This is a genomic window from Lentzea kentuckyensis, assembly GCF_002150765.1.
GTDB classification, from domain to species: domain Bacteria; phylum Actinomycetota; class Actinomycetes; order Mycobacteriales; family Pseudonocardiaceae; genus Lentzea; species Lentzea kentuckyensis.
In genome coordinates this window covers 1-48,196 of record NZ_MUYM01000108.1, presented here as the reverse complement: position 1 = coordinate 48,196, position 48,196 = coordinate 1, and the positions used below count along the sequence as shown (strand labels likewise).

Below are 48,196 nucleotides of genomic sequence, written 5' to 3'. Positions count from 1 at the left end.
CAACCCGACAAAGCACTACTAAGCAGCGACACGCTACTAGAACGGGTTGGGGAGGTACGCCCATTTCGTGGTCTGCGGGTCGAGGCGCATCAACGTGAGCGGCTTGGCCGGAATGGGGTCGTGCAGCAACGCGTGCCTGTCCGGCGTGTCCGGGACGGTTCTCGCGACAACGCGCCACAGCTCGGCATCGGGCGCGTCGAGGGCGTTGATCAGACCGGTCAACGCGGTCGCGAAGAACGTGGCGAACGTCTTGGCGCGCAAGCCTTCCGGGCTCGCGTGCAGGCGTTCGGGCAGGTTCGGGCGCGGGCTGACGCGGATGTCCGCCAGGTCGCGGTAGATCAACCGGTGCGGCCTGCCGTTCACCAAGCCGATGACGAGGTTCTGCTCGTGCGCCTCCAACGCCACTCCGTGCGCGAGCAGCGTCATCAACGGCGGCACGGCCAGCTCGGCGAATTCCCGCAGCCACGCGAACGGGTCGCCGAGCGCGCGGATCGGGGGAGGGCCGCCGTCGACCGGGCGTGCGGTCAGCGCGGCGAGCGGCAGCAGGGTTTCGTTCGGGTGCGGCACGGGTTTGTCGCGCAGGATCACACCGAGCGCGCGGTCCGGTTCGCCGTTCGTGAGCACTGCCGCGGAGGCCCGGTTGGGCTGCAGTTCGATGCCCTCGACTCGTGCGCTGAGGAAGTCGGAGACCGCGGTGGCTGAGCTGATCGAGCCGCCGGAGATGTCCCGCACGGCCGAGGTGATCTGGGCGCTCAGCGTCGTTTTGACGTGCCAGCTGCTCGTCGAGAGGGTCCGCAACGCCATCAGTGGGCTGGCATCGAGCGTGCCGACAGTGGGGACCTTCAGCCGTTCTGCCTGCCACGGGTGCAACGGCAGGAGGAGTTGCGCGCCGTCGCGGAGTTCATCGGGCCAGTCACCGAACACGACGTGGTTCGGCGTCGGGTGCAGGCGCAGGGCGACGGCCGGGCGGTGTTCCGGCCCGTACGCGAGGTGGTCGCGGGCGGTGAACCCGGTGCGGTTGCGGCAGCACGGGTGCAGCGGGTGGCCGTCGACCACGCTCTGCTCGTGCTGCTCCAACGACCGTTCGAGGAACGGAGTCGTGAGCGCGCTCGTTGTGCGGGAGAGCGCCAGTCCGGCCACGCTGTGGGCGACCTCGGTGACGAGGCTCTCGGAGTCGGGCCAGCGCAGCGCGGTGAGGAGGTCGACCGGGTGGACGTACTCGGCAGGGTCGACGCTGACCTGCGGCAACGGCTCGATCGCGAGGGCTCGGCGCAGGCGTGCGAGGACGGCCGCGCGGGCCTCCGGCAGTGCCGCGAGAAACCGCTCGGCGCGTTCGGGTGGAAGCGTGGCGGCGAACTCGGTCTCGATCGGCGTCTGCGTCAGAATGATCAGATCCTGACACATCGCCGGAGGGAAGCGGACACCGGTGGACGCGATCACTGATCCCGACGGCATCACCTCGACCGCGCTGCTCAACTGCCTGCGCCGGGAGGTGGGAGAACCGGGGCCCGGCGGCACGATCCGGCTGCCGCGCACCGGCGTCCTGCTGCGGGCGCGGGAAGGACGGTGGCTCACCGAACCTGAAGTGTTTTCTGGTTCGTGGCAGCCGGTTTCCTGGCAGGAGCTCGCGCTGCTCGTCACCAAGGAGCTCGGCGATCCGCCGGTCGGTTTCCTCGACGAGATCGCGGGGTCGCGGGCCGCGATCGCCGCCATCGTGGACGCCCGGCCCGCGCCGCCGGCCGACCTCTACCAGCGCTCCGAGCAGGCGTTGATCGCCGGGCACCGCTACCACCCCGCGCCGAAGGGCCGTGGTGGGCTGCCCGCGTCGGAATGGTTGCCGTACGCGCCTGAGGTGCACGCGCGGTTTTCGTTGGCGCATCTGGAAGGCGAGTTCGTCGACGACGGCGAGGTGCCGTTGCCGCAGGGCGTGCTGCCCGCGCATCCGTGGCAGCTTTCGTTGCTGGGGCGCGAAGGCGTTCCGGCTGATCATGAGGTGTGGCCGACGTCCTCGGTGCGCACGGTTTACGACCCGGCCGCGGACCTGTTCTACAAGTTCAGCCTCGATGTGCAGATCACGAACGACGTGCGCCGTCTGTGGGCTCATGACCTGCGCTGGATCCCGCCTCTCGCGCGGCTGCTGAGACCGGTGTTCGCGGACATCGCGTCCGAGTATCCCGGTGCGGCGTTCCTGATCGACCGCGGCTACCGGACGTCGCCGGAATCCTTTGAGGGACTTGCTGTCGTCGTCCGCGACGGTGTTCGGCAGCACACGTTGCCCGGCGTGACTCCGTTGCTGGCAGCCGGAATCAGCGAAGGTTTCGAGGGCAATCCGCTGGACGGACTGGATCGCTCGGCGGCGTTGGAATGGTTCCGTCAGTACGTTTCGGTCGTCGTTCCTCCTGTGCTGCACGCGTTTTTCGCGCACGGCGTGGTGATGGAGTGCCACCTGCAGAACGTTCTGGTGGGTGTCGACGTGTCGGGGATGCCGGTGCAGGCGATCTACCGCGATCCCGAGGGCATGCGGTTGCTACCCCGGCACGCCAGGCTGTTGTCCGAAGTGGATGGTGACGGTCGAGGCGTGTCGGAGGCGAAGGGCTGGGAGCGGCTGCAGTACTGCCTGATCGTCAACCACCTCGTCGAGATCGCGGGCGCCGTGCTGGAGCGGCACCCCGGCCTCGACGTGTGGGCGGAGGCACGGTCTGTCTTCCTTGCCTGTGCCAAGGGTCACGGAGGTGAACTGATCACGTCCCTGCTGGAGAACCAGTTCGTGCCCGCGAAGGCGAACCTGTTGCTGCGCTGGACGCGGGCGGAGGGCGCGGCGAGCCGGTACGTCGACTTCCCGAACCCGTTGTACCGGAACTAGTACCGTTCGTTGACGGCGGATCGGCGCCGCCAATAGCGTGCTGGACATGCGACGCCTGCTGCTGCCCCTGCTGTTGCTGTCGGCGATGTTCGTTGCCGCTCCGACAGCTTCGGCCTACGAGCCACCGGTGACCCGGCAACAGGTCAGCCTCGACTCCGGCTGGCGCTTCCTCCGCGCGGACGCCGCCGGAGCCGAGGCGCCGGGCTTCACCGACTCGGCGTGGTCGCCGGTGACCGTGCCGCACACCTGGAACGCGGCGGACGGCCAGGACGGCGGTTCGAACTACTATCGGGGAATCGGCTGGTACCGCAAGCACTTCACGCCTTCCGCGGCGTTGTCGGGACGGCGTCTGTGGCTGCAGTTCGACGGCGTGAACCAGGTCGCCGACGTGTGGGTCAACGGCGTCAAACTGGGCCAGCACCGCGGTGGCTTCGCCGGGTTCCGCTACGACGCGACAGCTGCCCTGAGGTTGGGGCAGGACAACGTGATCGCGGTTCGAGCCGACAACCGGGCGGCGTCCGACATCGCGCCGTTGTCCGCGGACTTCACCTTCTTCGGCGGCATCTACCGCAACGTCTCGCTGACCGCGCTGGACCCGCTCGGCGTGCGCATGGGCGACTCCGGTGGCCCTGGTGTCTATCTGCGGCAACGATCCTTGTCCGACGCTTCGGCGAGCGTCGAGGTGATCACCAAGGCGTGGAACAACCGATCTTCGGTCGCGCGCGTGAAGGTGCGCACGATCGTCGCTGATCACGCTGGTGTCGTGGTGGGTGAGAGCGTGACCGCATCCCGTTCGATCAACGCCTCGACCGGTTTCGACACCGTGCAGACGATCACGATCCCGCGCCCGCACCGGTGGAACGGCAAGGCCGACCCGTACCTGTACCGCGCTTCGGTGGAGATCATCGACGCCGACACCGGCGCGGTGAAGGACGTCGTGACCGAACCGCTCGGCCTGCGGACCACGGCGGTCGACGCCGCGTCGGGATTCTCGCTGAACGGCAAGCAGTTGCGGCTCAACGGCGTGAACGCCCACCAGGACCGGCTGAACGCCGGCTGGGCCGTGACGCGGGCCGACCAGCGCCAGGACTTCGACCTGATGGACGAGATGGGCGTCAACGCGTTGCGAACCGCCCACTACCAGCAGGCCGAGCACGTCTACGACCTCGCCGACGAGCGTGGTTACGTGGTGTGGACGGAGATCCCGCTGGTCAACGAGGTGACCGACAGCGCGGCGTTCCGCGCGAACGCCCAGCAGCAACTGCTGGAGATGATCCGGCAGAACTTCAACCACCCGTCGATCGCGTTCTGGGGCATCGGCAACGAGCAGAAGACCAGCAACACCGCCACCAACAACCTGCTGCGCGACCTGGCGGCGGCTGTTCGTGCCGAGGACTCCGGCCGCCACTCGACCTACGCGTCGCACATCGGCGACCTGGACCCGGTGTCGAGCCACGCGGACCTGGCCGCCTACAACAAGTACTACGGCTGGTACGACAAGAGCGGCACCGGCCCCGGTGCCTGGGCCGACCGCCTGCACGCCGCCGACCCGGCCCGCAGGATCGCGCTGAGCGAGTACGGCGCCGGCGGCAGCATCGCCCAGCACGAGGAGAACCCGGCGCCACCCGTCACGACCTCGCGCTGGCACCCGGAGGAGTACCAGACCCTGGTGCACGAGAACTCCTGGGCGCAGCTGCGCACCCGCTCGTTCCTGTGGGGCACGTTCGTGTGGAACATGTTCGACTTCGCCGTCGACAGCCGCTCGGAAGGCGACACGTTGGGCCGCAACGACAAGGGGCTCGTCACCTACGACCGTGCCGTCCGCAAGGACGCCTTCTACCTGTACAAGTCGCAGTGGACGAACACGCCGTTCGTGCATCTGAACAGCGCTCGGTGGACCCAGCGAACTGCCGCTGCCACAACGGTTCGCGCCTACAGCACCGTGGACGACGTACAACTGATCCTGAACGGTGTCGCGATCCCGAAGCCGCCGGCGGCCGACCACATCTACACGTGGCCGATCACCCTGCGGCCGGGCGCCAACACCGTGACGATCACCGGAACGCGAGATGGCCGTGCCTACACCGACACGGCCACCTGGACGCTTGCCTGACCCTTGTAGCTCGCCGGGTGTGTGGGCGCGATCACCCGACACATCGCTCCCGGCGATGACGAGATTCCGGAAGTCTGAAGGGGGAGCCAGCGAACGTGCTCAGGCGTTCGCGCGAGAGTGGGGGACCGATGAGGACGACGATCGTCGCGCTGCAGTCGAAGCAGCCGTTCACAGTCCGACCGGCCGAGGCGTTTCCACCCGGCGAGTTCGACCTCGTCGTGCTCACCGACGGGCCGGCGGACGCGGTGCTGCGCGAGGACGTCACCGGTCTCGTGCCCGAGGTCGCCGTCGTGGACCGGGAGAAGTGGCTCGAGCACATCCGCGGGTTCGAGGGACCGGTCGAGGTCGTGACGAACGACGAGTACTGCCTCGCCGAGTGCGCGCGGTTGCGGGAGGAACTGGGCCTCGCGTCGCGGCATCCGCGCCGGCCGCTCGCGTACCTGGACAAGGTGCTGATGAAGCGGCTGCTCGCGGCCGGTGGTGTGCGGGTGCCGCGGTTCCACGCTTTCGAGCCCGCCGTCACCGTGGAGGCGGTCTCGTTGGTCGAGGAGATCGGACTGCCCGTGGTGGCGAAGCCGCGGCAGGAGGCGAACTCGCGCGGCATCACGATCCTGCGCACGCCGCAGGAGGTACGGGACTGGCTGGTCGCGCACGACGGCGAAACCGGGTGGCAGGTGGACGAGTTCGTCGACGGCACGCTGCATCACGTCAACGCGTTGGTGCGGGACGGTGAGATCACGCCGGTGCAGGTGGGTCGGTACCTGGGGCCGCTGCTCGGTGTCGACGTCGGACGCACGCTCGGCGGTGTCACCGAGCGAGAGTCGTCGTTCACCGCGGCCTCGCACGAGATGAACGAACGTGTCGTGCGGGCGTTGGGCGGTGAGGGAAGGTTCGTCGTGCACACCGAGTTCGCGGTGAACGGCGCCGGTGAGCTGGTGGTGCTGGAGGTCGCCGGACGGGCGCCGGGTGCGTTGGTGTCGGAGCTGGCGCGGTTGCACGCCGGGGTGAACCTGGAGGTGGCGAACCTCCGGATGCAGGCGGGACTGCCGGTGCCGGAGCCGGTGTCGCAGGACCTCCAGGCCGCCTGGCTGTGGTCGCCGGTCATGCCGGGCACGAGGTTCCGCGAGCCGGGCCCGGACCTGAGTGACCTCAGGAGTGAGTACGAGGTCCACGTTCGAAGGGTTGGCAGGGAGGGGAACGAGGGCCTCGGCGGGCTGATCGGGGCATCGGTGCTGTTGTGGCACCGCGACCCCGCTCAGCTCGCCGAGGACACCACCCTCGCCGCCGGCCTGACCTGGTTCAGCTGACCAGATAGCAGGACTTCACGGCGCCGTAGACCGGGTCGGTGCCGAACGCCTCGTTGGTGCAGGGCGTCGAGTCGGTGAAGGTCTTGTACACATAGGACCCGTTCCGTCCGAACGCGACAGTCTGCATGCCTGTGAAGGAACAGGTTCCGAGCTCCGCCGAGCATTCCCTCGGGAAACCGGAGGGCTTGCCCGTCCAGGCGTAACAGGCCTTCACCACGTTGATGAGCGGGTCGACACCGAACGTCCCCAGGGCGCAGTTCGCCGTGCTGTCCGACTTCGCCGTCCAGTACGAACCCATGGCACCGAACGCCTGCGTGCCCGCGACCCTGCACACGGAACCCTCGTCCACGCACTTCTCCCACGCGCCCGCCGGAGCGTCCGGCAGCACGTAGCAGGACTTCGTGACGCCGGGCACGGGGTTGCCACCGAACGCGGCGGCGGTGCACTTGGCGGTGCCGTTGACCGTCATGAAGCGGAACGCGCCGTTCGAGCCGAACGCGACCGTGCGCCTGCCGTTCACTTGACACACACCACCCTCGGCGGCACAAGTGGTGGCACCGGGCGGGCCGCCGGCGGGGGCGAGATAGCAGGACTTGAGCACGTTCGGCGTGGGGTCCTGGCCGAAGGTCGCGATCTCGCAGGTGGTCGGTCCGCTGATCGTCCGGTACGCGTGACTGCCCGCACCGAACGCGAGCACCTGCGTGCCGTTCGGCGTGCAGGTCCCGCCCTCGGTGGCGCACAACGTGTAGCCGGGCGGCAGGTAGTCGGGCAGCACCGCGACGTCGAACGGTTCGGGCCGCACGACACCGGTCGCGGTGACGGTGTAGGCGCCGCCGCCCGCGCCGGTGAGGTAGACGTAGCTGCCGTCGGTCGACCCGCCGGAGATGCCCGCACCGGGCTGGAACTTCCCGTCGCTCCACACGGTCGTGCCGTTCACGGTGACTTTCACCGCGGCGGAACCGTAGGTGGGCACGCCGATCCGGCCGGTGGTGCCGTCCGGAGCGGTGAGCTGGGAGGTGAACGTGCCCGGTGCGTAGTCCCAGGTGCCCTTCACCGCGCCCTTGGGCGTGGTGATGTTGCCTTCCACGTGGGTGAGGTCACCGAGGTGTGGCACGAAGTCGTAGTGCGTGGCGTCGCTGGGATTGAGTCCCAGCACGAAGAACGTCAGCGCGTTGGTCGGGCCGCTGGCCCAGCCGTGCGCGGCGCTCATGTACGAGTTGCCGTAGTACGGGGTTCCGTCGAAGTTGAAGCTCTCCCAGAACGTGCTGTTGGTGCCGTTCGGGGAGTTGAGCATGAAACCCCACTCGCGGCGCATCAACGCCAGCGCGTCGGTGTCGTTGTTCGCCATGAGGTGCGCGGTGAGTTCCATCGAACCGGTGAACGTGCCGATCAGGCCGGGATTCTCCGGCGTGACGGCGCCGATGTCGGTCCAGTTCGCGGTGAGCGTCCTGGTGATCGAGGCGTTCTTCGCGGGGCTGTCGGTGAGCCCGAACCAGACCGCCATCGAGTTGCCGTCCTGCGGGTGCAGGGCGGCCCCGGGAATGTCGCGGTACAGGCCGGTCGCCGGGTTCCACAGCGTCGCGTTGGCGGCGCTCCTCACCGAGGCCGCCCGCTGCCGCCACGCGTCCGCGCGTCCCGCGTCACCCTGCGCGTCGGCGAGTTTCGCGCCGGAGGTGAGTGCCCCGTACAGCAGCGCGTTCGCCGTGATCTTGTGCCCGGTGCCCCACTGGCGGCCCCAGTCGAGCTGCGCGGAGACGTTCAGCAGCCCGGTGCCGTCGACCTTGGCCAGGCTGAAGTCCATGGCCCTCACGTACTTCGGCCAGATCGACCGCACCCAGCCGGTGTCGTCGGTGTAGCGGTGGTACAGCCCGGTCCCCACCAGCGTCCACAGGTGGTAGGTGTCCGAGACGTACGTGTCGCCTTCGGTGGAGTCGAGACGACTGATCTCCGGCCCGGCGTACGGGAGCATGCCGTCGGCCCGCTGCAGCCCGTACAGCGCTTCGAGCGCGTTGCGTGAGGACTTCGTGTCGTTCAACGACGCGTACGCGGTGGGCAGCGCGACGCCGAGATCGCCTGGCCACACCGTGCGGTCGCGTTTCGCCCCGTCGGTCAGCACGCTGGTGCCCGGACCGATGACGGCGGAGTTCTGCCAGCCGGGGTTCGGCGCGACCCTGGACCGGCCCGTGTCGGGCGCGATGGTGTTGGTCTGCACCGTGTACGCACCGGCGTACCAGAGCTTGTTGAGCAGATCGTCGTTGGAGCGGAAGTAGTTCGGGTAGTCACGCGGGTTCGCGCGGTCGGGGTCCGGCGTGAACTGCAGGGTCACGTCGTCGAGGTCGACCCAGCCGTCGGTGCCGAGGAACAGCGTCAGGAAACGGAAACCGCCCCGCAGCTTCTCCTTGGGCATCGTGTAGGTGCCGGAACCGCCGACATCGGCGAAGATCGCGCCGTCCGAGCCGAAGTGCTGACTGCTCCGGTCACTTTCCTGGCCCGCGAACGCGGAGGTCTCGGAGAACGCGAGGCCGACCTTCCTGCCGCTGTCACTGGCGCCGGCGAACCCCAGCGTGACCAGGCCGCCGACCTCCTTGCCGAAGTCCAGCACGACGTGAGAGCCCTTGCCGGACAACCTGGTCACGCCGCCGTTGACGAGGTTCTCCGGCGCGGTCACGGTGCCGGCCGTCGCGTGCACCGCGACCGGCTTCACCGTGCGCGACGCGGGTGCGAAGTTGTTGGGATCCGACGCGGCCGGCGACTCGGCGGCCACCGCGGTGGCCGCCGGTGCGGTGATCGAGGCCAGCAGCAGCGTGCCGGCCGCCAGCAACGCCAATCGCCGGACACGTCGGAACCGTCTGCGGACATGAGCGAGCTGCACGTGACTCCCCCCAGAGCTCTGGTCGCCTTGGATCCCGGCGACCGGCCGAGCATAGAGGGGGAGTCACGTGACTAGATGCGGTCGCCCACCTGGTTGACGAACCCTGCCGCGTCCTGCGGGTGGTCCTTGCGGCCGAGGTACTCGTAGGTGTCCTTGTCGAACACCATCACCTCCGGTTCGAGCCCCGGCATCGAGCCCTCCGGCACCGGCCAGCTGATCCCGATGCCGGGACGGCCGGACGAGACGTTCTGCACCACCGTCAGGCCGGGCACCCTGGTCGCCGCCTCGAACAACGCGGCCCGCTGCGCTCCCGGCAGGTACGACTGGGAGAACATGGTCATCACGTCCTTGCCGTACGAGTTGACCGGTCGATCCTTGTCGTTGCCCTGCAAGAACTTCAGCATCTCGTCGGCCGTGGTGGGCAGGTCGTCCCGGTACCTGCGCGTCGGCGTGCACGGCTCGGTTTCGCCCGTCGGCCGGTCGTACTTGTCGAGCACCTTGCTCAGGCCGCCGACGCAGCCGGGCACGGTGGTCGGGTCGGAGTTGCCGGTGTTGATCCGGCCGTCATGGGTGCCGTCAACGGAGAGCCACGCCTCCCACGTGCCCTCGCGCAAGTAGAGGAACTGGTCTGGCCGGGGCACCACATCGGGCTTCGAACGGGCTGCCGCCGCGGCGTAGTTCAGCAGTTGCACGGCGCTGTCCACCTGCGGCTTGGGTTCGGTGAGCGCGGCGTCGTGGCCGGCCGGGTCCGGTGTGCCGGACGGCAGCACCACCGCCACGGCGGCGGCCGCTGCCGCCACGGCGATCGTGGCGATGGCGATGATCCCGGCACGACCTCGCCTGGGCGGTTTCATGCCCGCCACGAGCTGTGCGCGGGCGGCCGCCAGCTGGTCGGCGGACTTGAGCGGGGTGTCGTCCAGTTCCCGGACGAGCTGAAGGTCATCCATTGTTGAGCAGCTCCTCGACCTCGGTGTGGTTGTCGGTTCCCAACGCCTCGCGGACCTTGCGGCGGGCCCGGTTCAGCCGCGACCGCACCGTGCCCACCGGAATCGCCAGCGCTTCGGCGACCTCCTGATAGCTGAGCTGTTCCCAGGCGACCAGCAGCAGCACGTCCCGGTCCTCGGCGGACAACGCCGCCAGCGCGCCGGTCAGCATCGACCGCATGGCCTGCGCGGTGACGTCCGCCGCGACACGATCGGCGTGGTCGGCCACGTAGGGCCCGACCGGGTGCATCCGCTGCCGGCGCACCTCCTCCCGCCGGTGCTGACCGACCAGGTTGGTGGCGATGCCGTACAACCACGGCCGCGCGTCCGGACGGGAGGAGTCGTAGCGCTGCCGTTTCGAGAACGCCGCCAGGAACGCCTCGGCGAGCAGGTCGTCGGCGGCTTGCTGACCGAGGCGCCGGGCGAGATAGCGCTGGATGTGCGGTGCGTGCCGGTCGAAGATCAGCGCGAACTTCTCGGGCACGCGCAGCGACGCCTCGATGAGCTCCGCGTCGGTTGCTGTCATGGTGGCCTTTCGGGCGAAGGGTCTTCACCCTGTTATCAGCAGAACGCTCGAATCGAGTTCACGGCCGGGCGTCGCGGGCCGGGTCAGTCTTGGCCACGGGACGGGGTTGTCCTGCTCAACATCACTTGTTAACGTTCACACCCGCTCGTGGCGCGGGTCACACCTCAGGCGGGCCCGCCCCCCAGGAGCCGTGGCGATCCGTCAACGCCGATGTTGATCCGCGCGAGGAGCAGGATGAGGTTATCGAGATCAGTGCTGCCGCTGGTCGTGCTGCTGGTGACGGCGTGTGGTGCGCCGGCGAGCAAAGAGCAGCTCAAGTCCGCCGAGGGTGCGCTCGTGGGCGTCACCATGCCGACGACGTCGTCGGAGCGCTGGATCCACGACGGCGAGAACATCAAGCGAGATCTGGAGAAGCACGGGCACCGGGTCGACCTGCAGTACGCCGAGAACGACGTCCCCACCCAGGCGAAGCAGATCGAGGCGCAGATCGCCGGCGGTGCGAAGCTGCTGATCATCGCTTCGGTGGACGGCTCCGCGCTGACGAAGCCGCTGCAGCGGGCCGCGGACGCCAGAATCCCGGTGATCGCCTACGACCGGCTCCTGCGAGACAGCCCGTACGTCGACTTCTACGCGACCTTCGAGAACTTCCGGGTCGGCGTGTACCAGGCCGAGTCGCTGCTCACCGGCCTGGGACTGCTCACCGCTGACGGCCAGCCGAGCGCCGCGAAGGGTCCGTTCAACGTCGAGCTGTTCGCCGGCTCACCGGACGACAACAACGCGACGTTCTTCTTCAACGGCGCCATGTCCGTGCTCAAGCCGTACCTCGACAACGGCACGTTGGTGGTGCGCAGCGGTCAGACGGAATTCCAGGCCGTGACGACCCTCCGGTGGGACGGCGAGACCGCCCGCAAGCGCATGGAGGACATCCTGACCACGACGTACCGCCGTAGCAAGGTGAACGGCGTGCTCTCGCCCTACGACGGCATGTCCCTCGGCATCCTCACCGCGCTGAACAACAACGGCTACGGGGCCCCTTTCCCGATCGTGACCGGTCAGGACGCCGAGCTCGGTTCGGTGAAGTCCATCATCGCCGGCGAGCAGTACTCGACGATCTACAAGGACACCCGCGAACTGGCCACCGCCACGGCGATGATGGCCGACTCGGTGCTGAAGGGCCGGACGCCGCCGCAGCTGAACAACCTCAACGACTACAACAACGGCGTCAAGGTCGTCCCGGCCTTCCTGCTGAACCCCGTGAGCGTCAACAAGGCCAACTACCACAAGGTGCTCGTGGAGTCCGGCTACTACACCGACGCGCAACTCCGCTAAGCGCCTGGCCAGAACTCCTGTCCGGAACATCTGTGCCAGCTGGTGCCGAGTGGCCCGCCACCGGACAGGCCTGTTGGTAGTGGCAAAGTGCCTGTTGATGTTGAGTTGGTGGTACTTGCAGACGCCATCGGGGCCGGACGCACGTCTGGCGGGCGAGTAACGGACGCAACTTCCGGCAGCCTGCTCAGGGGCTGGAACCGGCTGCTTGAAAGCGCTGTCCAGGAAGGAGGAACTTCCGAGGGGGTAGCGCTGTGAGGGTTGCTTTACGCCGAATTTACGCAGAGTCATCGGTCCGCGAAATGCCCAGGCCAGACAGTCATACCTATCACTCGACAGGTATTCCGTCCGGCTCCGGGAGGACCCATGAGCACGTCTCTCAGTGACACCGGTTCCCCAGGATCCGGCTACGCCCAGGAGTTGCGCAGGGGAGTGGGTTCGTTCTCGTCCTTCGCGGCGGGTTTCTCGTTCGTCTCCATCCTCACCACGGTGTTCCAGCTCTTCGGGCTGGGCTTCGGGCTCGGTGGCGCCTCGTTCTTCTGGGCCTGGCCGCTGGTCTTCGCCGGGCAGCTGCTCGTCGCCCTGTGCTTCGCGGAGCTCGCGGCGCGGTGGCCGGTCTCGGGTGCGATCTTCCAGTGGTCCAGCCGGCTGGCGGGCACGACGGCGGGCTGGTTCGCCGGCTGGATCATGATCATCGGGCAGATCCTCACCGTCGCCGCGGCCGCGATCGCGATCCAGGTCGTCCTGCCGACCATCTGGTCCGGGTTCCAGATCGTCGGAGGGTCCGGCGCGGAGTCCTCGGTGACCTCGGCGACCGGTGCGCAGAACGCGGTGCTGCTCGGCGTGATCCTCCTCGTGATCACGACGGCCGTGAACATCGCCGGGGTGCGGCACATGGCCTCGGCCACGAGTGTCGGTGTCACGGTCGAGATCGTCGCGGTGATCGTGCTCGTGCTCGCGTTGTTCGTACTGCCCGAGCGCGGTCCTCAGGTCGTGTTCACGCACGAGGGCTGGAGCGGGGAGGGCAGCTATCTTCCGGCGTTCCTGGCCTCGGCACTGATGGCCGCGTACGTGATGGTGGGATTCGACTCCGCGGGTGAACTGGCCGAGGAAACGCACTCGCCGAGACGGACGACGCCGCGGACCATCCTGCACGCGCTCATCGCGTCCGCGATCGGCGGAGCGTTGCTCATCATCGGCGCGCTGATGGCCGCGCCGAGCCTCACCGACGGAAACCTCGCCACCGCAGGGCTTTCCTGGGTGCTCACCGAACGACTGGGCGGCGTGCTGGGCCGTCTGCTGTTGTGCTGCGTCGCCGTGGCGGTGTTCGCGTGCACGCTCGCCATCCAGACCGCGGGCGCGCGGATGATCTACTCGATGGCCAGGGACAAGGCCTTCCCGTTCCACCGCGTGCTCGGCAAGGTGTCGCCGCGCACCGGCACGCCGATCGGTGCCTCGATCGTCGTGGGTGTCGGCGCCGCGATCGTGCTCGTGGTCAACATCGGTCAGTCCGCGCTCTTCACCGCGTTGACGAGTCTGTGCATCGCGATGCTGTACCTCGCGTACCTCGGCGTGACGTTGCCGCTGCTGATCACCCGGATCCGGCACCGCACCACCGACGGCTGGCCGACCGGCGTGGACGAGCACGGCAAGCCGCAGTTCAGCCTGGGCGCGTGGGGAATCCCGCTGAACGCGCTCGCGGTCGTCTACCAGATCGGCATGGCGGTCAACCTGGCGTGGCCGCGGCCGGAGATCTACGACCTCACCGGTGAGACCTGGTGGTTGCGCTGGAGCGCGTTGCTCGTGATCGCGTTCAGTCTCGCGGCCGGCGGCGCGTACCTCCTGTTCAAACAACGGCTGCACGGCCGGATCGAGCTGCGCCACGTCCCGCACACCCACACCGTGCCCGCATCGGAGGCGTGATGACCGACACCGTGCTCAACGCCAGGGACGACGCCCGCGCACGGGGAGGTCAGACCAGCGAGTGGATGCCCTACCTGCCCGCGTCGTCGAGCCCGTACCGGCCTGCCGGTGTGGAGGCGCTCACGTGGGCGGAAACCGTTGCACCGGGCGGATACACGCACAAGGTGCTCGCCAGGGGCACCCGGATCCGCCTGGACGACCCGACGGGCGACGCCTGTGCTCACGTGATCGTGTACAACGCGCTGGAACCGGTGGAGCGGCTCAACGTCGCCGACACCCTGAAGATCCCCTGGCAGGCCTACCTCGGCGCCGGCCATCCGTTGCTGTCGGGCGATGGTCGGGTGCTCGCGACGATCGTCGGCGACACGTGCGGCCGGCACGACGCGTTCTGCGGTACCAGCACCGAGGCGTGGAACCAGCGGAAGTACGGCGACGCCAGGCCGGAGGGGCCGTCGCCGGCAGGCCGGTCGCTGTTCGTCAAGGCCGCGGCCAAACACGGGCTCGCGCCGCGCGACCTCCCGCCGAGCGTGTCCTTCTTCCAGGGCATCAGGGTCGACGCCGACGGAGCCTTCGAGTGGCTTGGGTCGGCGGGGGAGGGCACCTCGGTCGAACTGCTGGCCGAACTGCCGTTGCTGATCCTGGTGGCCAACGTGCCGCACCCGCTGGACCCGCGTCCGGACTACGTGGTCGGACCGCTGCGCGTGCACGCCTGGCGCACCGCACCCACCGGGCCGGACGACGACCGTTTCCAGGCCACGCCCGAAGCACACCGGGCCTACCTCAACACCATCGACTACGCGGAGGCACGAGGACTGTGACCAGCTCAGTGTCTCTCGACTGGTCGGAACCGCTGGTGCCGGGCGAGGTCGTGCTCGACGAACGGGTCGCCCCCAACGCCTCCTGGTCGGCCGTGGTGCGGACCGGCGACATTCTGACCATTGTGGACGTTGGCGGCAATCAGTCCGGCGACTGCCTGATCTACAACGCCACCGACACCGAAGAGCGCTACAGCGTGCCGGACACGTTGGCCTGGCAGGGAAACGCCTATGTCCGCACGGGCACGGTGCTGCGCAGCAACCTGGGCAACCCGCTGATGACCGTGGTCGGCAACGAGATCGACCGGCAGGACACCATCGGCGGCGCGTGCTCCAAGGAATCCAACACGCTGCGGTACGGCCACCACGTGATGTTCCACCACGGATGCCGGGAGAACTTCCTGTCCGAGGGCGCGAAACACGGGCTCGGCCTGCGTGATCTGGTGTCCAACCTCAACTGGTTCATGAACGTCCCGGTCGAGGCGGACGGCGCGCTCGGCATCGTCGACGGGATGTCCGCGCCCGGCAAGCGGGTCGCGGTGCGGGCCGACGTGGACGTCCTCGTGCTGGTCTCGAACTGTCCCCAGATGAACAACCCCTGCAACGACTTCAACCCGACGCCGCTGCGCATGATCGTGGTGAGGCCATGACGTCCTTCGACGTCGTCCTGGTCGCCAACCGGGGTGAGATCGCGCGCCGGATCATCCGCGGTGCGCACGCCCTGGGCATGAAGACGATCGCGGTGTACTCCGACGCCGACCGCGCCGCCCCGCACGTCCGGGAGGCCTGCGCCGCCGTCCGGCTCGGTCCCGCTCCCGCCCGCGATTCCTACCTGCGCGCCGACGCGATCGTCGAGGCGGCCCTCGACAGCGGCGCCGGGCTGATCCACCCCGGCTACGGATTCCTGTCCGAGAACGTCGCGTTCGCCCGTGCCGTCGAAACGGCGGGCCTGCGGTTCGTCGGCCCGGCGTCCGAGCAGATCGCCGCGTTCGGGGAGAAGCACACCGCACGGGAGATCGCGCGCCGGGCGGGCGTGCCGATGCTCGCGGGCACCGGTCTGCTGTCGTCGGCCGACGAGGCCGTCGCCGCGGCCGAACGGATCGGGCTGCCGGTGATGGTCAAGGCGACCGGCGGAGGCGGAGGCATCGGCATGCAGGCCTGTGCCACCACCGACGAGGTGCGCGAGGCGTTCGGACGCGTGGAGTCGCTGGCACGGCAGAACTTCGGCGCCGCGGGGGTGTTCCTCGAACGGCTGGTGCGCCCCGCCCGGCACGTGGAGGTGCAGCTCTTCGGCGACGGACTCGGCCGGGTCGCGGTGATCGGTGACCGGGACTGTTCGGTGCAGCGCCGCAACCAGAAGGTCGTCGAGGAGGCGCCCGCTCCGGCGCTGCCCGGTCACGTTCGCGAGCTGCTGCACACCTCGGCGCGGGAACTGGCCGCGTCGGTGCGGTACCGCAGCGCCGGCACCGTCGAGTTCATCTACGACCCGGTCCGCCAGGAGGCCTCGTTCCTGGAGGTCAACACGCGGCTGCAGGTCGAGCACCCCGTGACGGAGATGGTCTTCGGCGTCGACCTGGTCGAGCTGATGCTGCGCCTGGCCCGCGATGGTGCGGACGGCCTGCCCGATCATGTCTTCGACTCGCCGTGGGTCCCCGACGGGCACGCCTTCGAAGCCCGTGTCTACGCCGAGGATCCCGCGAAGGAGTCGCTGCCGTCGTCGGGTCTGGTGACGCGGGCGGTGTTCCCCGAGGATCTCGACGGGGTCCGGGTCGACGGCTGGATCGAGACCGGGCTGGAGGTCTCGCCGCACTACGACCCCATGCTGGCCAAGGTGATCGCCGCCGGTCCCAACCGGGACGCCGCGCTCGACCTCCTCGGCGAGGCGCTCGACGGCTCCCGTGTCGACGGCATCGTCACGAACCTGGGGCTGTTGCGCGCACTCACCCGTTCCGACGACGTGCGGGCCGCGGTGCACTCGACCTCCAGTCTCGACGTCACCGCCGATCCCGATCCCCGCGTCGACGTGCTCGTGCCGGGGACGATGACGACGGTGCAGGACCTGCCGGGCCGGGTCGGGTACTGGCAGGTCGGTGTCCCGCCGAGCGGTCCGTTCGACCCGGTCTCGCTGACCGAGGCGAACCTCGCCGTCGGCAACCCCGCCACCGCGCCGGGGCTGGAGATCACCGCGGCCGGGCCGGTGCTGCGGTTCTCGGTCCCGTCGGTCGTCTGCCTCACCGGCGCACCCGTCGAGTCCGATGTGGACGGTGAGTCGGTGCCGCAGTGGGAACCGGTCGACGTCCCCGCCGGCGGCACCCTGCGGATCGGCACCGCCACCGGACCGGGGTTGCGCACCTATCTCGCGGTCCGGGGCGGGTTCGACGTGCCCGCCTATCTGGGCAGCACCGCGACGTTCACCCTGGGCGGGTTCGGCGGCCACGGCGGTCGCGCGCTGCTGGCGGGCGACGTGCTGCGGCTGGGCTCACCGGACGCGGCGGAGAACCCGGGACTGACCACGATCGGCGGGCCGACCCCGGCACGCCGCCGTCCCGTGATCACCGATGGCTGGCAGATCGCCGTTACCGAAGGACCGCACGGGGCACCGGAGTTCTTCACCCGCACCGATCTGGACTCGTTCTACGCCAACGACTTCAAGGTGCACCACAACTCCGCGCGCACCGGCATCCGGCTGATCGGCCCGAAACCTGAGTGGGCCCGTCCCGACGGTGGTGAGGCCGGACTACATCCGTCGAACATCCACGACACGCCGTATGCCATCGGTGCCATCGACTTCACCGGCGACACACCCGTCATCCTGGGTCCCGACGGCCCGTCCCTGGGCGGGTTCGTCTGTCCGGCCGTGGTCGCCAGCGGTGATCTGTGGAAGCTCGGGCAGTTGCGGCCCGGCGACTCCGTGCGCTTCGTGCGGGTGCGGGAGGCCGACGCCGCGGCCGACCGGCGCGCCGTCCCGCACGTCGTCACGTCGGGTGGCGACGAGGACGACGGCGTTCTGGGCCGCCTGGAGGAGACCGAGGACCGCCCGTCCGTCACCTATCGCCGTGACGGCGACAGCAACGTGCTCGTCGAGTACGGGCCCATGACCCTCGACCTCGCCCTGCGCATGCGGGTGCACGCGCTCCAGGAAACCCTTGCGGCACATGCCCCGGACGGCATCCTCGACGTCACACCGGGAATCCGCTCGTTGCAGGTCCACACCGATCCCGCTCGGCTGAAAGCCTCCGATGTCGCGCGGCTGCTCCAAGAACTCGAAGGCGAAGTGCCTGCCACGCAAGACCTCGTGGTGCCGTCCCGCACGGTGCGGTTGCCGCTCAGCTGGGACGACCCCGCGACCAGGCTGGCGATCGAGCGGTACATGGCGGGAGTGCGTTCGGACGCGCCGTGGACACCGTGGAACATCGAGTTCATCCGCCGCATCAACGGTCTGGCGTCGGTGGACGACGTCTACCGGACCGTGTTCGACGCGTCCTACCTGGTGCTGGGCCTCGGTGACGTCTACCTCGGCGCACCGGTGGCGACCCCGCTCGACCCCAGGCACCGGCTCGTCACGACGAAGTACAACCCCGCCCGGACGTGGACGGCGGAGAACTCGGTGGGCATCGGCGGCGCCTATCTCTGCGTCTACGGCATGGAAGGGCCTGGCGGGTACCAGTTCGTCGGCCGCACCGTGCAGGTGTGGAACCGCTACCGCCGCGGCGGGATGTTCACCGAGCATCCGTGGGCGTTGCGCTTCTTCGACCGGATCGAGTGGTACCCGGTCGACGCGGAGGAGCTGCTCGAACTGCGGGCCGAGACCGACGCCGGGCGTGGTGACTTCGAGACGGTCGACGGCACGTTCTCGATCGCCGACCATCTCCGTTTCCTCGACGACAACGCCGACGACATCGCGGCCTTCCGCGCACGTCAGACAGCGGCCTTCGAAGAGGAGAAGGCGCGCTGGCGGCTCGCCGGGGAGTTCGATCGGCACGACGAACCGGAAGTGATCACGGCACCCGACGTGACACTGCCCGCCGGCGCGGTCGCCGTGACCGCGCCGTTCACCGCGACCGTCTGGCGGCTCGCGCTGCAACCTGGTTCCCCGGTGATCGAAGGGGACGCCGTCCTCTCGGTCGAGGCGATGAAGATGGAGGCCGACGTGACCGCACCCGTCACGGGCAGACTGGTCGAGCTCTACGTGAGTCCCGGCGACCAGGTCGACCCTGGTCAGATCCTCGCGGCGGTGCAGCCATGACGCCGGACCCCATAGCTGCCGTCAACGCGGCCTACGACCGGATCGAGGCGGCCGGTCGCCGGGAGATCTGGGTGACGCTGCGCTTCCGCGAGGACGCGCTGTCCGAGGCCGAGGTCGTCGCCGAACGGCTGGCCGCGGGCGAGGACCTCCCGCTGGCGGGCCGGGTGATCGCGGTCAAGGACAACATCGACGTGGCCGGGTTGCCGACCACCGCGGCCGCGCCGACGTACCTCTACCGGCCGGACGCGGACGCCACGGCGGTCGCGCGGCTGCGGGCCGCGGGCGCCATCGTGATCGGCAAGACCAACCTCGACCAGTTCGCGACCGGTCTGGTGGGCACCAGGAGCCCGTACGGCGCGGTCCGCAACGCCTGGGACCCCGCCAGGATCTCCGGCGGTTCGTCCGCGGGCTCCGCCGTCGCCGTCGCGCTGGGCATCGTCGACGCCGCACTGGGCACCGACACCGCGGGGTCCGGACGTGTCCCCGCCGCGCTCAACGGTGTCGTCGGGGTGAAACCGACGAAGGGGCTCGTCCCGGTCACCGGTGTCGTGCCCGCGTGCTACTCCCTGGACTGCGTCACGGTTTTCGCCCGTGACCTCGCGCTGGCACGGCTGGTTGCCGAGCTCATGTCCGGACCCGACGCCGCGGATCCGTTGTCCCGCGAAGCCCGCGCGGACGTGGTTCTCCCATCACGGCCGCGCGTCGCCGTCCCCACGGACGAGCACCTCAAGGACATGGCACCCGGCTGGCGCGAGGCCTTCGCCGCGGCCACGGCGAGCCTGGCCGCCACCGGGGTGGAGATCGTCGAGGTCGACATCGCCCCGCTGCTGGAGGCCTCGAAGATGTTGTACGGCGGCGCTTTCGTCGCCGAACGCTACGCCGCCGTCGGCGCCCACATCGAGGCCCACCGCGACCAGATCGGCACCGGCCTCGACCCCACCGTGGCCGCGATCATCCTCGCCGGAGCGGCGCCGACGGCCGCGCAGTGGGCCGCCGACACCGCCACGCTCGCCAGCCTCGGTGCGCAGGGGCGTGCCCTGCTCGACGGCTGCGACGCGCTGCTGACGCCGACCACCACCTGCCATCCCACCCTCGACGAGGTGGCCGCCGACCCGGTCGGCGTCAACAGCCGGTTGGGCCGCTTCACCAACTTCGCCAACCTGCTCGACCTCGCCTCGCTCGCGGTGCCGGCCGGGTTCGCCGGCGGGCTGCCGTTCGGCGTGATGTTCACCGGTCCCGCGTTCAGCGACCGCGCCCTGGCCGACCTCGCCCGCCGCCTGCTCGCGCCCTCGATCGACCTCTTCGTCGTCGGCGCGCACCTCAGCGGCCAGCCGCTGAACTCGCAGCTGGTGCAGGCGGGCGGCAGCCTGGTCCGACCGGCCACGACCGCCGCGGCGTACCGGTTGCGCGCACTGGCCACGACCCCGCCCAAACCCGGCCTGCTGCGGGTGCCCTCGGACGGCGCTCGCGTCGAGGGCGAGGTCTGGCGGCTTCCGGCGGCGGGTTTCGGCACGTTCGTGGCCGCCGTGCCGGCACCCATGGTCATCGGCACCGTCGAGCTCTCCGACGGTGCCGCAGTCTCGGGCTTCCTCGCCGAACCGTGGGCCCTCGAAGGCGCAGAGGACATCACCTCGTTCGGGGGATGGCGGGCCTACCTCGCGGCCAACCGGACGAAGGAGACAATGACGCGGTGACCCGCCCCCGCCCCGGCCGTCCGCGCCACGCGCCCGACGACGGCGGCGGCCTGTCGCCACGGGAACAGATCCTCGAAGCGGCCGCCGCGCTGTTCGTCGAGCAGGGGTTCGCCGCGGCCTCCACCCGCGCCATCGCCGACCGGGTCGGGATCAGGCAGGCCTCGCTCTACTACCACTTCGCCGGCAAGGACGAGATCCTCCTGGAACTGCTCCGCACCTCGGTGCGGCCGAGCCTGGAGACCGCCCGCGCACTGGAGAACGCCGCCCCGGAACCCACTCCGGAGGCGGCGCTCTACGCCCTGGCCATGGCCGACGCGCACACGCTCGCGACGGCACCGCACAACATCGGCATGCTGTACCTGCTGCCCGAGGTGCAGCTGGAGCGATATGACCTGTTCCGCGAGGACCGGGTCGAACTCCAGGAGACCTACGCCCGCCTCGGCGCCCAGGTCGCCGGCGACGCCCCCACGACGGCCGCGGGGGCGCGCCGCGGGGAGATGCTGATCCAGCTCGTCGAAGTGGTCATCCAGCAGAGGCGGACCCGCGTACCGGACGCGTCCGACTGCCATGCCATCGCCGAGGCGTGCCTGCGGGTGTGCGGCGCCGACGAACCGGCGGTCGCCGCCGCCCGTGACGGCTACTCGGCTCTGCGCGCCGGCTGCTGATGGCGGTCCGGTCAGTGACCGGACGGGTGATCGGCGGGCGCGGTCACGACGCTGCCGCACCGGGCGAGCCAGGTGCCCACGTGCTGCCATTCGCGGCCTTGGCGGTGCGTGACGAGCACCGTCGGCCGGAGGCAACGCGGGCAGGGCTGCGGTGGCGAGTCGATGGTCATGGTCTTTCCGGGGGTGATGGTCTTTCCAGAGGTCGTGGGTGGATCGCGGGGGGACGGTCCGACCGCAGAGGCGCGCTGCGGCGAGCAGACCGTCCACCCCGCCAGCCCGGTGCGTACCGGCGTCCGGAGGGGGAGTTCGGCAGCCGGTTTCGGGGAACCACCGGGCACGCTGAGAGCGACCGAAGGTCAGGTCGCCCCGAGCGAGATCAGGCGGCGGGAGCGACGACGCGGTGGTCGGGCAGCATCAGGCCGCCGTCGTCGAACAACACGACTCCGTTGCAGAGCAGGTACCAGCCCTGCTCGGGGTGGGGGATGACGATCTCGGCCCACTTGCCGCGCGGGTCGTCCGCGGCGGGGCACTGGGGCTCGTGTTCGCACATGACTGTCGCTCCCGGTGAACCGGCGGCCGATTCGGCACCGACCTGTGATCCGGACCACGTGGAGAAAGCCTGCTCTCCGCGGCGTACCTGCACATCGGGAGAAGTACGGATAAGGCTACGGATTCCACACGGTTCGGGTGTCGCTCCTGCACGGGTGGGGGTACCGCACTACCTTGTGTCGTTATGAGCACGATCGTCCGGAGGGGGACGTCGGGCCTGCCTCTGGAGCTGAGCAGTTTCGTCGGCCGCCGACATGAGGTGGGCGAGGTCAAGCGCCTGCTGTCGACATCACGCCTGGTGACCCTCACCGGACCGGGTGGGGTGGGCAAGACGCGGCTCGCCATCGAGGTGAGCCGGGCCGTGCACCGGGCGTTCCCGGACGGGGTGGTGCTGGTCGAGCTGGACGAGCTGCGCGACGCCGAACTCGTGGCGAACTCGGTGGCGCTGGCGGTCGGCATGCGCGAGGCCGGTCTGACGTCGGTCGAGATGCTCGTCTCCTACCTCTCGTCGCGCCGGCTGCTGCTGGTGCTGGACAACTCCGAGCACCTGGTCGACGCGGTCGCCGAGCTGTCCAGCGCGCTGCTGCAGCACTGTCCCGAGCTGCGGATCCTCGCGACGAGCCGGGAGTGGCTGGGCATCGCGGGCGAGGCCGTCATGCCCGTGCCGCCGCTGGCCGGTTCCGAGGCCGTGACGCTGTTCGCGGAGCGGGCGGCGTCCGTGCGCCTCGGGTTCACCGTGAACTCCGCCAACGGGGACGTGGTGGCCGAGATCTGCCAACGCCTGGACGGCCTTCCGCTGGCGATCGAACTGGCGGCGGCACGGGTGCGGGCGTTGTCGGAGAAGGACATCCTCGGCCGGCTGCTGGACCAGCCGCCGGCGTTGTCCGCCGGTCAGCGCCTCCTGCCCGCCCGGCAGCAGACGCTGCGGTCGTGCATCGAGTGGAGCCACGGTCTGTGCACGGAGCGGGAGCGGCTGCTGTGGGCGCGGCTGTCGGTGTTCGCCGGCGGGTTCGAGCTCGACGCCGTGGAGGACGTGTGCTCCGGCGCCGGGCTCGCCGTCGAGGACGTGCTGACCACCGTCTCCTCGTTGCTGGACAAGTCGATCCTGGTCGCGGAGCAGCACGGTGACGTGATGCGCTACCGGATGCTGGAGACCATCCGCGAGTTCGGGGTGGAGCGGCTTGAGCACACCGGGGAGCACGCCGAACTCCTCCGCCGTCACCGCGACTTCCACCTCGGGCTGATCGAGCGGGCCAACGACGACTGGGTGAGCCCGCGCCAGGCGATCTGGTTCTCCCGGCTGGACCGTGAACACGCCAACGTCCAGACGGCCGTCGACTACTGCCTCAAGGAACCGGGGGAGCTGGACGCCGCGTTCCGGATGCTGGCCGGGCTGTTCCACTTCTACTGGTGGGGCCGCGGGTGGGCCAGGGAGGGACGCCTGTGGCTCGCGCGGGCGCTCGACCGGCCGAGCCCACCGTCCGCCGCCCGTGCCAGGGCTCTGCTCACCGACGGCAGCCTGTCGGCCGCGGACGGCCAGTTCGACGTGAGCAGGCGGCGCCTCGCCGATGCCAGGGCCGACGACGAGATCCTGACCGACCCGGCCATCGCCGCCTTCGCCTGCTGGGTGGAGGGCAGCGTCGACCTGTACAGCGGTGCCCTGCCGGCCGCGATCGCGGTCTTCGAGCAGGGCCTCGCGGTGCTGCCACCCGGAGTGGAAGTGCCGCGCCGCCTCGATCTGATGCTGAGCTACTCGAGCGCGGTGGGACTCCTCGGCGACGTCGCCAACGCCACCGCCTGCCACGAGGAGTGGCTGCGACTCACCGAGCCCGCGGGCGAGTGCTTCCACCGCGCGTACGCGCTGTGGGCCATGGGGCTGTTCGCGATGGCGCAGGGCGACCACGACCGGGCCGCCGGGCTGTACCGCGAGAGCATCCGGCTGCGCCGCGACATCCGCGACCTCACCGGGATCGGCTGGTCGACGGAGTCGCTGTCGTGGGTCGAGTCCGCGCTGGGACACGCCGAGGCGGCGGTCACGTTGCTCGGTGCGGCGGACCGGATCTGGGAGATCATGGGCCGTCCGCTGAGCACCTACCAGCACCTGTACCCCTATCACGAACAAGCCGAGCGGGTCGAGCGAGAACGGTTGGGCGACAAGGGGTTCGAGGAGACGTTCGGGCGCGGGCGGGCGATGAGCGTCGACGAGCTCATCGCGTTCTCGCTGAACGAGCAGCCGGTGGCCGCCCCGCCCGCGGAGGCGCCGGCCCTGCTGACCCGGCGGGAGCGCGAGATCGCCGGTCTGATCGCCGAAGGCCTCACCAGCAGGGAGATCGCGGATCGGCTGGTGATCTCGGTGCGGACCGTGGAGACCCACACCGAGCACATCCTCGCCAAGCTCGGGGTCCGGTCCAGGGTCCAGGTGGCGACCTGGGTGTCCCAGCAGAGTTTGTGAGCGTTAACAGCTCTCATCTCAAATGGCTGAAGTCTTGACTCCCAATCCCATCGTTCACCAATGTTAGCGCTCACTTAACATGGTGAACGGAACGGGAGATCATCATGCAGGCCTCCTTACGACGACTCGGCGTCTGTGCCGCCGCTCTGCTCGCCGCCACACTGTCCGCCGCTGTGCCGGCGACCGCGGAGTCCAACGGTGGAACTCGGGTGATGCCGCTGGGCGACTCGATCACCGAGGGCACGCAGGTCCCTGGTGGCTACCGCATCGGGCTGTGGCAGCGGTTCGGTGGCGGGAACTACCGCGTCGACCTCGTCGGCTCGCAGTTCAACGGTCCCTCGTCGCTGGGCGACCACGACCACGAGGGCCATCCCGGCTGGCGCATCGACCAGATCGACGCGAACATCGTGTCCTGGCTCGGCGCCACGAACCCCCGCACCGTGCTGCTGCACATCGGCACCAACGACGTGCTCCAGAACCGCGATCTGCCCAACGCGCCCGCACGGCTGTCCGCTCTGGTCGACCGCATCACCGCGACCGCGCCCAACGCCGAGGTGTTCGTCGCGACGATCATCCCGCTGACCAACGAGGGGCAGGAGTCCGCCGCCCGCGCGTACAACGCCACGATCCCGGGCATGGTGCAGAGCAAGGTGAACGCCGGCAAGCGCGTGCATCTGGTGGACATGCACTCCGCGCTCACCACGGCCGACCTGATCGACGGCGTCCACCCGACCGCGACCGGCTACGACAAGATGGCCGCGACCTGGTACGCCGCGTTGCGCTCGGTGCCGGGCAGCATCGGTGACTCCACGAGCAGGCAGATCGTCGGCGTGCCTTCCGGCCGGTGCGTCGACGTCCCGGGGGCGACGACGACCAACGGCACCCAGGTCCAGCTGTGGGACTGCCACGGCGGGAGCAACCAGAGCTGGACCTACACCTCCGGCAAGCAGCTGACGGTCTACGGCTCGAAGTGCCTGGAAGCCTCCGGCTGGGGCACCTCCAACGGCACCCGCGTCGCGATCTGGGACTGCACCGGCGGGGCGAACCAGCAGTGGAACGTCACCACCGTCGGCACGATCACCAACGCGCTGTCCGGTCTGTGTCTCGACGCCAATGCCAACGGTTCCGCCAACGGCACGCAGCTGATCCTGTGGTCCTGTTCCGGTCAGTCCAACCAGCAGTGGAGGCCCTGACCCACGACGGTCAGGCCGGCGCGGCGGTGGACACCGGTGCGGTGAGCATGCCGATCACCAGGTCCACCAGCTCCGCGGCCGAGTGCGGGTCGTCCGGCGGCACGTCGCCCGCGCGGACGGCCCGTTCGCGGTCGGCGAGCAGGGCGAAGAGCACGGTGGGCAGGACGCGCAACCGGCGGCGCCGCACCGCGGGCGGCAGGTCGTGCAGCGCGCGGTCGAGGCGCATGATGATCAGCCGGACCGCGGCCCGTCCCGCCCGGTCGAGGTTGGTGTCCGCGGCCAGTGCGGGGTGGGTGCGGACCTGTTCGAGGAACCGGGCGTAGTGGGTGGCGCCGTGCTCGTAGGGGACGGTCAGCATCGGTACGACCAGCGCCGAGACCAGAGCGCGGACGTCCTGCGCCGCGCCGGCCGCCTCGGCCTCGGTGAGCAGCTCCAGGCGGTGGTGCTCCAGGTCGGCGATGCGGTGCTCGGCGACGGCGTCGATCAACCCGTCCCTGGAACCGAAGTGGTACTGCACCGCGGAGTTGTTGCGTTGCCCCGCGGCCGTCGCGATGTCGCGCAACGGCACGTCGACGCCCCGCTCGGCGATCAACCGCTCGGCGGCGACGATGATCCGCTCCCTGGCGTCCGCGCTGGCCACCTCACTACGTTAACACGCACTTCTTGACTTTTAAGCACGAGCGCTTAACGCTGGCCACGTGGTGACGGACATGTTCGCGCTGCCCGACGCGGTGGCGGTGGTGACCGGCGCGGGCCGCGGAATCGGTGCGGCGTCGGCGATGGCGCTGGCGGAGGCCGGCGCGGACGTGGTGATCAGTGCGCGCACCGCGGAGCAGCTGGACGAGGTGGCCGGCCGGATCGAGGCGATGGGGCGGCGGGCCGTCGTCGTCGCGGCGGATCTGTCCGATGTGGACGCTGTGGCATCGTTGGCGCACACGGCCTTCGAACGGTTCGGGCGTCTTGACGTCGTGGTGAACAACGTCGGCGGCACCCTGCCGAACACGTTCCTGACGACGACGCCGGACTTCCTGGAAGACGCCTTCCACTTCAACGTCACCACCGCGCACGCGCTGACCGTCGCGGCGGTCCCGCACATGCTCGCCGGCGGTGGCGGAGCGGTGGTCAACATCGCCTCTGTGATGGGCAGGCTCGCCGGGCGCGGCTTCCTGGCGTACGGCACGGCGAAAGCGGCCCTGACCCACTACACGCACCTGGCCGCCACGGATCTCGCACCGCGGATCAGGGTCAACGCGATCGACGTGGGCTCGGTGCACACGTCGGCGCTGGACGTCGTGGCGCGCGACGAGAAGATCAGGACCGCGATGGAACAGGCGACCCCGCTGCGCCGGCTGGGTCACCCCGACGAGGTCGCGGCCGCGGTGCTGTTCCTGGCGTCGCGGGCGTCCGGCTACACCACGGGCTCGGTGCTGCGGGTCGACGGCGGGATCGGCGCGCCCAATCTCGACTTCAACCTTCCCGATCTCTGAGGAGACCCCCGTGGCGCATCGCGTGGTGCAGTGGAGCACCGGCAACGTCGGCAAGTGGGCATTGCGCGGCATCATCGACCACCCCGCTCTGGAACTGGCGGGCGTGTGGGTGTCCAACCCGGCCAAGAACGGCCGCGACGCGGGGGAACTGGCCGGCGTGGACTCGGTCGGGGTCCTCGCCACCACGGACGCCGCCGCGCTGATCGCGGCGAAACCCGACTGCGTGGTCTACACGGCGATGGCCGACCACCGGCTGACCGAGGCGATCGACGACCTGTGCCTGTTGCTGCGGGCCGGGATCAACGTGGTGGCCAGCGGTCCGGTGTTCCTGTCCTATCCGGACGGCACCGTGCCGCCCGAGTTGGTCGAGCCCGTCCGCCAGGCTGCGGCCGAGGGCGGAAGTTCGTTGTGGGTCAACGGAATCGACCCCGGCTGGGCCAACGACTGGTTGCCGCTGCTGCTGTCCGGCACCTGCCAGCGCATCGACCTCCTCCGCTGCTCGGAGATCCTGGACTACTCCACCTACGACAACCCGTTGGTGCTGTTCGACATCATGGGCTTCGGCTCGACGCCCGACCACACCCCGCTGCTGCTGCAACCCGGCGTGCTCACGCTCGCCTGGGGCAGCGTGGTCCGCCAACTGGCCGCCGGCCTGGACGTCGAGCTGGACTCGGTCGCCGAACACCACGAGCGGTTCCCGGCGCCCGAACCGTTCACCGCCGCGGGCCGCACGATCGAGGCGGGCACCATGGCGGCACTGCGGTTCACCGTCAGCGGCATGATCGCGGGCGAACCCGTGCTGGTGCTCGAACACGTCACCAGGCTGCGGCCGGACCTCGCGCCGGACTGGCCGCAGCCGGCCGGCACCGGCTGCTACCGCGTGGAGATCACTGGCGAACCCAACTACGTGCTGGACCTGCGGCTGACCGGCGGGGACGGCGACCACAACACCGCGGGGGTGGCGTCCACCGCGATGCGTCTGGTGAACGCCGTCCCCGCGGTCGTCGAGGCCCCGCCCGGCCTGCTCACCGCGCTCGACCTGCCCCTGACCACGGGACGCGGCCTGGTCCGCGCCGGAGGGCGCCTGGAAGCTGGTCCAGCCCGGCCGTGAGTGGTTTCCGCCGCACTGGCAACGGAAACCACTCACGACGGATCAGCTGGCGATGCCGAAGAACTGCAGCGCGACGGCGGCCATCCCGGTCGACGGCAGGCTGTGCCCGGCGCCCTGGATGCTGTAGGCCTCGACCTTGTCGGCGTAGCGGCGGCGGTTCCAGCCGGCGCGCGGGGTGTCGGTGGACGTCGGTGTCTGGCTCAGGCCGAACACGTTGGTCCACTGCTCGATCGATTCCTGCAGCAGCGAGTACGGCACGAGAGTGTCGTTGGTGCCGTGCCACAGCTGGATTCGCGGCCGCGGGCCGGTGTAGCCGGGGTAGGCCTGCCGGACCGCGTCACCCCACTGCTGCGGGGTGCGGTTCATGGTTCCGTTGGTGCACTTGCTGCCGGGCGGCGGGAAGTCGGCGGCGTTGGCGAAGCAGTTGAAGGGCACGCCCATGAACGCCGCGCCCGCCTTGAACACGTCCGGGTAAAGGGCGAGCATGTGCTGGGTCATCATGCCGCCGGAGGACGACCCCGTGGCGAAGACCCGGCTCGGGTCGCCGCCGTAGCGTTGCTGGGTGTAGGTCACCATCGAGACGATCGAGACGGGATCGCTGCCGCCGCCACGACGTTTCGCCGCGGCGGACCAGGTGTCGAAGCACTTGCCGAACCCGGCCTGCTGTTGTGCGCTCGGGTAGATGACGATGAACCCGTACCTGTTGGCGAGCGAGGCGAACTCGCTGCCCGAGTAGAAGCCGGGACCCGAGCCGCCGCAACCGTGCATGGCGACCACGATCGCGGGCTGGGCCGGGCGCGCGTCCGGCACGTAGACGTGCATGCGCATCCCGCCGGGATTGTTGCCGAAGTTGGTCACCTCGACCAACGACGCGGCGGACGCCGATGGCGCGAGCAGGACGCCGGCGACGGTGATCAGAATGCTGACGAGCGTGGTGAACATGGTTCCGCGTGCGGTCATCGTCGACCTCCGGGTCAGGGATTCCGGAAGCCCGAAGGTATTCAGATTGGTGACGGTCGTCAATGTTTTGTCGAACGTCAACCTTCCCGCGGGTGTCGAACGGGAACCGCACGCGGACCTCGTCTGTGCGGCCGTCTCACTCCAGCCGCAGCACCGGTTTGATCGTCACGCCCGCCAGTGCGTCGTCGACCGCCTGCTGGATCTGCCCGAACTCGTAGTGGGTGATGAGCCGGTCGATCGGCAGCCGGCCGGCGGCGACGAGCTCGACGAGCACCGGAATCAGCGACTGCGTCTCGGCGTCGCCCATGGTGAGCCCGACGACCCGGCGGCCGGGCAGCATGAAGTTCACGTTGACCGGCACCTGCGTGCCGAACGCGGGCGCGCCGACGATCACCGCGGTGCCGCGGGTCGCGAGCGAGGAGATCGCCACGCCGAGCACGTCGGCGTTGCCGGTGGTCTCCACGACGCCGTCGACGCCGCGGCCGGACGTGAGTTTCGCGATCGCCTCGCCGAGGTCGGTGTGCGTGGTGTCGACGGTGTCGGTGGCGCCGAGTTCGGTGGCGAGCGCCAGCCGTCCCGGCATCCGGTCGACCGCGATGATCCGGGTCGCGGGGGTGAGCCGGGCCGCCATGACCGCAGACAGCCCGACCGCGCCCGCCCCGGTGACGAGCAGCGTGGCGCCGGGCCGTGGGGCCAGCACGTTCCAGACGGCACCCGCACCGGTCATGACCCCGCAGCCGAGCGGGGCGAGCAGGTCGAGCGGCGCGTCGGCGGGGGCCTTCACGACGCTGCGTTCGTCGACGACGGCGTGGTGGGCGAAGCTCGACTGACCGAAGAAGTGGCCGCCGAGCGGGACGCCGTCACGGGAGATCGGCGACGTCCCGTCGGCGCGTTCGCCGCCGATGAGGTTCGACGGCAGCCAGGTGTCGCAGTAGGCCGGGTGACCTTCGCGGCAGTTCGGGCAGCGGCCGCAGGAGGTGTAGCTCAGCAGCACCCGATCGCCCGCGGCGACCTTGGTGACCGCGGCGCCGACCTCCTCGACGATCCCGGCGCCCTCGTGACCGAGCACGCCGGGCAGCGGGAACGGCAGGTGGCCGCCCGCGACGCCGAGGTCGGTGTGGCAGATGCCGGCCGCGGTGACGCGGACGCGGATCTCCTCCGGGCGCAGGTCGTCCAGCGTCACCTCGGAGAGCGTGAACCCGGAACCGGCGGACTCGACCACGGCCGCCGTCGTTGTCGTGGACATGGACTTCTCCTCAGGCCAGCGAGATGACGACGGACTTGGTGCGGGTGTAGGCGGCCAGTGCCTCGGGGCCGTACTCGCGGCCGTAACCGGAGTCCTTGACGCCGCCGAACGGGATCGCGGGGTCGAGCATCGCCCAGTCGTTGACCCAGACGATGCCCGCCTGCAGCCGGGCGGCGACCCGGTGGGCACGGGCGAGGTTCTCGGTCTGCAGGCCGGCGGCGAGGCCGTAGGAAGTGCCGTTGGCCATGGCGATGGCCTCGTCCTCGGTGTCGAACCGCTGCACGGTCAGCACCGGCCCGAAGATCTCCTCCTGCACGACGGGGGAGCTGTCCGGCAGATCCGCGATCACCGTGGGGTGGAAGAAGAACCCGTCGCGGTCGGCCCGCTGCCCGCCTGCGACGATCCGGCCGCCGGCCGCCTTCGCCTGTGCGACATAGCCTTCCACTTTGGAGAGATGACGTTCGCCGGCCATCGGCCCGATGACGGTGGCCGGGTCGAACGGGTCACCGAGCGGGACGTGCGGCACGGCGTCGGCGAGCGCCTCGACGACGGCGTCGTACAACGGCGCCGCGACGAGCAACCGGGGACCGCCCATGCAGAACTGGCCGGTGTTGAACACGAATCCCTTGATGGCCGCGCCGATCGCCTTCTCCAGATCCGCGTCCTCGAAGATGATGTGCGCCGCGTTGCCGCCCAGCTCCATCGTCATCGGCTTGAGCTGGGCCCCCGCCACACTCGCCGCGTGCCTGCCGACGGCCGTGGATCCGGTGAAGGCCACCTTGTCGACGCCGGGGTGGCGCAACAGGTGTTCGCCGATCTCGGTGCCGTACCCGGTCACCACGTTGACCACACCCGCCGGCACACCGGCCTCGGCGAAGATCTCGGCCATCAGCAACGCGCTGAGCGGCGTGTCCTCAGCCGGCTTGTGCACCACCGCGTTGCCGGCCGCGAGCGCGGGCGCGATCTTCGAGCTCGACAGGATCAGCGGAAAGTTGAACGGCGTGATCGCCGCGACCACCCCGACCGGTTCGCGCCGCGTGTAAGCGTGTGCAGGAATGGGAATCTGCCGCGTGGCCCCGTCGATGCCCTGCGCCAGCGCCGCGTAGTACTCGTACTGCTCCGCGGTCGTCTCCACGTCGACCGGCCGGCACAACGAAACCGGCTTGCCGACATCGAGGCTCTCCACCGCCACCAGTTCGTCCGCCCTGGCCCGCACCACGTCCGCGACCCGGTGCAGCACCCGCGCCCGCTGCCTGCCCGGCGTGGCCGCCCAGCCCTCGAACGCCTCGCGCGCCGCGTCGACCGCGTCGTTGACGTCCGCCGTCGAACCCCTGGCCACCGACGTGACCACAGCGCCCGTGGACGGGTCGACGACGTTGATCCGCCCGCCTTCCGCCGGCTCCCGCCACTCGCCCCCGATGAACAACCGCCCAGGCGTGACGTCGGGGCGCCGCACCGTTGCGGCGGGCCGGTCGTCGACTGTGGTCATGTGGATTTGCCTTCCTGTGACAGGCTTCGCTGTGATCGGGGAGAGCGATGTGGAGGGTGAGGCACTTGCGACCGTCGCTGATGTACGAGATCAAGCAGGTGGAGCTGGCGGTGCGCGCACTGATGGACGAGGTGCTGCGTCCGGCCGGCGTGACGACCGTGCAGTACACGGCGCTGACGGTGCTGGCCGGCCGCGACGGCCTCACGTCAGCGGAACTGGCGCGGAAGTCGTTCGTGACGGCGCAGACGATGACCGACATGGTCGCCGCACTCGAACGGCGTGAGCTGATCGCCCGCGAGCAGGACCCCGCACACGGCAGGAGGTTGCTGATCAGCCTCACGGACAAGGGCAGGACGTTCCTGAAGGAGCACGCCACCGAGATCGCGGCGATCGAGGAACGCATGGTGAGCAGGCTCGACAAGGACGAGCGAACCGCGCTGCACGACCTGCTCAACCGGTGCCGCGCCGCTCTCGCCGGCTCCTAGCGACCACGCATGCTTCAGCTCCTCGTCGAGCGTAGGTATCAGGACATCGAATATCAGGATTCCTGATATAGAAAGCATGCGTCCGCCTTGTTGAACTGTCAAGTGCTTCTTGCCGGTCACCGCGCGGCGGCGAGGATCTCCAAGTCGCGGACAGGGTGCTCGCGGCCGTACTCGACTCCGGGGAACGGTGGGTTGATCATCGACGGGGCGACCGTCCGCCTCGGGTTGAAGCCGCCGACCGCGCAAATGTCCATTATGGACCCTGAGCCGCTCGCCATCGGATCGTTATTGTCGCGAAAGGGGTTTACGCCTCCGTCCAGGCATTCGGTGTCGACGGGGCCGCTGAGGGGTGCGGCCGACCGTCTACTTCGCATCATTTTCGACGTTTCCTGTTTCTCGTCGTCGGCCTGTGAGTGCGCTTGGATGTTGGCCGGATGGGGATTTTCGACGAACAGGAGCCCGCCTGATGCGTTCGTTAGTTTTGGCATTAATGGTGCTTCTCGGGCTGACCGCGCCCGCCGTGGCGGCACCGCCCGAGAAGCTCATCGTGCTACCAGGGGCGAAGTCGGCCGAGGGCATCACCGAAGGGAGGGGAACCACCTTCTACGCCGGAGACCTCTTCGCCGGCGACATCTACCGCGGTGACGTCAGGCGCGGCACGGCCGCGTTGTTCATCGACGCCCCGGCCGGCCGGAATGCGATCGGCATGACCGCCGACCTCCGGCACGACCTGCTCTTCGTGGCGGGCGGCTTCACGGGCCAGGCCTACGTCTACGATCTGAGAACCGGCAAAACCGTTGCGGTGTACCAGTTCGCCGAGGCCGACAAGGGCATGGTCAACGACGTCACGCTGACCGCCGACGGCGCCTGGTTCACCGACGCGCGGCAGGCACAGCTCTACTTCGTGCCGATCAGCCATTCCGGCAAGCTCGGCCAGTTCCGCACGCTGGCGTTGACCGGTCCGGCAGCGGATGCCGGCGGGTCGGTCAACAACAACGGCATCACCACCTCTCCCGACTCGCGGTCGTTGATCGTGGCGCACACCACCCGCGGTGAGCTCAACAAGGTCGATCCGCGCACCGGCGCGAGCGAGACCATCCAGGGTGTCAGCGTCCCCGGCGCGGACGGGATCGTCCGTGACGGCCGCACGATGTGGGTCGTGCACAACAACCAGGTCAGCCGCATCCGCCTCGACCACCACACGACGGCGGGCACCCTGGAGAAGGTCATCACCAGCCCGACGTTCCAGTCGCCCAGCACCGTGGCGAAGTTCGGTGGCCGGCTGGCGGTCGTCAACGCCAAGTTCGACACCGGCTTCCCGCCCACGGCCGACCAGTACGAGGTCGTGGTCGTCAACAGCTGATCACTGCGACGCGGGCCCGGCACGATCTCGTGCCGGGCCCGCGTCGCGGATCTCGTTCGGTTCGCGCGGCCTGGGTGATGACCGTGCGCGGCAACGGCCTGCTCAGGCTGATCGCGACTTCCCCCGAACTCCTTGCTGACCTCGATTCCGATGGCCGCACCGATGGCCGTGGTCAATCCCGGCGAGGGTGGTCAACAGACTTTCTGCCGCACCGGCAGGATCACCGCCGACGGGTGGTCCGCTCCGTGGAACACCTCCTGGTCGGCGGTGAGGAGCGTGACCGCGTCGGCGCGTGGCTCACCGGTACCAGGATTGCGCCCGTAGAGCGGAAAAGCACCGCTGGAAACCTGCACACGGATGCGGTGGCCCCGTTTGAACACATGTGCCGTGGGCCAGAGCGACACCGTGACGAGGCGGAGCTCGTCGGCATTGGTGGCGCTGATGAAGCCGTCGCAGATGTTGAACGAGCGCCCGCGGGAATCGACATCGCACAGGCGGACGAAGACGTCGGCGTGGCGCAGGCTCGAGCGGAACCAGATCTCCGCACTGACTTCACCGATCACCTCGACGTCCGATTCCAGGACGGACGTGGTGTAGGTGAGCACGTCGGGACGGGCTTCCAGCTTCGCGTTGTCGACCTTGCCGGCGCCGGAGAAGAGCCGGGGTCCCCCGACCGCCGGAGTCGGGTCTGCCGGGTCGTAGCGGTATCGGTCCACAGTGGACTCGACCGGCTGGTCGCGCGACAGTTCTCCGCCGGGCTGGAGGTGGAAGCGCTGTGGGGAGTATCCGGGCGGCGGCCACGACTCGAAGTCGCGCCACTCCTCCTCGCCCATGACGTACAGGCGCACCGGTGGGCGTGGTGGCGGCTGCTCACCGCGCGCGTAGGAGAGCCCGAACTCGAGGGTCTGCTTCAGTTGTTCCCTCGTGACTCCGGAGCTGCTGTGCTGCCAGGGGCCAATGGTCAGCCTGGCCGGCTGACCGGTCTCGCGCACGGCCTGGTGGTCGCGCAGCTGGCCGGGCAGCAACAGGTCGTACCAGCCGGAGACGGCGCTGACCGGGACGGTGACCCGGCCGGCGTTGGCACGGTGGTCGCCGTCCGCCCGGTGCTCGTCGGTGGCGTCGTGGGCGAGGGTGTCCTGGTAGAACTGGCGGTGGTGCCCGAGGAAGGCGGCGTCGGCCTGGCGCAGGGGCAGGACGTGCATGGCTCGTTTGATCTTCGGCAGGTTGAGCAACAGCCGGAGCAGCGCGCCGCGGCGTTCCTGGCCGGCGACGCTGATGTCCCACGACAGCGCCGACTCGAGTGCGGAGACCAGGTCGACGGGAATGGTCGCGCTCGTGACCGTGGGAATCATCGCCGTGACCCATTCCGGCAGCTGGTCCGCCACCGCCCATTGCACGTAGCCGGTGTAGCTCGCGCCGGTCAGCACGACCGCGCCGGTGAACCACGGCTGCTCGGCGAGCCAGTCGAGGGTCGCCAGGCCGTCGGCTCGCTCGTTGCGGAACGCCTCGAACGTGCCGCCGGAGCCGAAGGTGCCGCGCGCGCTCTGCGTCACGACCTGGAAACCCCGCTCTGCGAGCGTGCGCGTCAGCAGGTTGATCGGAAGTCCCCGCCGCCCGTAGGGGGTGCGGATGAGCGCGATCGGCAGCGAGTCGCCTCCTGCCCGCGGTGCCCAGCGGTCCGCCAGCAGCTCGCCGCCGTCGGGCATCGGCACGCGCAGATCCTTCTCGACCACGACATCGCGGGTCAGCGGCGGAGGTAGCTCCAACAACCGCTCGAGAAGGCGGCTGGTGAGGTGCGGACGGCCCATTCGGCCAGGGTGCCCGGTGCACGGAACTCCGCACTACTGTCCGGAGTGGGTAACGGCTCAGAGGTCGTACCCGAGGGCACGGGCGGCGTTCGCGGCGGCGAGCCGGTTGTGACAGTCCAGCTTGCGCATCACGCTGCGCAGGTACGCCTTCACCGTGCCGGGCACAAGTCCCATGCGTTCCGCGATTTCGGCGTTGCCCAGGCCGAGCGCGGCGTGGCACAGCGCTTCGTACTCCCGTTCCGACAGCCCTGACTGTGCGGCCGCGACGCGATGCCCCTCCGCGAGCCGGGTGCGGATGTCCATCAGTTCGGCGCGGATGCGGTGGTCGTCCACCCGGTCGATGATCGAGCTGAGATCGGCGTGGAGCGCCGATGGTCCGTCGGCGCGAACCGGACGCCGCTGCTGGGCCGATGCCGATGGCCGGGCCAGAAGGAGTTCTGCATCACGTGCCACCGTCATGACCGCGAATTTGGGCCGGTCGCCGATACCGAGTCGCCGGCGCCATGCCGCGTACAGCACTCCCAGCGCCCGGCCGGTGACCACCAGAGGCACGGCCATGATCGCGTGGAGACCTTCCGCTGCCACCGCCTGGTCGTAGTGGTGGCTGATGCTCCGCGCTCTGACGTAGTCGTCGACCGCGACGGGTTGCCGCAACACCATCGCTTTGCCACCGAGCCCGGTGCCGCCTCGTACCACGAGGCCGTGCAGTGCCTCGGTGCACGTGCCCAGCGTTCGTTCGATCACCAGCTGCCGGCCGCCGGGCGTCACCCGCGCGCAGAACGCAACGTCCATTCCGGACTCTTCACGGATCCTGTGCAACGCCCGGTCGACCACGTTGGTCCACTGCGCACTCGCGATTCGGGTCGCTGCCGCATCGGTGCGCGACGTCATGGCGCGACGGCCAGCGCGCTGTTGAGCGCTTGTGCTTGCAGACGCCAGAACTGGCGGCTGACTTCGGCTTTGGGGAACACGAGGTCGAAGCCGTGGAACGCGCCGGCGACAACGTGGAGCTCGCAGGGGACGCCGCTGTCGTCGAGCCTGAGGGCGTACTCGACGTCCTCGTCGTGGAACAGGTCGAGGGTGCCGACCCCGATCCAGGCCGGCGGGAGACCGGTGAGGTCCTCGCGGCGGGCGGCCACGGAGTACTGGGGCACAGCGGGACCGGCGACGGCGTCGCCGAGGTAGGTCGACCAGCCGTAGCGGTTGCTCTTCGGCGTCCACATGCGGTGGCCGCGGGTGTCGATGTCCGTGCGCGTGGTGGTGCGGTCGTCGAGCATGGGGTAGACCAGCAGCTGGAACACGGGCCGGATCTCGCCGCGGTCGTGGGCGAGCTGGGCGAGTGCCGCGGTGAGCCCGCCTCCGGCGCTGGCGCCGCCGATCGCGATGCGTTCAGGGTCGATGTGGAGTTCGTCGGCCTGTGCGACAAGGCCTTGCAGCCCGGCGTAGGTGTCTTCGACCGCGGCGGGTGCGGGACTCGTGGAGGCGAACCGGTAGCGGACGGCGGCGACGGTGATACCGAGCTCGCGGGCGAAGGCGGCGTTGTTGCGGTCGTCCTGTTCGGGAGAACCGAAGATGAGCCCGCCTCCGTGGATCCAGAGCAGAGCAGGGGCCTTGGCCGACAAGCCATCCGGCTGGAAGACCCGCATCGACACCGGTGGTGCGCCCTGTGGTCCTGGCACGAACATCTCGCGGACCGTGACACCTGGCCCAGGTTTGGTCGGTCGTGGCTTCAGGCTGCGCACGACGCGGGACGTGAACGGGCCGTAGGAGAAGTTCGGGATGAAGCGGGCGAGCGCGAGGTCGGGGTGGAACGATTTCATGGATTGCCTTCGGCTCTAGGAGTTAGATCCACTTTGGACGTTGGTACCTGGTTGGCCGGCTTGTCAACGTTTCGGCGTGCTCGCCCTCTCGGCATCGACGCTCACCTCCACTAAAGCGCGTTAGTGACGTGTTCGCAAGCCGGGTCGTGCGTTGCACTCGGCCGGGTGACGGCCGCGTTGCCGCAAGGTGAACGCCGAGTCAGACCGACTGGCGCTCGATCACCCAGGTGACCTCGGGCCCAGCCGGTACGGGCCGGTTCTCGAGCAGGCTGGTGACCGCGTCGACGAGGTGGCGCGCGGTGTCCCGCATGTCGACCGCCACCATCGTCAAGGGCGGAGCGGCAAGGCGTGCCGCCGGGGAGTCGAGAGCTCCGATCACCGCCAGGTCCGCCGGTGCCGTCAGCCCGTGCGCGCGCAGGCCCGCCAGGACGGCCAATGCCGCCACGTCGTCGTGAGCGCACACACCGGTGACCGCTGGGACCATCTCGCGCCAGGTCGCGACGGCGTCGATGGCCGCGGCGGCCCCCTGATCGTCACTCGGAGTGGGAAGGGCGACCGGGGCCGGCAGGCCGTGCTCGGCGCACGCTCGTTGTAGCGCTGTCAGGCGCCTCTCGCTCGCCTCGGCCAGGTATTCGTCATGCGGACGGGCATAACCGAGCCGGCGGTGTCCTGCCTTGAGCAGCCGCTCGACCTGCAGTCGGGCGATGCTGTTCTCGCGAGGCCCCCAGATCCATTGTGCGACGGGGTCGGACTCGGCGGTGAGCGAGACCACGGCGCGCACACCGTCGCGTTGCATCGCGACGACGTCGCGATCAGGCAGATCCCACGCGAGAACGGCCACGGGCGTGACGGCGGTCCACACGTCACCGTCGGGCCTGCGGGACCAGGGGTGGATCACCGTGGTGAGCCCGACCGCCGCGAAGTCCGCTGTCAGAAACTCGACCAGTCCGCCGAGGTTGGTGCTCAGCGGCAGTTGAGGGGGTTGGTAGATGAGCACGACGTCGCTGGTGCCGCGGCTGAGTGTCCGTGCCTCCGCGGAGGGGGCGTAGCGCAGCCGCGCGGCCGCTTCGAGGACGCGTTGCCTCGTTGGTTCGGGGATCGTCTGTCCCTTGGTGCCGTTGAGCACGAAACTGACGGTGGCCCTGGAGACCCCGGCCTCCCTGGCGACGTCGGCACTGGTGGCCCGGCGCCCCGAACGCGCAGCAGCCTCGCCCGCCATCGATTCCCCTTCTGCTTGTGGGTCCACCACGTCCGGTGTAGCGTACCCGCCCATCACTAACGCGCGTTAGTGATTGGCTTGGCCACACCGTGGATGAGCTTCGCCGATGGGCCAGGCGGGCAGCCACTCGGCCCGCCACCGTCGTCGACGCCGATCACCGGCAAAAAGGAGTTGATCGTGTCCGAACCGCTGACCTTCCCCGACGGCTTCCTCTGGGGCGCCGCGACCGCCGCGCACCAGGTCGAGGGCAACAACACGAACAGCGACTGGTGGGAATGGGAGACCGACCCCTCTCCCAAGGCGCCCATGGCGGAACCCTCGGGCCTGGCCTGCGACCACTTCCACCGCTACAAGGACGACATCGCACTGCTCGCGGAGACCGGGCTGAACACCTACCGCTTCTCCGTGGAGTGGGCACGCATCGAGCCCCGCCCGGGAGAATTCGACCGCGAGATGCTCCAGCACTACGCCGACATGGTCGCCACCTGTATCGACCACGGCGTCACTCCGATGGTCACGCTGCAGCACTTCACGTTGCCCGCGTGGGTCAGCCACGCCGGTTTCTGGACGAACCCCGACTTCCCCGGCTTGTTCGGTCGCTACACCCGGCACGTGATGGAACACCTGGAAGACGGCGTTCCCTACGTCAGCACGATCAACGAGCCCGGCAACGTGATCACCCGAGGCTATCTGGGCACCTTCCCGACTCCGCCCTTCGTCCGGAACCTCGACGCGTTCGACGCCGCGGCCGCGGGCCTGAACGCCGCGCACCGCACCGCCCGCGACGTCATCCACGAAGTCGCACCCGGGGTCAAAGTCGGTATGTCACACGCGATGCAGGACTGGCACGCCGACGCCGGTGGAGGCCCGACGATGGAATGGGCCAGGGAAGTCCACGAAGACCGGTACTTCGCCGAAACCGCCGACGACGACTTCGTCGGCGTCCAGACCTACACCCGCCTGGACGTCAACGCCCCCTGGATCCTCAGGCCCGTCATCGCGGCGGTTCTGCGCAATCGCCGTCTCACGCAGTCACTCGTCCTGCCGATGCTGCGCCGCGAAGCAGCAGCCGCCGTGCCGACAGGAGGAGCACCCGCTGACGGGATCCGCCGCACCCTGATGGGTTACCGGTGGGCACCGGAGGCAGTCGAGGTCACGAGCCGACGAGTGGCGAAACTCTTTCCGGGCAAGGAAATCGTCATCACCGAGCACGGCGTCGCGACCGACGACGACGCCGAACGCGTCGAGTACCTCCGAGACGGCCTGCGCGCGGTGCACCGGTTGATCGCCGACGGACTGCCCATCGCCGGCTACGTCCACTGGTCCCTGCTGGACAACTGGGAATGGTGGGACGGCTACCGCCCCACGTACGGGCTCATCGCTGTCGACCGCTCCACCCAGGACCGGACCGTCAAGCCGTCGGCCCGCTGGTACGGCGACGTGGCCAGGACCAACCGTGTGCCGGCCCGTTCAGCGAGTCGTATGTGAGATCAAGGCGCGTCCGCGCGTGCAGGACGATGCGCATCGCCGTCCATTATCCCTTGCCGTCGAACGGTTTCGAGTGTCTGCACGACGAACTGCCACGGCCTGACGTCGAGCTGCCGCAGTCCTGGCGCGTGGTCATGCGCGACCGTCACTACGGCCCCGACGAACAGCAGCCACCAGAACGCCCTTGCAGGCCAGCAAACCCGGCCGAGCCGGGCTTTGTGGAACGGAACGTGCCGCTCCTCGTCCTGCAGAATCCGATCCGCGACATCAGCGGTGAGCGGGTCACGACAGCCGTCCCGCAACGCCCGGTAGTACCGCAGCGCCACGGTTTCCGCGATGAGCAGCACCATCAGCTCCAGTCGCAGTCCCAGCGCACGACGTAGCCGCACGAACACCGCGTCCGTCCAGTGCGAACTGATCGTCGGCCGACCGGCCGCCCGCAGCAGATGCTCCAGCATCCGCGCGTGGTTCTGCTCCTCGGCGACGAACAACCGCACCGCCGCGCCGTACGTCCCGCCGCCCGCCTTGGCGATCAGGTTGGCGCCGTCGCCGGACTCGCCGACCTGGAACCGTTGCACGCTCTTGACGACGTCAGGGTGCAGCCGGGCGCCGACGGCCCAGTCGGGGTCACCCATGCGCTTGCGGCGCGCGGCTTCGGCCTCGAAGTTCTCGACCCATGTGGTGAACATGACGGGAAGACGGTCGGGTCACCGCACGCGTTGGCCGGATTGTGGGGAGGTTCTGTGAAGACTCGGTGTGCGTGTTCGACAGGCCCGGTGAGGGTTCGGCGGCAGAATCCGTCCGAAGGCGACGAGGACGAGGACTTCTCCGACCGCAGCCGGCTCACCTGAGAGGCGATCACCGTGACGTCGAACCCGCGGTTTCCCTTCGAACACGACCACAACATCCGCCGGTACCACTGGGCCGGCTACGTCATTCCTGCTGTTCTGGTCGTGTCGTCGATCGCCGGAGCCGTGAAGTATCCCAGCTGGCTTTGGCTGCCGCCCGTCGTCTGCTCGCTGGGGACGGCGTTCGCGACGTTCCGCATTCGCAGCCGCACCAGCTACGGGCAGGTCTTCGCCTACGCGGCCACGGCGCTGGTGCTGATCATCATCGCGATTGTGGCGGTGAACCTGGCCGTGAAGTCTGCCGTACCTCGGTGACCCATGCCGTCAGCCGAAGGCCCAGCAGCGCAGGTGGCCTCGTGACGTGGATGAGTCGCCATGCCGCCAGCAGGAAAGGGCAGACGGCATGGCGCTCCTCCGGATTCACTCGGTCAACGAGGATGCCGTCAGTGTCGCGGAATCCGGTACGTCCCGCGGCGCGATGAGCTCTTCGGTGCCGACGGACTTCGACAGCGCTGCCGCCGCCGGAGCGATCGACCCGTCGGCCAGCATCGGGTGTACGGAGATCAGCGTGGCAGCGTCACCGTCGACGGAGAACGTCACCACCTGTTCCTGGGGGAGCGTGGTCGACTCGGGATCCAGGGTGAGCGTCAGGGCGGTGCCCGTTGGGTCCGCGGAGTTGCCCGGCCGGACTGGATCCGCGCCGAGCGGGACACGCACCGCGGCCGATGGGGTTTCCCGGACAAGGTCGCGGATGGCCCGTTCCATCTCCCGGTGATCGAGGTCGTACAGACCGGGCATCGCCTCCTGAATCCCGCGTTGCAGGATGTAGATCGGGAAGTCAGGCCAGGCCGCACGCACACCGAGCCCCGCCGGATGGCGCGGGTTGAGCTCGGTGAGGAAGATTTCGCCGTCACCCGTGGCGATGCCATCCACCCCGAAAATGCCTCGATAACCAAGGCCGGACAAGTACTCGCCGGTCATCCGGGCTTTCTCCCGGATGACCGCGGTGACATCCTCGTTCGGCCTCCAGAACGACGACGTGCCACAGTACAAGAAGCGGCTGAGCCGATCGTTCACCACAGTGACGATTTCCACCGGGTCAAATACGGCGACACCGCTTTCCAGTGCCATTCCGAGAATGCTGAAAGGGGTGCCGGGGATGAATGGCGTGATCCTGATCCTGTCCGCCGCACCCGAACTCCACTCGCGGGCGGAATCCAGCTCCTCCCGTGTGCGGATCCAACGCAATCCAATCGCCGCACCGGTGATTTCTCGTGACGCGTCGACCGCCATGACGACACCGAAACCCTGGTCGAGTTCCACGGCCCGGTCCGCGAGATCTGGATCGTCCGGAGTGCAGATGGCGTGAGGAGCCGACTGGACGTTCGCCTCCCGCCAGAGCTCCTCAACGACGACCTTGTCCTCCCAAGAACCCCACAGCGGACGACGCCATCCGTGCACCACGTAGTCGCCGACCAGCCCGGTCTGGGTGTGAGTGCTGCCGACGAACGTCCACGACCTCTGGGGGTCCCGGGCCCGGAGCCATTCGGTGAGCGAGTCGGGCGGTTCCGCCAGCAGCGCATCGAACTGTCGCTGCGACAACCCGGGAAAGCCCTGTTGTGCCGCGGACCAGACGTGCGGGACAGGCGGTGCGTCGGCGGCCGGAAGATTGGCCGTGATCACCGCCTGCACCCGTGCCCCGCAGCTTTCCAACTCACCGATGAGCTTGGCGACGATGCCGATGTACTGCGATACCAGCAGCACGACATCCCGGCCCGACCAGTAGTCGGTCAATGCCTCGACGGCTCCCGCGAGTACCTGTCGAGGTGAGAGTTCCGTGTCGGGCGTCGGAGACGGTCGAGATGAGGTCACAGATTCTCCTCCAGAAGAAGGTGGCGCACCTTGTCGGCCTGCGCGGTGAAGACAGCGGGATCGATCTGGGTGAGCACCGTGTCGATGACATGGGCATACGCGGGTTCAGGAACCTTCGGCAGCACCCATGTGCGGTTCTTGTCGCTGGACTGGTGTCCGCGGAGACACGAGGTGCTCAGCTCGTAGTCCGCCAGCACGGTGGCCCGGGGAACGCCGAGGCCGGTGAGGATGCCCGCGATGACAAGGCCCGTGCGGTCCTTGCCCGCCGCGCAGCCGACGATTGTGGGATGTTCCCCGAGGACCTTGATGACCGCTTCGATCGCGTCAAGATGGGCGGGGATGTGGTCGAGGTAGCGCCGTAGGAATCCATCGGGGCTGTCATCGGTGTCCCCGGAGTGTTTGGTCTGCAGAGGCGCCGGATTCCACCGCCAGCCCAGCTCCAGCAGGGCGGTTGGCTCTCCACTCTTGGCGATCTCACCCTCCGTCCTCAGATCCACGTAGACGCCTGTGCCGACCTCCGCGGTGAGCAGCGCGGCGGTGGTCGGCGATACCGGTGACAACGCGGCGGTGCGCAACAGCCGCTGCCGCTTGATCCGGTGGTTGGTCGTGGTGACCAGTCCGCCGAGATCACGTGTGTTCGCCAGGTGATCGGACAGGACCAGGTGCTCGTTCTTGGTGATCACTTCTTCTGCCCCCAGCGTGCAATGGTGTCGACTTGCTACCGCCAGAACTCGGCCATGAGGAGCAGCTGGCGATGGCGGGTCAGGGTCCGCCAGCAGTCGCAGTTCCTCGTCTCGGCCCGGCAGCACGTTGGGGACGGTAGTGGCTCCAGCCGGACATCGGAGGCGACAGTTTCGCGAGGCAAAACACGGCCGCGAACTGCTGCCGGTGCGGGATCCGCGCACAAATTGTCGTCGGCACGCGGAAGGCCGGTGGACCTCGCGGAACCTCAGTCCTTACGCTCGGCGAGCAGCGCCTGACGGAGTGGCCCGCGCAACCACGCGTCGACCTCACGCTGGCCACGCAGTCGCACGACGATCAGATCGGGATGCCCGCCTTCCTCGATCAGGGCGACCAGCCGGGCTCGAATGTCGGGGTGAGACTTCCACGCCCAGCGAACGATGTGGTCGCGATCGGTGAAGAAGGTGTGCAGCGGGAGTTCCTTGTTCCCGTTCCACAACTCGACACCGGCAAACCTTCGGCGCACGGTCCGGCGAATGGTGCGGGCCACGGTGAGCCAACGTGGGTGATCCAGCCAGACGAGGACGTCGGCGCGCTCCGTCGTCTCAGCGCGCACGGGGTCGCCCTGCCATTCGATCGCCCACTCGTCGCCGCGGATGATCTCCCGGACAGAATCCTGCCAGTTGTCCAGCACCGTCCACCCGGGCCCGTGGAAGAGGGAATCGAGTTCGACGTAGGGAAGGTTGAGCAATTCACTCAGTTCTTTTGCGAGGCTGGATTTTCCAGAACCTGAAGAACCGGCCACTGTTACCCGTCGTGGCACCCGTGGCAGCGGGTCCAGACTGCGGAGTACGCGCATGCGGGGACTTTATCATGTTCACGGATATCGGCTTTTCAGAGCTAGGCCGGCATCACCAGCGCCTGTGAACCCGATGTGCCACCGCCCGACGAAGACACGGATGCCTCATTTTGTTCATTCGTGGAGTGCTGGAGGTAGTGTCTGTTGATGAACAATGGTCAGTCGTGAAATAGCCCGGGTGATGGAGATGTACAAGAGTCGTTGCCCGTGTTGTCCCTGGGACAGGATGTCCTGCGGTTCGACCAGGATGACGTGGTCGAACTCCAGGCCCTTCGCCTGGCTTGCCGGCACCAGTGCGACACGTCGTTCGTGATTGATTTGGTCCGGGGTTGTCAGGTCGACGCTCATCCCCAACAACTCCGCCCGCATGGTGTCCACGTCGGGATCGGTGACTATCACCCCGATGCTGCCCTGTTCCGGCGGTATTTCTTTCAGGATTTCGCTAATTCTTCCCGCCCGAGAGACGGCCGTGCGCGGTTCGGGTTCGTCCTCCAGTGACACGATTGTCACCGCGTCGGCCACCGAGCGCGCCGATGTGCTTTTCGGCAGGTCCGGGTCTATCTGTTCGAGCAGCCTGTTCGCCATGCCCAGGATCTGCCGGGGAACCCGGAAACTCGTCCGCAATTCATTGATCACGCCAGGGAGTCCCAGTCCTGAGAGGACCTCCTGCCATGAACCCAACGAGCCCGGAGTAGTGCGTTGCGCGAGATCGCCGAGCAGGGTCGCCGAACCGGAACAGCGGCGGGCGACAGCACGCCACTGCATCGCCGACAGGTCCTGTGCTTCGTCGATCACCAGATGGCCGAAGCGGCGCCCCGGAGCCAGATGGGACGACAGCTCGTCGAGGAGCACGTAGTCACCCATGGTCCATTTCGCGCGGCCGGCCGTGGCGGGTGGAGTCGGCCAGGAGAGCAATTTCTGCTCTTGCGGTGTCAGGACGCCGTCTGCGCACTCGGCCAGGTGGTCAGGATCGGTGAGCAACCGGAACAGGATCTCCTGGGGCTTGATCTTCGGCCAGACGTGCTCCACGAGTGTCTTGGTCTGCCGGCAACGCGAGATCTTCTTGACCTCGCCGTCGGTGAGTGTGCGCCCACGAGCCTCGACCCGCCTTCGGACCAGCTCGGCGACCTGGATGCTCAGCTGTTCCCGGGCGTCCAGGAAAGGCCGGGCTTCCCGCATCACGTCGGTCGTCAGAGACCGGAGCTCGTCCAGGCTGACGCGGACGTACGGGCTTGTCTGGGTGATGACCAGGTCCTCGGTGGGCATGGACACCACCCGTCGCACCGCGCGTTCCAGGACCACGGCCATCCGGGCATCGGCCTTGATCAGCGCCGCGCGAGGTTCCTCCTCGGGACGAGGAAGCTTGGCCCCGACCAGTCCCGCGAGTGATTCGTGGTTGGTCTGCACTTCGCCCAGGGCCGGAAGCACCCGTGCGATGTACCGGATGAACGTGTCGTTGGGGCCCACGACCAGTACACCCTGATTACGAATCCGGGCGTACTCGAACAGCAAGTACGCCGCCCGGTGGAGTCCGACCGCGGTCTTACCCGTGCCTGGTCCGCCTTGCACGACAAGGGCATCCGTCATGCCCAGCCGAATAATATGATCTTGGTCGGGCTGAATGGTCGCGACGATGTCCCGCATCGGGCCGAAGTGGGCCCGCTCGATCTCCAGCCGCACCAGCGAACTCAGCTCGTCGGCGCCGCAGGGCGTACCGAGGAGCTCATCGTCGAATCCGGTCATCTCGTTGTCGATGGAGAAGCCGTATCGCCGCCGGCGCACGACTTCCATCGGATTCGCCTCGCTGGCCCGGTAGAAGCGGGCGGCCATCGGCGTTCGCCAGTCGATGGTCACTGGTGTCCCGGAGGTGTCCGACACATACCGTCGACCCACGTAGATCGGATCGGGCTCCGGACCGTCGAGCCGGCCGAAGAACAGGGGCGAGGACTCTCTGTCGTCGAGTTGCCAGGCGTTGCGGGAGAACCAGAACGCGCCGTCGTCGTCGCCGCGTTTCGCCGCTTGCTCCGCCTTGCGCCTGGACTCCTCACGGCTGTCGGTCAGGCACTGGCGCACATAGGCCAGGTGCCGGCGTTCAGCGGTGAGCTCGTCATGGCCGCTCACGGTCCTTGAGTCGCTGGTCATCCGGCGGTCAGACAGCCTGGAGGCAGACGCTTCGCCGTGGCGTTCGCGATCGGTACGACTGCCAGGAGCAGCAGCGCCATGAACAGCCACAGCACGGAATTGCTCACGGCGTACAGCGAGGTGAACAGCGCTGGCGCGAGCACGTTGCCCAGGCCCCACGACGTCTGCAGAACCGCGCTGTACCGACCCTTCAGTTCTTGAGGCGCCGCCAAACTGGCCGCGGCGGTGATCGGCGGTGCGAAACCCGCCTCCGCGACAGCCGTCAGAACCGCGACGGCCACGATGATCGGTACAGCGGCGGAGGCCCCGAAGGTGCCTCCGGGTACCAGCAGCAGGAAGCTGCCCACGAAGGCGATCGCGGACACGTTGATGATCCACAACCGGGACGTGCGCTCACTCAGCCTGATGACCGGAGCCTGGATCAGTGCGAGCAAACCGTTCGCGACGATCACCGACACTCCGGGCAGCCAGGACGGGCCTCCCAGCGTGTGGATGGCGACCACGGGCAAGATCACGACGAAGCTGCGTGCAGCCAGTCCGAACTGCACCTGAATCAGGCACAGCATCAGGTAGGGACGGTCCGCCAGGATCCGTCGCCAAGGGGTGGCCAGGCTTTCGGCTTTCGGCATGGCGATGCGGCTGGTGGCCACACCCGCCACCAACACCGCGACCAGCGTGATGGTTGCCGCCAGCACGTAGCTCAGGCCGTTTGCGTAGCCGAGGATGTTCAGCCCGGACGGATTCCCGATGAACAGACCGCTGAGTCCCGCGCCGACGCCGAGGCCGACGATGCGAGCGACGTTCTGGGCACCGAGCACCCGGTCCAGGGCTTGTCCCGCGGGGACCAGTCGTTCGAGCAATGGTGCGTTGGCAGTCCAGAAGAGGCGATCGGCGCCCGCGAACACCGCGCTCAGCAGGGCGATCTGCCAGACCTGGTCCACCACCGTGTAGAACAGGAAAACACTGCCGCACAGCACATTGGCGATGACGGCGATGAACGCGGGCCCCCGCTTGTCGATCAAGCCACCGCCGTTGGGAGCCGCGACGAGTCCGATGATTCCACCGATCGTCAGCGCGAGTCCGACCTGCTCCGCTGGCAGACCCTTGCCGTCGATGAAGAAGATCAAGCTGACCGGCATCCACAGGCCGCCACCGATCGTGTCGATCAGTGCCGAGAAGATGTACAGCCGCCGTCCAATGAGAGAACGACGCCCCCTGTTTTCGGTGTGCTCCGTAACCTGTTTCGGCGCGCGTTGCTCTGCTGCCGATTCCACGTCAACCTCCTGGTACGTGACCCGAGATTCCCCCAGTGACGGCCTCTCAGGAACAACTTTCGTCTGTGTGCCGGCACGCCGGCGGTAGGCAATTGAGGATTCCCAGGCGTAATAGGTGTGCGCGGCGCCCCTCCGGACCCAGGAGGGGAACCCCTTGATCTCCGCCGCGCGGCGCAGGCCATCGTAGCGGATTCCAGTATTGGCTCCTCATGAAGCCGTCAACCGACCGCATCGGGAGCGACCGCGGTGCAGATCGTGCACTCCTCGCGCTGCGGCTGGCCGCCGGGCAGCCGCGGACTCGACCTCGGCTCGATGTGACCTGGCTGCGGTGTGCGGGGCTCCAGGCTAGGCACACACCGGAATCTGTGCCACCAACGGCGGCATGGAATTCGGTTTTTTCACCGGTTCGGTGGCAGGTGGTTTCACGTGGTGAAACCGCTCTGGGCGGGCTAGTGGTGGTGTGGCCCGGAACGTTTCCGGTGCGCGCATGGCCACGACCAGCGCAGTTGGTGGTAGT

At 68.8% G+C, this 48,196-nt stretch carries 39 protein-coding genes; 18 read left to right on the top strand and 21 right to left on the bottom strand.

Annotated features, from left to right (window positions below):
• Nucleotides 1-36 precede the first annotated feature (36 nt).
• Nucleotides 37-1,404: an IucA/IucC family protein gene (locus B0F77_RS39025; RefSeq protein WP_086668093.1), complete on the bottom strand. Its 1,368-nt coding sequence runs from the start codon at nt 1,402-1,404 to the stop codon at nt 37-39.
• Between the two features lie 22 nt (nt 1,405-1,426).
• On the opposite strand from B0F77_RS39025, the gene B0F77_RS39020 reads away from it, so the two are divergent.
• The 3 genes from B0F77_RS39020 to B0F77_RS39010 all read left to right on the top strand — a co-directional run bounded on the left by B0F77_RS39020 (nt 1,427) and on the right by B0F77_RS39010 (nt 6,283).
• A complete protein-coding gene (locus tag B0F77_RS39020; protein ID WP_211294260.1) occupies nt 1,427-2,863 on the top strand; it encodes an IucA/IucC family protein in 1,437 nt (478 codons plus the stop codon).
• 46 nt (nt 2,864-2,909) lie between these two features.
• The gene (locus tag B0F77_RS39015; RefSeq protein WP_211294259.1) at nt 2,910-4,976 is read left to right on the top strand and encodes a glycoside hydrolase family 2 protein; all 2,067 of its coding nucleotides are present in this window, start codon (nt 2,910-2,912) and stop codon (nt 4,974-4,976) included.
• A gap of 128 nt (nt 4,977-5,104) precedes the next feature.
• The gene (locus B0F77_RS39010; RefSeq protein ID WP_086668087.1) at nt 5,105-6,283 is read left to right on the top strand and encodes an ATP-grasp domain-containing protein; all 1,179 of its coding nucleotides are present in this window, start codon (nt 5,105-5,107) and stop codon (nt 6,281-6,283) included.
• On the opposite strand, the gene B0F77_RS39005 is transcribed toward B0F77_RS39010, so the two are convergent.
• The 3 genes from B0F77_RS39005 to B0F77_RS38995 all read right to left on the bottom strand — a co-directional run bounded on the left by B0F77_RS39005 (nt 6,276) and on the right by B0F77_RS38995 (nt 10,664).
• Nucleotides 6,276-9,155, bottom strand: a complete 2,880-nt coding sequence (locus B0F77_RS39005) for an alpha-L-rhamnosidase-related protein (protein WP_211294258.1) — start codon at nt 9,153-9,155, stop codon at nt 6,276-6,278. The genes B0F77_RS39010 and B0F77_RS39005 overlap by 8 nt on opposite strands.
• Before the next feature lie 71 nt (nt 9,156-9,226).
• Nucleotides 9,227-10,102, bottom strand: a complete 876-nt coding sequence (locus B0F77_RS39000; protein WP_086668086.1) for a CU044_5270 family protein — start codon at nt 10,100-10,102, stop codon at nt 9,227-9,229.
• Nucleotides 10,095-10,664: an RNA polymerase sigma factor gene (locus B0F77_RS38995; RefSeq protein WP_086668085.1), complete on the bottom strand. Its 570-nt coding sequence runs from the start codon at nt 10,662-10,664 to the stop codon at nt 10,095-10,097. The genes B0F77_RS39000 and B0F77_RS38995 overlap by 8 nt, the downstream gene beginning before the upstream one ends.
• Nucleotides 10,665-10,898: 234 nt before the next feature.
• Here B0F77_RS38995 and chvE point away from each other — a divergent pair, with 234 nt between their 5' ends.
• From chvE to B0F77_RS38960, 7 genes are all read left to right on the top strand, one after another.
• The gene (gene chvE / locus B0F77_RS38990) at nt 10,899-11,993 is read left to right on the top strand and encodes a multiple monosaccharide ABC transporter substrate-binding protein (RefSeq protein ID WP_086668084.1); all 1,095 of its coding nucleotides are present in this window, start codon (nt 10,899-10,901) and stop codon (nt 11,991-11,993) included.
• Nucleotides 11,994-12,356: 363 nt separating this feature from the next.
• Nucleotides 12,357-13,913 carry an amino acid permease gene (locus B0F77_RS38985; protein ID WP_086668083.1) on the top strand — a complete coding sequence of 519 codons (1,557 nt, stop codon included), beginning with the start codon at nt 12,357-12,359 and terminating at the stop codon, nt 13,911-13,913.
• Nucleotides 13,913-14,731 carry an urea amidolyase associated protein UAAP1 gene (locus B0F77_RS38980; RefSeq protein ID WP_086668089.1) on the top strand — a complete coding sequence of 273 codons (819 nt, stop codon included), beginning with the start codon at nt 13,913-13,915 and terminating at the stop codon, nt 14,729-14,731. Before B0F77_RS38985 ends, B0F77_RS38980 begins: the two co-directional genes overlap by 1 nt.
• Before the next feature lie 35 nt (nt 14,732-14,766).
• Nucleotides 14,767-15,378 carry an urea amidolyase associated protein UAAP2 gene (locus tag B0F77_RS38975; protein ID WP_211294261.1) on the top strand — a complete coding sequence of 204 codons (612 nt, stop codon included), beginning with the start codon at nt 14,767-14,769 and terminating at the stop codon, nt 15,376-15,378.
• Entirely contained in the window at nt 15,375-18,974 is a 3,600-nt protein-coding gene (gene uca / locus B0F77_RS38970; protein ID WP_086668081.1) for an urea carboxylase, read from the top strand. Before B0F77_RS38975 ends, uca begins: the two co-directional genes overlap by 4 nt.
• Entirely contained in the window at nt 18,971-20,668 is a 1,698-nt protein-coding gene (gene atzF, locus B0F77_RS38965; RefSeq protein WP_086668080.1) for an allophanate hydrolase, read from the top strand. The genes uca and atzF overlap by 4 nt, the downstream gene beginning before the upstream one ends.
• Nucleotides 20,665-21,333 carry a TetR/AcrR family transcriptional regulator gene (locus B0F77_RS38960; RefSeq protein ID WP_245849233.1) on the top strand — a complete coding sequence of 223 codons (669 nt, stop codon included), beginning with the start codon at nt 20,665-20,667 and terminating at the stop codon, nt 21,331-21,333. Before atzF ends, B0F77_RS38960 begins: the two co-directional genes overlap by 4 nt.
• Nucleotides 21,334-21,344: 11 nt before the next feature.
• On the opposite strand, the gene B0F77_RS48275 is transcribed toward B0F77_RS38960, so the two are convergent.
• Complete coding sequence (locus B0F77_RS48275) at nt 21,345-21,503, bottom strand: hypothetical protein (protein ID WP_158102946.1); 159 nt, start codon at nt 21,501-21,503, stop codon at nt 21,345-21,347.
• A 206-nt stretch (nt 21,504-21,709) separates the two neighbouring features.
• On the bottom strand, nt 21,710-21,883 hold the full coding sequence (locus tag B0F77_RS48820; protein WP_086668078.1) for a DUF5999 family protein: 174 nt from the start codon (nt 21,881-21,883) through the stop codon (nt 21,710-21,712).
• Between the two features lie 183 nt (nt 21,884-22,066).
• On the opposite strand from B0F77_RS48820, the gene B0F77_RS38950 reads away from it, so the two are divergent.
• Nucleotides 22,067-24,334 (top strand): ATP-binding protein, encoded by a 2,268-nt coding sequence (locus B0F77_RS38950; protein WP_086668077.1) that lies wholly within the window; start codon nt 22,067-22,069, stop codon nt 24,332-24,334.
• Nucleotides 24,335-24,438: 104 nt separating this feature from the next.
• Complete coding sequence (locus tag B0F77_RS38945; protein WP_086668076.1) at nt 24,439-25,527, top strand: RICIN domain-containing protein; 1,089 nt, start codon at nt 24,439-24,441, stop codon at nt 25,525-25,527.
• Nucleotides 25,528-25,537: 10 nt separating this feature from the next.
• Here B0F77_RS38945 and B0F77_RS38940 read toward each other — a convergent pair whose 3' ends face one another.
• On the bottom strand, nt 25,538-26,167 hold the full coding sequence (locus B0F77_RS38940; RefSeq protein WP_086668075.1) for a TetR/AcrR family transcriptional regulator: 630 nt from the start codon (nt 26,165-26,167) through the stop codon (nt 25,538-25,540).
• A 58-nt stretch (nt 26,168-26,225) separates the two neighbouring features.
• Here B0F77_RS38940 and B0F77_RS38935 point away from each other — a divergent pair, with 58 nt between their 5' ends.
• The gene (locus B0F77_RS38935) at nt 26,226-27,014 is read left to right on the top strand and encodes an SDR family oxidoreductase (protein ID WP_086668074.1); all 789 of its coding nucleotides are present in this window, start codon (nt 26,226-26,228) and stop codon (nt 27,012-27,014) included.
• Between the two features lie 10 nt (nt 27,015-27,024).
• Complete coding sequence (locus tag B0F77_RS38930; protein ID WP_086668073.1) at nt 27,025-28,125, top strand: NAD(P)H-dependent amine dehydrogenase family protein; 1,101 nt, start codon at nt 27,025-27,027, stop codon at nt 28,123-28,125.
• Between the two features lie 42 nt (nt 28,126-28,167).
• Here B0F77_RS38930 and B0F77_RS38925 read toward each other — a convergent pair whose 3' ends face one another.
• The 3 genes from B0F77_RS38925 to B0F77_RS38915 form a co-directional block, all read right to left on the bottom strand.
• Complete coding sequence (locus tag B0F77_RS38925; RefSeq protein ID WP_169731046.1) at nt 28,168-29,085, bottom strand: extracellular catalytic domain type 1 short-chain-length polyhydroxyalkanoate depolymerase; 918 nt, start codon at nt 29,083-29,085, stop codon at nt 28,168-28,170.
• Between the two features lie 136 nt (nt 29,086-29,221).
• A complete protein-coding gene (locus B0F77_RS38920; protein WP_086668071.1) occupies nt 29,222-30,331 on the bottom strand; it encodes an NAD(P)-dependent alcohol dehydrogenase in 1,110 nt (369 codons plus the stop codon).
• Nucleotides 30,332-30,341: 10 nt separating this feature from the next.
• The gene (locus tag B0F77_RS38915; protein WP_086668070.1) at nt 30,342-31,820 is read right to left on the bottom strand and encodes an aldehyde dehydrogenase family protein; all 1,479 of its coding nucleotides are present in this window, start codon (nt 31,818-31,820) and stop codon (nt 30,342-30,344) included.
• A 65-nt stretch (nt 31,821-31,885) separates the two neighbouring features.
• On the opposite strand from B0F77_RS38915, the gene B0F77_RS38910 reads away from it, so the two are divergent.
• Entirely contained in the window at nt 31,886-32,305 is a 420-nt protein-coding gene (locus tag B0F77_RS38910) for a MarR family winged helix-turn-helix transcriptional regulator (RefSeq protein WP_245849232.1), read from the top strand.
• Nucleotides 32,306-32,421: 116 nt separating this feature from the next.
• Here the strand turns inward: B0F77_RS38910 and B0F77_RS48270 are convergent, their stop codons facing one another.
• Nucleotides 32,422-32,559 carry a hypothetical protein gene (locus B0F77_RS48270; protein WP_158102945.1) on the bottom strand — a complete coding sequence of 46 codons (138 nt, stop codon included), beginning with the start codon at nt 32,557-32,559 and terminating at the stop codon, nt 32,422-32,424.
• A gap of 236 nt (nt 32,560-32,795) precedes the next feature.
• Here B0F77_RS48270 and B0F77_RS38905 point away from each other — a divergent pair, with 236 nt between their 5' ends.
• Nucleotides 32,796-33,668: an SMP-30/gluconolactonase/LRE family protein gene (locus tag B0F77_RS38905; RefSeq protein ID WP_211294257.1), complete on the top strand. Its 873-nt coding sequence runs from the start codon at nt 32,796-32,798 to the stop codon at nt 33,666-33,668.
• Nucleotides 33,669-33,859: 191 nt separating this feature from the next.
• Here B0F77_RS38905 and B0F77_RS38900 read toward each other — a convergent pair whose 3' ends face one another.
• The 4 genes from B0F77_RS38900 to B0F77_RS38885 all read right to left on the bottom strand — a co-directional run bounded on the left by B0F77_RS38900 (nt 33,860) and on the right by B0F77_RS38885 (nt 38,515).
• A complete protein-coding gene (locus B0F77_RS38900; protein ID WP_086668067.1) occupies nt 33,860-35,476 on the bottom strand; it encodes a CocE/NonD family hydrolase in 1,617 nt (538 codons plus the stop codon).
• A 57-nt stretch (nt 35,477-35,533) separates the two neighbouring features.
• The gene (locus B0F77_RS38895; protein WP_086668066.1) at nt 35,534-36,367 is read right to left on the bottom strand and encodes a LuxR C-terminal-related transcriptional regulator; all 834 of its coding nucleotides are present in this window, start codon (nt 36,365-36,367) and stop codon (nt 35,534-35,536) included.
• Nucleotides 36,364-37,296 (bottom strand): alpha/beta hydrolase, encoded by a 933-nt coding sequence (locus tag B0F77_RS38890; protein WP_086668065.1) that lies wholly within the window; start codon nt 37,294-37,296, stop codon nt 36,364-36,366. Before B0F77_RS38890 ends, B0F77_RS38895 begins: the two co-directional genes overlap by 4 nt.
• 199 nt (nt 37,297-37,495) lie before the next feature.
• Nucleotides 37,496-38,515 carry a LacI family DNA-binding transcriptional regulator gene (locus B0F77_RS38885; protein ID WP_086668064.1) on the bottom strand — a complete coding sequence of 340 codons (1,020 nt, stop codon included), beginning with the start codon at nt 38,513-38,515 and terminating at the stop codon, nt 37,496-37,498.
• 177 nt (nt 38,516-38,692) lie between these two features.
• Between B0F77_RS38885 and B0F77_RS38880 the strand changes: the two genes are divergently transcribed.
• Nucleotides 38,693-40,003 (top strand): glycoside hydrolase family 1 protein, encoded by a 1,311-nt coding sequence (locus B0F77_RS38880; protein WP_211294256.1) that lies wholly within the window; start codon nt 38,693-38,695, stop codon nt 40,001-40,003.
• Between the two features lie 2 nt (nt 40,004-40,005).
• On the opposite strand, the gene B0F77_RS38875 is transcribed toward B0F77_RS38880, so the two are convergent.
• Nucleotides 40,006-40,692, bottom strand: coding sequence for a ferritin-like domain-containing protein (locus B0F77_RS38875; protein WP_086668062.1), 687 nt, complete (start codon nt 40,690-40,692; stop codon nt 40,006-40,008).
• A gap of 174 nt (nt 40,693-40,866) precedes the next feature.
• On the opposite strand from B0F77_RS38875, the gene B0F77_RS38870 reads away from it, so the two are divergent.
• Nucleotides 40,867-41,166, top strand: a complete 300-nt coding sequence (locus B0F77_RS38870) for a hypothetical protein (protein WP_086668061.1) — start codon at nt 40,867-40,869, stop codon at nt 41,164-41,166.
• 105 nt (nt 41,167-41,271) lie between these two features.
• Here the strand turns inward: B0F77_RS38870 and B0F77_RS38865 are convergent, their stop codons facing one another.
• The 5 genes from B0F77_RS38865 to B0F77_RS38845 all read right to left on the bottom strand — a co-directional run bounded on the left by B0F77_RS38865 (nt 41,272) and on the right by B0F77_RS38845 (nt 47,679).
• A complete protein-coding gene (locus tag B0F77_RS38865; RefSeq protein WP_086668060.1) occupies nt 41,272-42,645 on the bottom strand; it encodes an ATP-grasp domain-containing protein in 1,374 nt (457 codons plus the stop codon).
• A 74-nt stretch (nt 42,646-42,719) separates the two neighbouring features.
• Nucleotides 42,720-43,532: a tyrosine-protein phosphatase gene (locus tag B0F77_RS38860; protein WP_211294255.1), complete on the bottom strand. Its 813-nt coding sequence runs from the start codon at nt 43,530-43,532 to the stop codon at nt 42,720-42,722.
• Between the two features lie 140 nt (nt 43,533-43,672).
• Complete coding sequence (locus B0F77_RS38855) at nt 43,673-44,263, bottom strand: P-loop NTPase family protein (RefSeq protein WP_086668059.1); 591 nt, start codon at nt 44,261-44,263, stop codon at nt 43,673-43,675.
• A gap of 114 nt (nt 44,264-44,377) precedes the next feature.
• A complete protein-coding gene (locus tag B0F77_RS38850; RefSeq protein ID WP_158102942.1) occupies nt 44,378-46,384 on the bottom strand; it encodes a HelD family protein in 2,007 nt (668 codons plus the stop codon).
• A 17-nt stretch (nt 46,385-46,401) separates the two neighbouring features.
• Nucleotides 46,402-47,679 (bottom strand): MFS transporter, encoded by a 1,278-nt coding sequence (locus B0F77_RS38845; protein ID WP_086668057.1) that lies wholly within the window; start codon nt 47,677-47,679, stop codon nt 46,402-46,404.
• Between the last annotated feature and the right edge of the window lie 517 nt (nt 47,680-48,196).

What these genes read in the sequence shown, in the direction of transcription:
- B0F77_RS39025 (WP_086668093.1), bottom strand. Translation starts at nt 1,404, where the DNA reads ATGTGTCAGGATCTGATCATTCTGACGCAGACGCCGATCGAGACCGAG.
- B0F77_RS38915 (WP_086668070.1), bottom strand. Translation starts at nt 31,820, where the DNA reads ATGACCACAGTCGACGACCGGCCCGCCGCAACGGTGCGGCGCCCCGAC.
- chvE (WP_086668084.1), top strand. Translation starts at nt 10,899, where the DNA reads ATGAGGTTATCGAGATCAGTGCTGCCGCTGGTCGTGCTGCTGGTGACG.
- B0F77_RS39000 (WP_086668086.1), bottom strand. Translation starts at nt 10,102, where the DNA reads ATGGATGACCTTCAGCTCGTCCGGGAACTGGACGACACCCCGCTCAAG.
- B0F77_RS38890 (WP_086668065.1), bottom strand. Translation starts at nt 37,296, where the DNA reads ATGAAATCGTTCCACCCCGACCTCGCGCTCGCCCGCTTCATCCCGAAC.
- B0F77_RS48275 (WP_158102946.1), bottom strand. Translation starts at nt 21,503, where the DNA reads ATGACCATCGACTCGCCACCGCAGCCCTGCCCGCGTTGCCTCCGGCCG.
- B0F77_RS38995 (WP_086668085.1), bottom strand. Translation starts at nt 10,664, where the DNA reads ATGACAGCAACCGACGCGGAGCTCATCGAGGCGTCGCTGCGCGTGCCC.
- B0F77_RS48270 (WP_158102945.1), bottom strand. Translation starts at nt 32,559, where the DNA reads ATGGACATTTGCGCGGTCGGCGGCTTCAACCCGAGGCGGACGGTCGCC.
- uca (WP_086668081.1), top strand. Translation starts at nt 15,375, where the DNA reads ATGACGTCCTTCGACGTCGTCCTGGTCGCCAACCGGGGTGAGATCGCG.
- B0F77_RS38855 (WP_086668059.1), bottom strand. Translation starts at nt 44,263, where the DNA reads ATGCGCGTACTCCGCAGTCTGGACCCGCTGCCACGGGTGCCACGACGG.
- B0F77_RS38885 (WP_086668064.1), bottom strand. Translation starts at nt 38,515, where the DNA reads ATGGCGGGCGAGGCTGCTGCGCGTTCGGGGCGCCGGGCCACCAGTGCC.
- B0F77_RS38950 (WP_086668077.1), top strand. Translation starts at nt 22,067, where the DNA reads ATGAGCACGATCGTCCGGAGGGGGACGTCGGGCCTGCCTCTGGAGCTG.
- B0F77_RS38925 (WP_169731046.1), bottom strand. Translation starts at nt 29,085, where the DNA reads ATGACCGCACGCGGAACCATGTTCACCACGCTCGTCAGCATTCTGATC.
- B0F77_RS38905 (WP_211294257.1), top strand. Translation starts at nt 32,796, where the DNA reads ATGGTGCTTCTCGGGCTGACCGCGCCCGCCGTGGCGGCACCGCCCGAG.
- B0F77_RS38985 (WP_086668083.1), top strand. Translation starts at nt 12,357, where the DNA reads ATGAGCACGTCTCTCAGTGACACCGGTTCCCCAGGATCCGGCTACGCC.
- B0F77_RS38945 (WP_086668076.1), top strand. Translation starts at nt 24,439, where the DNA reads ATGCAGGCCTCCTTACGACGACTCGGCGTCTGTGCCGCCGCTCTGCTC.
- B0F77_RS39010 (WP_086668087.1), top strand. Translation starts at nt 5,105, where the DNA reads ATGAGGACGACGATCGTCGCGCTGCAGTCGAAGCAGCCGTTCACAGTC.
- B0F77_RS38920 (WP_086668071.1), bottom strand. Translation starts at nt 30,331, where the DNA reads ATGTCCACGACAACGACGGCGGCCGTGGTCGAGTCCGCCGGTTCCGGG.
- B0F77_RS38900 (WP_086668067.1), bottom strand. Translation starts at nt 35,476, where the DNA reads ATGGGCCGTCCGCACCTCACCAGCCGCCTTCTCGAGCGGTTGTTGGAG.
- B0F77_RS38875 (WP_086668062.1), bottom strand. Translation starts at nt 40,692, where the DNA reads ATGTTCACCACATGGGTCGAGAACTTCGAGGCCGAAGCCGCGCGCCGC.
- B0F77_RS38895 (WP_086668066.1), bottom strand. Translation starts at nt 36,367, where the DNA reads ATGACGTCGCGCACCGATGCGGCAGCGACCCGAATCGCGAGTGCGCAG.
- atzF (WP_086668080.1), top strand. Translation starts at nt 18,971, where the DNA reads ATGACGCCGGACCCCATAGCTGCCGTCAACGCGGCCTACGACCGGATC.
- B0F77_RS38980 (WP_086668089.1), top strand. Translation starts at nt 13,913, where the DNA reads ATGACCGACACCGTGCTCAACGCCAGGGACGACGCCCGCGCACGGGGA.
- B0F77_RS39015 (WP_211294259.1), top strand. Translation starts at nt 2,910, where the DNA reads ATGCGACGCCTGCTGCTGCCCCTGCTGTTGCTGTCGGCGATGTTCGTT.
- B0F77_RS48820 (WP_086668078.1), bottom strand. Translation starts at nt 21,883, where the DNA reads ATGTGCGAACACGAGCCCCAGTGCCCCGCCGCGGACGACCCGCGCGGC.